The sequence below is a fragment of the Lactobacillus bombicola genome, assembly GCF_900112665.1.
GTDB classification, from domain to species: domain Bacteria; phylum Bacillota; class Bacilli; order Lactobacillales; family Lactobacillaceae; genus Lactobacillus; species Lactobacillus bombicola.
This window is the reverse complement of the sequence record NZ_FOMN01000001.1, coordinates 502-58,172: the sequence shown is the minus strand read 5'-3', so window position 1 is coordinate 58,172 and position 57,671 is coordinate 502. Positions and strand designations below refer to the sequence as shown.

The window sequence follows — 57,671 nt, the reverse complement described above, 5'->3', positions numbered from 1 at the left end:
TTACTTAATTACGATTACGCTTTTTATCAGCCTTTTGTCGTTCAGAAGTATTTAAAATCTTTTTACGAAGACGAATAGATTCTGGAGTTACTTCACAATATTCATCATCATTTAAAAATTCAATTGCTTCTTCTAAAGTCATATTCTTCGGTGTTCTAATTGCAGCCGCATGGTCCTTACCAGCTGCCCGCGTGTTAGTTAAATTCTTACCCTTAATAACGTTAACTGCAATGTCGCGATCACGTGAAGACTGACCAACAATCATTCCTTCATAGACTTCAACACCCGCGCCAATAAATAACTCACCACGTTGTTCAACGGTTTGTAAAGAATATGTAGTTGACTTACCTTGACTGATTGAAACTAAAGCGCCATTTTTACGTCCAGGTTCCCAATTCTTTACCACAGGCTTATATGAATCAAAGCTGTGGTTCATAATGCCATAACCACCTGTTTGCGACATGAATTCGTTGTTATAGCCGATTAATCCGCGCGATGGAACCAAGAAATCTAAACGAGTTTGGTTATTGCCGGTTGAAGCCATATTCTTCATTTCACCTTTTCTTTGGGAAAGAGAATCGATTACCGAACCAACATATTCATCAGGAGTATCAACTTGAACTGCTTCAAATGGCTCACACATCGTACCATCAATTTCACGGTAAATAACCTTTGGCCGAGATAATTGTAATTCGAAGCCTTCACGACGTAGCTCTTCAACTAAAATGGAAAGGTGTAATTCCCCACGTCCAGAAACAGTCCAGGCATTAATTTGATCTGTAGGCTCAACTTTCAATGAAACATCAGTCCGCGTCTGTTTAATTAAGCGATCTTCTAATTTCTTTGGGGTAACTTTATCACCTTCACGTCCAGCAAAAGGTGAATCACTAGCAACAAAATCCATTTGTAAGGTTGGTGGATCAATTTTAAGAAATGGCAGTGCTTCAGGTTCTTCAGCTGAAGCAATCGTTTCTCCAACAAAAATATCATTAATGCCACTAATTGCAATAATGTCACCAGCTTTGGCTTCAGTTATTTCATTACGCTTAAGCCCAAAGAAACCAAATAATTTGGTAACACGAAAATTCTGACTTGAACCATCGCGCTTCATAACTGTGATATTATCGCCTACCTTAACTTGACCGCGGTAGATACGACCAACGCCTATTCGGCCTACATAATCATCCCAATCAAGCATTGTAATCTGGAATTGTAATGGCTCATCAACATTATCAATAGGAGCTGGGATTGTCTTAATGATGGTTTCAAAAATTGGATCCATCGTTTCTTTTTGGGTTGAAAGATCTTCATCATAAGAAGAAGTACCATTTAAAGCTGAGGCATAAACAACTGGAAAGTCTAATTGCTCATCGTTAGCACCGAGTTCGATAAATAATTCAAGTACTTCATCTAATACCTCTTTCGGACGAGCTCCTGGACGATCAATTTTATTGATAACAACGACAGGTTTAACACCAGCTTCTAGTGCCTTCTTCAGAACGAAACGAGTTTGCGGCATTGTGCCTTCATATGCATCAACTAAAAGTAAGGCACCATCAACCATATGCATAATTCGCTCAACTTCACCACCAAAATCAGCATGTCCTGGTGTATCTAAAATATTAATGGTAGTGTCACCAAATTTTACCGCAGTATTCTTAGATAAAATAGTAATACCACGCTCACGTTCAATATCATTTGAATCCATTGCTCGGTCTTCTATAGTCATGTGTTCAGACAGAGTATCGGATTGCTTCAACAATTGATTAACTAAAGTAGTTTTACCATGGTCAACGTGAGCTATAATGGCTATATTTCTAATATCGTTTCTTCTTTTTTCTGACAAAAGTATTCCTCCTCCACTCCTCAATAAAAAAACTGTGACGTGGTCACAGTTTCGGCGGCACGTCAAAAACATGCTAATCGAAGTGTTTCATATCTGTATATTTACGCTCATTGATTTTAACACCTAACTATAACAACGGTCAACGTTTATCCCTCTTTTTCAAATCAAAAATTTAGTATAGAATAAAAACAGGACAAATTAGCCTAACCTATGTTAAAAATATAGATGTATAAATTTTTGTGAAAGAGTGAATGTAATTGATTTTAATGAAAGACATAACCCGTGATGGCAATCCAGTGTTACGAAAAGTAGCTGAACCTTTATCCTTCCCTTTAAGTGATCACTATAAAAAATTAGCCAACAGAATGATGGAATATTTGATTAATTCTCAAGATCCCAAAATTGCTCAAAAACACCAATTACGTGCTGGTGTTGGTTTAGCTGCACCACAAGTAGGAGAAAGTGTGCAAATGGCCGCTTTACTTGTACCCAATAATGAGGGCGAAATAGTTTTTAAAGACACATTTGTTAATCCGGAAATTTTATCTGAATCTGTTCAACAGGCTTGTTTAAGTGAAGGGGAAGGCTGCTTAAGCGTTGATGAAGTAATTGATGGCTATGTGCCTCGTCCTGACAAACTAAAAATAAAATATTACACAGTTGATGGAACTGAAAAAATAATTAATTTAAAAGATTACCCTGCAATTGTTGCTTCTCATGAAATTGAACATTTACGCGGACATTTATTTTATGATCGAATTAATAAACAAGACCCATTTAAACTAGCTGACGATACTGTCATTGTTTACTAATTAAAGCCGCCAATACTAAGATCTTAGCCTCACAGACTCTAAGTTTTATACTTGTATCAGGCGGCTTTTTTAATTAATCCTGATAACTTGTTTCTATACTTGAAATAACAATTATGGTAGAATCTTACTAGCTGTTAGATACCTTGAGTATCTACATTCAGAACGTTTTTTAAAAAATATTAAGGAGAATACAAATATGATCTACAAAGTTTTGTATCAAAAAGACAAGGTTGTCAATCCTCGACGTGAAACAACCCAAACTCTTTATTTAGAGGCAGAAAATATGGTTACGGCTAGAACAATGGTTGAAGACAATACCCCCTATAATATCGAACTCATCCAAGAATTAGCCGGCAATTCACTGCAATACGAAAAAGAACACGCTGATTTTAAATTAACATCTTTTGAAAGTAAGAAGTAATTTAAGTGCGTATTAAAAATAATGAAGTTGCTATCGTAGCAATCGGGGGGTTGCACGAAATTGGCAAGAATATGTATTGTGTTCAATACCAAGATGAAATCGTCATTATGGATTGTGGTATTAAATTCCCTGAAGATGATTTACTTGGTATTAATTATGTTATTTCCGACTATTCCTATCTAATCAAAAATCGAAAAAAAATCAAAGCACTGGTTGTAAGTCACGGACATGAAGATCATATCGGAGGAATACCTTTTTTACTTGAAAAAATACCCGAAATTCCTGTTTATGCTACCCCATTTGCTCTTGCTTTAATCAAAGGTAAATTAGAAGAGCACGGAATCTTACGAACAACAGAATTGCATGAAGAACATGAAGATACTATATTAAAATTCAAAAAATTGTCCGTTAGCTTTTTTAGAACTACTCACTCAATTCCAGATACGTTGGGAATTGCCGTGCACACTCCATTAGGTGCGGTTATTTTTACAGGTGATTTTAAATTTGATTTAACTCCTGTTATGAACCAGCCAGCACCTAATTTTCAACAAATGGCTCAATTAGGTAATGAAGGAGTGCTAGCTTTATTATCAGATTCAACCAATGCCGAAGTAGCCCAATTTACTAAATCGGAACGGTTTGTAGCCAAATCATTGCATGACATTATTACAGGTATCCATGGCAGGATTATCTTCGCTACCTTTGCCTCTAATCTTTATCGCGTATCAACTGCAATCCAAGCAGCAATTGATACGGGACGTAAAGTAGCAATCTTTGGTCGAAGTATGGAGAATGGCGTACAAAATGGCATTGATTTAGGTTATCTTAGTGTTCCTGAAGGACTAATTGTTGATGCTAATGAAATTAATCATACTCCACCTGATGAAGTAATGATTTTATGTACTGGTTCCCAAGGTGAGCCATTAGCTGCCCTTTCTCGAATTGCAAATGGAACTCATAGACAAATAAGTCTGCAACCAGAAGACACTGTTATTTTTTCTTCAAACCCAATTCCTGGAAATACGCTTAGTGTTAACCACCTGATTAACAAATTAATGGAAGGTGGAGCTACTGTTATCCATGGACGAGTAAATAATGTACATACTTCTGGCCATGGTGGGCAAGAAGAATTAAAAATCATGGTTAGATTGACTAAGCCTAAATATATGATTCCAGTTCATGGTGAGTACCGCATGCAAGTAATTCATACCGAACTGGCACAAGCTGCCGGGATACCAGCAGACCACACTTTTGTTTTAGAGAACGGCGAAGTAATTTGTTTTGGACCAGAAGGTTCACGAATTGCTGGGCACATTCCTGCTGGAGATGTTTATGTCGATACATCCGGGACAGCTGATGTGGGAAATGTAGTGGTTCATGATCGCCAAGTTTTATCAGAAGATGGTCTAGTTGTTGTAGTTGCCACTGTTGACTATAAGCATAAACGAGTTTTAGCAGGACCTGATGTTTTAAGTCGTGGCTTTGTTTATATGCGTGAATCTACTGATTTAATCAGTCAAACACAAAAGCATATTTATCATATTCTTAAAACTGAAATGGATAAAACTGACAATCCCAAAGATAGTATTATTCGTAAGGCAATTGTTGATAATCTTGCTGATTTTTTATATTCAAAAACTAAAAGACGACCGATGATTTTACCAATGCTAGTTGAAAAGAAGTAAAGTTTCTGATTTTGCTTTAAAAATAAGGATTAATGAACAAAAAACTAAGATTACACCTGCTTGTTAATGAAACTGCCGGTAATGGACGAGCCAAAAAAATACTTTATCAATTGGTTTTACTCTTAATAAATGAAAATATTGATTTTGATATTAAGAAAAGTACCTATGCGGGACAAACAATCAAACTTGCTCAAGAATACGGTAGCAATATACATAATGAAGGTGAAGTACTAATAGTAATTGGTGGTGATGGGTCACTTAATGAGGCGCTTAATGGAATTAAACGCTCAAGCAATCCCGAGACCCCCTTTGCTTATTTACCTGCTGGAACTGGTAATGACTTTGCCCGAGCAGCTAAGTTATCTTCTGATCCAAAACTTTTGTTGCTACGCTTAAAGAAAAGCCTAATACCTGATAAAGTTGATTGTGGCTCATTTCAAATAGATGGTCATCTTAATCAACTTTATTATTTTGCCAATAGTTTTGGTATTGGTTTTGATGCATGTGTTAACCACTTAAGCAATATTTCCGAATTAAAAAAAATCTTGAATAAGTTAGATAAAGGTAAACTTGTCTATGGCCTAAATATTTTATTCGGCTTGCGTAAACAAGACACTTTTAATGTTGAAATTAAGAGTGGTCATCAACAATGGTATTATCAAAAAGCTTTTTTAGTTACTACAACTAACCATCCTTATTTAGGGGGTGGTATTCCCCTATTACCTAGTGCTCGAATTGACAATCATAAAATTGATACCGTAGTCGTTGAAAAATTTGGTCTAAATAAATTAGTCAAACTTTTTATTAACTTGTTAAAGGATGGTTCGCATATTCACGATCCCCAATTTCATTATATTGAAGCAGAAGAAATTACTGTCACTGTCAATAAAAAAGAGTTCGCACAGGTCGATGGTGAAGAAGTTAAGCTTAACTCTTTTAAGCTAGAATTTGCCGTCAAGCAATTTAACTTGTTCAGGTATTAAAAAATATAAAAAGCAAGAAATTTTAAAGTTTCTTGCTTTTTTATTTAAATTATTTATTACTATTTCTTTTCAGGACTGGTTAATCCGAACTAGCTAGATACTTTAACAAAAGTACCGCCACCAAGTATAACTTGATAAAATAATACTACTTTATTGTTATCATAACTTCTTTTTTACCAAAATGAATTATATTCGTAGCACTTTCGTTATGATCGTCCTTATCATAATATGGTACATCATATACCTGATTAAAGATGCTGGCCCAGGTCATTTGTTGTCTCACTATGTTTTTAAAATCATGATTACAAATAAATTACACACTCCAGGAGCAGTACCAAGGTCTACCCCAAAATCATTACTAATAGCAATTATATCAACAATTAATTTTTGCCCACTCTTTAAAATCTTAGGTAATAATTGGCCATGTCTATTTAATTATAATAATTGCCCTAAGCCATACTTAATAATTTTTGTTTAACTTTAATCAATAAACAAAGACAACAACTTTTTTAGCTTGAAGCTAATCGAATTCTGTGCAAAAAAGCAATATTAGTTTTTTATACTTACAATTTATTACATGTATAAGAAATTAGGGTATTTTTATTAACAATTTAGTAATAGCACAAAACATATAACAACTACATAATTTTTTTATTGAATTAAATTATGCAAGCCATAATGTTTAAAAATATATTTGTATACTTTTTATTATTTTTCCATTACATAATCAGAAATATTTAATTGCTTTTCCGATTTCAAACCAGTTATATTATCATATAAATGAAGAAAAAGTTTAGTTCTGTCTTGATTAAATTCGATTGCAATATTCATATTTTTCCCTTTATACTCTTCTCCTATTGACTTTTTAGCTAGCATATATACTTGATTGGTCTCTTCTTTCGTTAGATTATTAATATTTTTAACTACTATTTTCTTCCCATTTAATTTTTCAGTTGCATCTTGCAAACTCCAAATAGCCTGATTTATTTCTGCTTGAGTTGGCTGTGACTCTTGGACAACCTTTTTTCCATTATCAACCGCATGTAAATATGTATTCTTTTCTAAGTAACTACCAAATTTATATGGATCGCTGTTTTTAATGTTTGTTTCTTTATCTAGCAACCTTTGGAGACTCTCTTTATCATCATTAGAAGCTAATGCCACAAAATTTTTAGCTTCATCTGCTGTATTTATTGCTTTTAATTTTGATCCATAAATATACTTATTATCATTAGCCTTAATAAAATCAGTTGAATTACTAAACAATCCTTCATTAGGTTTATCACTTAATCTATAAAATAATTCAGCTCGACTATCACTCGGTACCCATATATATAATAATTCATTCACCGGTCGTTCCTTATATTTTTGAACTATATTTGTGCTTTTTGGTTTACCATTAATATCGTAAACTATAGGATTTTTGCCTATCATTACAGTAGTATAATTACTATATGGTAACAATTGCTGACGTGTAGCAATTCTCACTTTATCTGTATAAAGATATTGATTTTTATTTTTTATACCATAGAATGCTGACGGAGTATTTCCATCTATTTCATAATAATTCATATCTAAAGCAAATGGTGCAGCTTCACGATCAATAGTCACTTTTTTACCTATTTTTATTTTTTGGCCAGTATTATTTCGATGACTATCAAAAACATCTAATCCACCCTTAGAATTAGGAGTTACATGCTCAACAGTGGCAGTTGTTTGATTTGTATACAAACTAGCACCATCAATTTTATCAACATTTGCCGCTTTGATATAGCCACCGTGACCAATGCTGTAATATTTTTGTCCTCTAATTGTCTTATATGGCAAGTAGAACCAATTCCATTTATCATCATGGAACGAGTAACGCTTTGTATCCGGATTAGTTATTGCTTTAACCTGATCAGCATACTTAACTGTCGCCCCTTTTTTAAGTAAGCCATTACTTCCCTGGTAAGAGTACAATTTTTGCCCTCTTTGATTATAAATGCGCGTGTTGTGGTTTAATGTTAAGGTACCGTCTGTTGCAATTTTATTTTTCGTTTGGTCAATTGTTTGTGCTGCATGAGCTTGATTAAGACTAGTGGTAATTACTGGCACAGTTGCCAAAGCAACTGCCGCTAAACTAACTATTAATTTTTTGCTTTTTTTCATTTTTTATACCTCATAATAAAAAAGAAATAATATATTTACTAAATTATAGTTTATACTTCAAAGTAATAAGTTTTCTACTATGCGACCAAACAAAAAAGTGAGTAAAAATAGCTACTCACTCTTCTTTTAATTTGCTAATAAGTCACCTGGATGCTTACCAATTAGAAGTACCGGTGTTTCTGATATATCATTATGCTTTAAATAACGTTTTAACTGTTTAATTGAAGTATCAGCTATTGGCTTATTCTTACCAGTTAACTCGCCAGCTAACGTTTGTGCTTGCTCTAATAAAGCCGAAGTAGGTTCGTTATTATCTTTAGCAATCATTACTTTTAGTTCAGCATTAATTAGTGGTTGTAAGTCCTTATTAAATAGGTTTTTGTTATAAATACCATTCACATAATTGGTATAACCTTTATATTTTCCATCCTTAGAAATCAAATCAACGGAAATACTGTTTTTAATGGTTGTCAGCTTTCTGACCTTAAATAGTGTATGATTCTTAACAAGCTTCTTTAATACCTTTCGGCTGTATGATTTACCACCCTTGGCTGTTGTATTCTTATATAATGCGCCTTTACCAGCATGAGGTAATACAAAAACATACCCAGCTTTAGCTAACTTCTTAGTCCAAGCTTTATTAGTTACACGCTTAGGCTTTCCTATTTGCGCAACTTGGGCCGTAGTATTATTTGTGGTAGCCAACAGTTGTCCCGTCGATACTATCGTTAAAACAACCAAGACTTTAACTATTTTTTTCATATGCTTTTCTCACTAGTACCATTGATGTGCTTGCCAAAATTGTTTAGCTTTTTCCCATGAACCATACCGATTTTTGACATATCTATCTGCAGTTTTTTCTTGATTTACTTTACTGTAATCTCCATTAAGGTAAGACTTAGTTAATTGAAAACGCCCATAGTACTGACCATTGACGGCTGTATAACTATAGGTTGATTCATTATAAGCAATCCATACTTTTGCTGATCTATTTGCACTACTTAAATTATCATAGTACTTACTTTTTATACTTGCTGGAACATTAGCATACGGATTACCAACAGGATTACGACCATAAGATCGTAAAAGATCATTGCCAAAATCTAAAATGGTATTGTCGTTAACTGTACCTTCACTATAATCAGCAGCATGTTCAACATTTTGTGGTAAGTAAATTGGTGTTCCACTAGGGATCGGTGTATCAGGATCAAGATTATTATTAAGTTGCTCAACTACTGATAACTCAAGATTATTGTTTTCAGCAATTTGTCTTAATGATTGATTATCTTTATTAGCAACCGGAGCTATATCATTCTTAGAAATCGAAGGCAATGCTGTCGACTCTGCTGACGCAGTACTAGTGGTCAGCATCATGGATGCTGGCACTGTTGCTAACATAATTGCAGAAGAACATACTTCCAAAATTTTTTTAAATTTCATTTTTACGCCTCATTTCTCAAAAAAGTAATTATAAATTACATATTATTTTTAATAACATTATAACACTTATTTTAATTTTGTGTATGTTTTTTAAATATATAACAACATAATTTTAACATAGTGCAGATTAGTCGAAGTATTACTAAAGCATAGAACCACAAGACTAAATTTGGCAATAAATAATTTTTTTTGAATTTATAATTGTATATAATAAAAAAAGGCATTATTAATGAAATACGAAAACAAATTGCACTTAATTCCAGAAGAAAACCGCCAACTTGCCAAAACTTATCTGACCAAGCTAGTATTTACAACTGCTGAGATGACTGATCTTAAAGGCTGGACTTATCAAAATCGTTTTTTTTGGCGTTACATCAACTGCAGTGTTAATTGGAGTTACATCAGTTGCCGTATTTACTGGAGTTAAATGTTTACCAAAAAGATACTCAACGTCTGAAGCCTTAATATACTTAAACTCAGCATCTTTATAGAATTCTGTTCCTTCATAAAACAATTCTGCTTTATTTAAGCTCGGAACCCAAATATACCGTAAACTCTTGACATCTGTCTCGTGACCTTCTGCAATAGTTGGAAAAGCACTATCACTATCCTGAATACCATGAATATTATATATTGGACTCTTCCTTATAATACGTACACTCGTAAAATTACTATATGGTAGGATAACTTGCCTTGGTATTGAGCTTTTCTTAATATCTGCCCTCAAAACGAATTGCTGCTTATTATTTTTTAAGCGAAATACTTCCATATATGAATTTGACAAACCAAGTATATCCATTGAACCAGCTAAACTAACCCTATCGGAGGTGCGGTCAATTACTATTTTGGAGTCCTTCTTAATATACTTATTAGTAAAATTCCCTTGCGAATTAATTATTCTAGCATTATTACTTCTGCCTACTCCAGATTCTGTTATCTTCGCTAGCCGAACAGTAGCATAATTTGTATACAACCTATAACTATCAATTTCTTGAACATTAGCAGCTTTTATATAACCACCATGGCCAATACTATAATATTCCTGTCCCTTGATTGTTTTATATGGTAAATAGAACCAGTCCTGAAAATTTTCTTTATGGAAGGAGTAACGCTTTGTATCCGAATTAGTTATTGCTTTAACCTGATCAGCATACTTAACTGTCGCCCCTTTTTTAAGTAAGCCATTACTCCCTGGTAAGAGTACAATTTTTGCCCTCTTTGATTATAAATGCGCGTGTTGTGGTTTAATGTTAAGGTACCGTCTGTTGCAATTTTATTTTGCGTTTGGTCAATTGTTTGTGCTGCCTGAACTTGATTAAGACTAGTGGTAATTACTGGAACGGCTGCCAAAGCAACTGCCGCTAAACTAACTATTAATTTTTTACTTTTTTTCCTTTTTTATACCTCATAATAAAAAAGGAATAATATATTTACTAAATTATAGTTTATACTTGAAAATAATAAATTTCTATTGCGCAAGCAAAAAAGGGTAAGTAATTTTAAAAATTGCTTACCCTTTAAATTAAGTTATGTTACTTGCTAAATCCAATTAGTGGTATCATTCAACCTTAAATTTATGTAGACCGAAACTCATATAATGTAATAACTGATTAAGGATTTCCGCTTTAAATACTGTGCCAGTAGTCATAATCGCATATTGACCCTCAGCATCAATTAATTTTTTACCAGTTTGCTTAAAGCCATTGCGTTCATAAAAATGAAGCCGTTTTACCCGTTGATTATAGTTTAGTGCCAGACTATTAATTGGTTCAATATCTAAAATAATATCTTTATTGTAATAATTCTTTCTTAGAGCCTGTAATACTTTCGTACCATAACCCTGACCATGCTTAGCTGAAATAATTGCTAAGTAAGCTAAATAAACCGCTGTTTCTCCTTCAACTAAAAAGATTAAACCAACAAATTCTGTTTCGTTGTAAATAGCTTGAAAACGAGCTTTTTTTCGCAAAGCCATAACTAGTAGTTGCCAAGTATGGAATCTTTCAGCTTCAGGAAAAGCTTTTACGTATAATTCTTTTACTTTTCGATATTCCTCAGTTTGCCACTTAATGTTTTTAAAATGTAAAATAATATCCTAACTTTCTATATTGTTAAATCTAGTCTCTAGGATACAGCATAACAAATATGACATTATTAGCCAAGTAAGCAAGAAATATTTAAGAAAAAAATTTTCTCAGTACATCTAAATTAAACTATGCCTTATTGCGAGATAGAGTCTTTAAGCCCGGTAAATTAATCATAACAATCAGACTAATAATATACAAAGCAGACAAAAAGCCCATTACAATGGTTAAATTATATCGATCCATCAAAATACCAATTACGACTGATGAAAAGCCACCAATTGCCCGACCAATATTAACAATAATATTATTAGCACTTGACCTAATTTCAGTTGGATACAATTGACTAATTACAGCGCCGTAACCACCAAACATTCCGTTAGAAAAGAAACCAACTACTGCCCCAATTAGCAGTAAAGTTAGCATATTAGTAGCTAAGCTGAGAGTATAAACCATAATAGCAGATCCAACTAAGAAAATGCCAAAAGCTCTTCTAGGACCAAAATAATCAAAAATAGAACCAAAAGTAAGCATACCAATGCTCATCCCAATAATTGTTGCAATCATCCATAAACTGGAATTAGCAACATTCAAATGTAATTGCTTTTGGACAATTGTTGGCAACCAATTCATTAAGCCAAAATAGCCAGCAATTTGTACTGTCATCATCAACATTAAGCCTAAACTTTGAAAAGTTAACTGCGGTGTAGCAAACATTTTTTTAAAGACATTTGATAGCAATGAACCTTTTTCTTTAGCCTTCGCTGTTAAAAATTGTTCACTCTCATGAAGATGCTTTCTAATAAAAATTGTTAGTACAACTGGCACAATTCCAACTAGAAATAGCATATGCCAGCCAGCGTTAGGAATAATCCAAGCGGCAATTAAAGCTGCTAAGACGGCACCAACTTGGCCACCAATGGCCGCAATCGAAGTCATTTTACCAATCTGAGCTTGCGGAAAAGTTTCTGCAATCAAAGCAATCCCCACACCATATTCGCCACCAGCACCAATACCGGCTAGAAAACGCAATGCATAGATTAAATAAATATTCTTGGCAAAAGCCATGCAAGCCGTAGCTACTGCAAAGATAATTACAGTATGACTAAAAGTCTTCACTCGCCCAATTTTATCACCAAGAATACCAAAAATAATACCACCAGCCAGCATACCTAAATTGGTCACTGATGAAATTAATCCAGCAGCACCACCAGATAAATGTAGGTCAGCAATCATTGAACTCATTGCAAAGGATAAAAAAAGCACATCCATATTTTCTAAAGCAAATCCGGATGAAGTAGACGCAATTGTCCACTTTTGATTTTTGCTTAGTACTCTAGTGTGCTGTTTAATAGTATTCATCATTTATTTCCTCCAAAACGAACGCTCTCTGTCATTCAATTATTTCATCAGAATTACATTCTACTCGTTTTTTCACTTTTTACAATAGGATAATATGACTATATTTCCTTCCAGAAGTATATTTACACTAAATAAGAAATTGCAACCTGTAAACGAGCAAGTTCACTAATTTTAGGTACTAAATCTTCTGAATCTACTTCAGTAAAAATAACACCAGTACTAGGATTAACTTCAAATCCTGCATCCCAAATCAAGTTGGCACAAGATTCAAACAATTCTTCATCACTAGCACTAGGGTCGAGTTTAAATAGACAACGACCATCATCAGTAACTTTTAATGCAGTTTCTTTCTTTTCAACAAAACAATATACCTCTTCCCCCAGTGCATCTCTTTGTGAAGTGGCAATTTCAATAGTGTTCTCATCAAATATCAATACATTAATATTACTAGCTAGCCAATTAATTATTTTTTGCTTTAATTCAGTACACACTTTTTTTGATTGCTTAGTCATTAATTACTCCTTATCAATTATTTTTTGCGCTTAATAGCAACATCTTGCATACCAATCATTGGGTCAATTTCTCCAGAATAGATTAATTCGGGCGTCAAAATATACGAAGTCTCGGAATTAGAGCTGACTACTGCTGCTTTTATCTTTGCTTTTTCCTTAAGACTTAACGTCTCTTCTCCATTTTTAGCCAGCTGTTTCTTAAGTTTCTTACATAATCCAGTTTGCCGATCATTTCCCGAATTAGTTAAAGCCATTGTGTAAGCATGCGGATCACCAATTAAGACTAAATTTTGGGCTGCCCTGGTCACTGCCGTATATAAAAGATTTCGTTTAAGCATTACATAATTTTGCATAGTTAAGCTCAAAATAACTAATGGAAATTCAGACCCCTGTGCCTTATGAATGGTAATTGCATAAGCTCTAGTTAAGTCAAACATATCTTTTTTGCTAAAACTGATTTCACGTCCATCAAAATCAGCAATCATACAATTTTTGGTACTAGTATTATCAATTGAGACTATTTTACCAATTTGCCCATTATAAATATCTTTTTCTGGATTATTCTGTAACTGTAAAATTCGATCACCAATTCGGAAAATTTCGTCATGAATTTCTAAAAATTTACTTTCTGTTTTGGTAGGGTTTACGATTGCCTGAATCACGTTATTCAAATTAATAACGCCCCCCTCACCTTGATACATTGCGCCCAAAACTTGTATATCATCTTGATCAAAATGATTTAAAGCTTTTTCAACAATTTGTTGCACAACGTGATCAACTTCATGTGTTGGACAAGAAATAAAAGAATAATTTTTAGTTTTTTTAAAAATAATTTGTGGGTTTTGCCCTTCATTTATGGCATGAGCCAAAGTAATAATACTTGAATCATCGCCTTGCCTATGAATTTGCTCTAAAACAGTAGTAGGAAAAACATCAGCTTTAATTAAATCACTAAATACATTTCCCGGTCCCACTGATGGCAATTGGTCTTTATCACCCACAAAAACAACATGTTTAGTTTGATCAATACTATTAACTAATTGCTTAAATAAAAACATATCAACCATTGACATTTCATCAATAATTAAAATTTCACCGTTAAGCTCATTCAAATCAGTTGCATCATTTTCACCGATTCCTAATCCCAGCAAACGATGAATTGTTTTAGCAGTTATGCCTGTTATTTCTTCCATTCTTTTAGCTGCTCGCCCTGTTGGGGCAGCTAACAAAAATGGTGGGTCACTACTATATAAAGTTGAAGCTGGAATTTCGGCTAATTTTTGTAAAGCTAACAAAATTCCATTAATAATGGTAGTTTTACCGGTTCCCGGACCACCAGTTAAAATTGATATCGGATTAGTTAAAGCATTCTTAATTGCCATTTTTTGAGTATCATCATATTCAATTTTTAACTGTTTTTCCGCTTTTTCAATTGCAGCTTGAACATCTTTTTCTTTAAACTGATCACTATTTTGCCGGTTAACTAAATTTTTCATTGCCAGAGCAATTTCGTTTTCCGTCTGAAAAATATTCTGTAAAGCTGCCTCATCACCAGAAACCACAACTTTTCCTTCATGCTGTAATTTATTAATGCAGTTGGCAATCGGATCAAATTGATCAAGCGCTAATAATTTGCTTGAACGCGTCAAAAGATCTGCTAATTTAATATAGGTATTGCCCTCTTTATTAACTTCATCAAGCATAATTTGAAAAACTGCGCCGCTAATTCTTTTAGGATCATCCCTAGCCATATTTAAATTAGTGCCCATGCGGTCAGCACTTTTAAAAGCATAGCCTGAAACATCTGCAATTGCTGCATAAGGGTCTGCCTTTAACTTATTAATTGTTTCGCCATGGTAAATTTGATATAAGCGATTAGCAACTTTTTTATTCAGTCCATACTGTGCTAATTTTAAAACAATTTCTGAATAGGAATCCATGGCGCTTACACCATTAAGCAAACTATCCTTCTGTTTTTTCGTCAAAGACAAGGTGGCAACTTTTTCTGGCTTATCCTTTAAAACCGATAATGCATTATCACCTAAAACGGAAACAATTTTTTCTGCGGCTTTTTTACCGATTCCAGGAAATTTACTAGAACTTAAAAAATTGATTAGACTATCTTTTTCATGTGGTAACGACTGCTGATAACTCTCACAGTTAAATTGTAGACCAAACTTATTATGAACAACTAGCTGACCATGAAAAAGATATGTACCACCCACTTGAATATCGCCAAAATTACCTGTAATTTTAATTTCTTTTCGATCATAATCAGGTAATTCACTAATTAGTGTTGCATCTAATATTTTAAATAAATTTTTATCATTTTCAAAAACGATACGCTTTACTTTTCCAGTGAATTCAGTCATTGTCTTTCTCCACATCACTAAGCATTTTTAAAATGGCATTATACTGTTTTTGAGCAGATTGATAAAATTGGTAATCTTCTTCTTTTGCCTGACTAAAATATTTTTCTGCTAAATCACGATTGCGTTCTAAAACAGTAATTCCAAGTAAAAAATTTATTTTTGCTCCCCTTTTAGTCGGACAAATTTTTTCATAGTTTGCTTGTGCCTCTGCTAATTGGCCTAAACTAAGCCAAATATCACCTAATAATTCGTAAACACGATCATCTAGCTGCTTAATTGTCAATGCGTATGCTAGAGCCTTCTGATGCTGGCCTACTTTCTGCATTACTAACGCTTTTTGATACAGTACCAAGTCATCATTAGGAATGTGGTTAAGTAATTCTAAGGCATGCTTAAAATCACCTTGCATGTAGTAGCCAACCGCTAAGTCGTAATCTAAATCTTGAGGATTTTGAACAAGCTTTTTAGCTTGTTCAAGCAATTGAACCGCTTGCTCAAAACTACCTTTTCCGATTAGAATGGTCGCTAACTTTAGATAATTATCTGTCTCAGTAGGAGCCGCATCAATTTTTGTAATTAAAGTATGAATCTGGTCTTTAGTTTGATTACTTTCACTAGCTAGACTACTTTTTTTATTTATCATAATGAATCTGTTTCCACCATTTTTCTTTCCAAAAAACTCGTTTCATTCCATACAATTAGTTTAAAATTAAAATGATTAGTTGTTTCCAAAATTGTTAAACTGGTATTATTTAATCCGCCGTTTTGGCGTAGATTATTTAAGGGATAGCCTAATAAGCCGCCTATAATTGCTCCTAATGCAGCTCCATGACTAACTGCAATGATTTTATCATCATGATCATATTTTTGTACGATTTCTTGGGCAAAATTTTTACCACGAGTAATTACGTCTAGATAATTCTCACCACCAATACTTTTACCATCATATTGATCTGGTCTTTGCCAAAGGTCATTTACCTGGGCAGGAAACTTTAAAGTAGCTTCTTCAAACTTTAGTCCTTCCAGTTTACCTAAATCAAATTCGCGTAAACGCTCATCTTTGTTAACTGGATGTGTGAATCCCATTGTTTGCTTTAGCCTAGTTGCAGTATCATAAGCTCTTTTTAACGGACTCGCATATATGGCAGCGAATTTTTCTTTTTGTAAATATTTTCCTAATTTTGTAATGTCAATTAAGCTTTGTGGTAAAAGTGGTGAATCCCCATGCGCTCCTTGAAATCGTTTAATATTATTCCACTCTGTTTTTCCATGTCGAATAAAATAAATTTGCATTAATAATTTTCTCTCCTTATTCTACTTTTAGTTTAGCATTTAATATGGTAAAGAAAAAATTTAATTCATCTACCCAGCTAACTTTATGTTTAGATTTAACAAGCAAAATTAAAAGCATCAAACTAGACTATAGTTTGATGCTTTTAAAATCAATATTTTTCTTTCTTAACTATCGTTAAACTAATTGTAACTTATCATTATTTTGGTATGCACAATCGATATTGCCGCCGCCCATACATTCTTCACCATCATACAAAACTAATGCTTGACCAGGAGTAACAGCTCGGGCTGGTTCATCAAAATAAACACTCGCTGTGTTTTCTTTTGCATGATACTCAACTGTCACACCTACATCAGCTTGGCGATAACGAAACTTTGCACTACAATGCTTTTTAAAATCTCGTTTAGGCTGTCCAGTAAAAAATGACATATCACTAGCTTCAAGTTTGGTGGCGTAAAGCAACTTACTATCATAGCCTTGTTCAACAATTAACTCATTATTTTTTAAGTCCTTACCTACCACAAACCAGGGGGCAGTTGATTCTTTAGTGGAACCAAGACCAAGACCAGATCGTTGACCAATTGTGTAATACATTAGTCCAGCATGTTCACCGACAACTTTACCTTTGGGCGTAACCATTTTACCTGCTTGTGCTGGTAAAAATTCACTTAGAAATTTGCGAAAGTTTCTTTCCCCTATGAAACAAATTCCCGTTGAATCTTTCTTTTTAGCAGTAGCTAACCCACTTTTAATAGCAATCTCACGAACTTGAGGCTTAGTCAAATTAGCTAAAGGAAAAATCACCTTACTAATTTGCGCTTGACTTAATTGACTTAAAAAATAGGTTTGATCCTTATTACCATCTTTGGGACGTACCATATGCGTAATTCCATTGACATCGGTCAATGTTTTTGCATAGTGGCCCATTGCAATATAATCAGCATCAAGCTTTAAAGCAAATTCCAAAAACGATTTGAATTTAATTTGACTATTACACATAATATCAGGATTAGGTGTGCGCCCCTTCTTATATTCATCTAAGAAATACTCAAAAACTCGATGCCAGTATTCTTTTTCAAAATTAATTGAATAATAAGGAATCCCAATCTGATCAGCAACCTTTTTAACATCTTCATAGTCTTCAGTTACTGTGCACACTCCCGCATCATCAGTGTCATCCCAATTTTTCATAAAAACACCGATAACATCGTAACCCTGCTCTTTAAGTAGTAGGGCTGAAACTGAGGAGTCTACACCTCCACTCATTCCTACTACAACTCGAGTCTTTTTTGTCAATTTCTATCAATCCTTTACTTCAACTAGAATTTTGCGCTCTATTAAATCTTTTAAAATATAATTTAAAAGCTCAACTGTTGCTATTAATTGTTTGTTTTTAAAAATATTTACTTTTTTTAAACCATTTCGATCAGTAATAACCATCGTAAAATGCGAAAAATCTTTATCAACTGTAATTTTTAGTTTAGTTGGCGCATTATAAGGTGAATCATTATACAGTGGGTGTTCATAACTATAATTACCCTTGGCAGTTTTAATAAATCCGACATCAATTAAAGCGTAAAGTTTCAAATCTGAACTAAGTGTATACTTACGATTATCACCATTAATTATAACTGTATTTGACATAATTTAACCTCACTTACTAATAATAAGTCAAAATAATTGTAAAAGCAATTAATTTTCATTCACTTGCAGTTTACTAGCAATTTTAACTAATTGCTTAGCAAAAGATCCAATTTCTTCATCCGTATTATATCGACCAAATGATATACGAATTGATTCCTCTACGCGGATAGAATCTGCCCCATAACAAGCAATTAAAACATGTGAAGGTTCAAGCGAACCTGCTGTACAAGCAGAACCGCCAGATACCGCAAAACCAGCCAAATCCAAACTTGTTTGTAAAAGAGTTGTTGAAACTCCATTTATTCGCAAATTCAAAACATGATGCGAACAATGTGCACCTGCTCCGCCATTTATTTGATATTTGATTTTTGCTTGATCAAGTTCAGCTAAAATCAAATGTTGAAAATGAGCATATTTTGCTTGTAATTTTATTTTATCAATTTGCTCAATTTCTTTAATTGCCTCGCCAAAACCGGCAATTGCGGGCACATTTTCTGTACCAGCCCGTCTTTTTAATTCCTGTTCGCCACCTAAAATAAGGGATGGTAACTTAATTTGGCTATTTTTAAATAAAAAGCCTAAAAACTTAGGACCATTAATTTTGTGAGCTGACGTAGATAATAAATCAATTTTCATTTTTTTAACATCAAGTTCAATGTTACCTAACCCCTGAACTGCATCAACATGAAAATATGCATTACTTTGAGCAACTAATGCTCCTATTTCCGTTAGAGGATTAATCGTGCCAACTTCATTATTAACTGCCATCACTGAAACAAGAATTGTATCTGGTGTTAGAGCATTTTTTAAATCTACTAGTGAAATTTGTCCATTATGATTTACATCCAGATAAGTTACTTCATATCCTTCACGCTCAAGTTTTTTTATCGGCTCAAGGACTGATGGATGCTCAATTTTAGTAGTAATAATTTTTTTACCAATTTTTTGCTTACTATAGGCTGTGCCAAAGATGGCCGTATTATTACTTTCAGAGCCACCAGATGTAAAAATTATTTCATTATCAGCTGCATTAATGACCTTAGCAATTTTAGTCCGAGCTTGGTCAACCGTATGTCTTGCCGCACGCCCTAGACCATATGTACTAGACGGATTGCCAAAATCGTTTTTCATTTCTTGCGTAATTTTAGCAATTACCGTTGGGGACATTGGTGTTGTTGCGGCATTATCAAGATATATATCCATTAATTAATTCATCTTTTCTATATATGCACAAATTATCTTAGCAGCCTTGGCACCGACTTTTTGAGCAAATTTATCAAAATCTTCATTTGCACTATCATCACCATTATCTGAAATAGCCCTAATTGCAATTAGTTTTTTCTGAAAATGGTATGCAACCTGTGCAAACGCGGCGCCTTCCATTTCAACGCCTAATGCACTAGTAAAATCTTGGTTAATTTTCTTTTTTTGCTCATTGGACCCAATAAATGAATCTCCAGTAACAATTAATCCTTTTTTGTATTGAATTCCTTGCTCTTGTAAAAAATCTGCAAATGCTGCCTGTTCCTTTGATTTTAAGTCAAACAATGCAGGTTCGCCAGGAATTTGTCCTTCGACATAATTACCAGCAAGTGTATTATGTGCATCATGGTAACTAAAAGAATCCGCTAAAAGTAAATCTCCCTTGCGAATACTTGATTGTAGCGAACCTGCAGTTCCTGTCATAAAAATCAAGTCAATATCAACCTTAGTTAATAAACTCGCTAAATTCATCGCAGCTTGTACTTTGCCAATACCACTTAATCCAATATAAATATCATTGTGCTTAACGCAAAAATGTTCGAATACGCTTGATCCGAACATTTCTTTGTTACCAGCATGAAAATATTTACGATAATATTTTGCCTCAATTTCCATTGGGACAATAATTGCTATTTTCATTTTTTCCTCACTTATTATAAATGAAACAATGCCAATAACACCAAAACAATTAATACCAAAACAATAAAAATTGCTAAGTTTAATTTGTTTTTTAGTTTAAGGGCCTTGTCTTCTTTTTTTAAATATTCTTGAGCATTATTACTCTGGCGTTGCTCTCTTTTTTGGTGTGAATTATTTACTCTTTTAGAATTGGATTGTGTTGACCGCATAAAGTCAGGATTAACATCAACAACCTCTTCATCATTATTAAAAGCAGACTTAACCGAATCAAAAATAATATTACTTTTTTGATTTTTAATTTTTTTTTGGTAATCAGATCGTTTTTCAGTCATATTATTCCTTAGCTTTGGCACCTGTTAAAAGCATATTTTCCCATACACTCATTGCATAAAGGGTTTTAATATCAACAATTTTGCCCTCAGCACTTAAATGCTTTAATTCTTCTAAGTTATACCAACGACTAGTTAAGAATTCATCAGCATCAAGTGGCTTTTTTTCAGGTAATTTTGTCAAAGTATCACAATAAAACAAGTACAATTTTTCATTGGTGAATCCAGGAGAAGAATAAAATTCAGTAATTTGTTCCCAATAATCAGCGCGATACCCACCTTCTTCGTTAAGCTCGCGTTTCATAGCATCAAGTGGACTAGCATCAGTTGCATCAATTAACCCAGCAGGTATTTCCAAAGTCAATTCCTTAATTGGTTCCCGCCATTGTTCTACTAAAAGCATCTCTTGCTTATCATTAACAGCAATTGTAGCAGCTGCAGGCTGATGTTTTACAACCTCTCTAGTAGTAACCTCACTGTTTGGTAATTTTACCGTTCTTACTGATAGGTCAACAATTCTACCAGAAAATATCTGTTTTGAAGAAATTTCAGTTTCTGTTAAATCCATCTATTCACTTTCCCTACACACTAGTTAAATAAACATTAACACATTGAAGACCATTTTTCCCCTGTGCCAGTTGATACTTAACTTTTTGCCCGACTTGAAGACGGCGATAGCCCTCTTCTTTAATAGCCGTATAAAAAACAAAATATGATTTGTGATTTTGATCATCTTCAATAAAACCAAAGCTACTATTTTGATCAAATTGTTTTACTGTACCTAGGCGCATTATTCTTCTAAGCCTTCTTGTATTAGTTCTGGATAATCATTTTTAACAATTTTGGCACAACGACCACAAATTATGCTCAATTCCTTATCTGCCCCGATATCTGTTCTAATCATGCGACATCTTGGACACACTTCACCTTCTGCATGTTCAACTACAAAGGAACCATTTGGTAACTTAAAAGCTTCTGCTGGAGCTGCGCTATCAGTGATTACTAATTTAGAAACAATTAGAATTTGTCTAAAATCTGCATCTAATTTATCAAGAACCGCTTTAGTTTCTCTAGTTGGATAAATAGTCACTGCCGCTTCAAATGATTTTCCAATCAGTTTGCTATTTCTAGCTTCTTCTAAAGCCTTCAAAACATCATCACGTAAATTCATGAAGACGCCCCAATTGTTAAGTAATTCTGCCCGATTATCATATTGCTCTATCTTAGGCATATCGGTTAATTGAATATGGTCTTCTTTTTCCTTTGTGAACGACCAAATTTCTTCCATAGTATGCGGTAGAATTGGGGTTAATAATTTAGCTAATTTAACAGTTGCATCATAAATAACTGTTTGCATCGAGCGTCTAGCATGACTATCCTTGCCCTCAATATATAAAACATCTTTTGCAAAATCTAAGTAAAAGGCCGATAAGTCGTTAGAAATAAAGGCAAAAATATGTTTATAAACTGTATTAAAATCATACTTGTTGTAACTAGCGAGACAATCTTGGACTAAGTCGTTTAAACGAACTTCAATATATTGGTCAATTGAATTCAAATCTTCATATGCAACTTTATTAGTATGTGGATCAAAATCGCTAGTATTAGCCAATAAATACCGGAAAGTATTACGTATTTTTCGATAACTTTCAGCTGTTTGACTTAAAATTGACTGAGAAACGGCAACATCAGAAGTAGCATCAACAGAAGCTACCCATAAGCGTATAATTTCGGCCCCCATTTTCTTAATGATATCACTTGGAGCAATAACATTACCCAGTGATTTAGACATCTTATGTCCTTGATCATCTAACACAAAACCTTGTGACAAGATACTACGATAAGGTGCTTTTTCAGTAGTTGCTACTGCAGTAATCAAACTCGAGTTAAACCAACCGCGGTATTGATCACTTCCTTCAAGATATAAATCAGCTGGAAAATGTAAGTTTGTTCTTTGGGTTAAAACAGCTCTATGCGAAGACCCCGAATCAAACCAAACATCTAATATATCTGTTTCTTTTCTAAATTCACCATTAGGTGAATGTTCAGAAGTGAAACCTGCAGGTAACAATTCCTTAACACTACGCTTATACCAGGCGTTGGACCCTTCTTTACTAAATATCTCAGCAATATGATTAATGGTTTCTGGTGTAACAATTGGCGTATCATCTTCAGCATAAAAAATTGGTAGTGGTACTCCCCAAGCGCGTTGCCGTGAAATTACCCAATCTCCGCGATCTTTAATCATATTATGCAAACGTAACTTACCCCATGATGGCATGAAATTAATCTGATCAATTTGAGCAAGAATTTGCTCGCGGCACTTATCAATTGAAGCAAACCATTGAGTAGTTGCTCGGTAAATTACTGGTTTTTTGGTACGCCAGTCATGAGGATAAGAGTGCGTAAAGTAGCTCAATTTTAACAAATTGCCTGACTTTTTTAATTTATCACTAACTAATTTATTAGCATCAGCATAGAATACGCCAACTAAATCTGCATCGGGCACTTCTTCAGTAAAACATCCTTTATTATCCATTGGACTAAAGACTGGTAAGCCATACTTTTGTGCAACATTATAATCATCTTCACCAAAGCCTGATGCAGTATGAACTAGTCCTGTACCATCTTCTGCGGTTACATGCATTGCATTCATCAGCAAAACATCTTGACCATATAATGGATGAGTAGCTAGCATTCGATCCATTTCTGAACCCTTTAAATGTTGCACAACTTGATAATCATGCCAACCTAGTGCTTCAGCCACAGACTCCAGTCGATCTGTCCCAATGACATAACGCTTATCGTTAACCTCTACAACTGAATAATCAAAAGCTGGGTTAACCGTAATTCCTTGATTAGCTGGAATTGTCCATGGTGTTGTTGTCCAGATTAAAAAGTAAGTATCAGTTGTATTTAAGATTCCCTTACCATCTTTAACTGGGAAAGAAATATAAATTGACGGTGATTCTACATCATGATATTCAACTTCTGCTTCAGCTAAAGTTGATTCACTGGAAGGTGACCAATAAACTGGTTTTTTACCCTTATAGATATAACCCTTCTGATACATTTCCCCAAACAAGCGAATCTCTTCAGCTTCATACTCAGGTTGCAAAGTAATGTAGGGATGGTCCCAATCAGCTAGAATACCTAATCGTTTAAAATCAGCCATCTGTTTTTTTACTTCTTTTTTGGCAAATTCTTCACAAAGCTGACGGTATTCAGCCCGACCTAGCTTTTCCCTTTTAATTCCCTTTTTTGCAAGTTGTTGTTCAATTGGTAACCCATGCGTATCCCAACCCGGAACAAAGGGAGCATAATATCCATTCATGTTCTTAAAGCGAACAATAATGTCTTTAGAAATTTTATTCAAAGCATGACCCATATGAATATTCCCGTTAGCAAAAGGAGGACCATCATGTAAATCAAAACTTGGCTTACCTTCGTTCAATTTAAGCCGTTGTTCATATAGCTTATCATCATCCCACTCTTGTTCCCATTGTGCTTCGCGAACAGGTAAATTGCCTCTCATTTTAAACTTAGTCTTACCTAGGTTAAGTGTATCTTTGACCTTCATTTCATATTCCTTTCTGTTAAAAAAACCTCGTCCTAAATTAGGGCGAGGTTTCATTCGTGGTACCACCTAAATTGAGCTTATTCAGCTCCACTTAAATTTTGCGTATCGTGCAAATCACGTAATAAACAAATTAGACAGCTGATCAACCTCTAAGCTTTTGTATTAGCCTTACACCATCGCTAATTCGCTGAATTTGCTTTTCGATTTTACTGTCAGTTTATTAGTTATTATCCTTATTATTATCGGAAAAAACAATATCCTTGTCTCTAGCATGCTTCATGCTGGTCGAATCTACAGCTTTAAATGAAATATTCGGACTATCGCCTTCAATTAGCTGCGAACTATGATGCGAATCATCAATATTCTCCTCAAAGTTTACTTCAATCCCTGCTTCATTGTCAACCTCATCGTCTTCATCAATCTCTTCATCTGCATCAGTTAAAGTTAAAGGTTCTGAACCATCTGGTGGATAAAAACGCTCAGTTGAAAAATAATGATCAAGTGCTTTTTGCCATTTTTCATCCGCTAAGTTTGCAATCGCCTTTTGTAAAAGCTCTTGAATGTAATTACGATAACCAGCTACTTCTTTTTTAACTCGTTCATAATCGAATTTAATAGTTTCAAGTTGTTGACGTTGATAATCTGCATCAATTAGAGCTTGGGCAGTTTTATTGTCAGCTACAATTGTTGCATCTGTAATGATCTTTTGTGCTTTTTCTTTAGCTTCAGTAATTATAGCTTGCTTTTTACTTTCAATTGCATGATATTCTGCAACCTGTTTTTTAAATTTATCGGCTTGTCCTTGTAATTGCACTATCTCATTTTTCAAGTCAGCAATCTGATCAAGTGCATCTCCATAATCATTAACAATGCGATCTAAAAAGCTATCAACTTCATGGCGATCGTAGCCACTAAGTCCTCGCTTTTTAAATTCTTGTTTATGGATATCCATTGGAGTTAATGGTTCTATTTGTATTTTTTTGCTTGCCAAAATTTCAGCACCACCTTATATTTACCTTTTTTAGTTTGCCCAATATCAGTAATCTGCAGACGCCCAAATTTCCTTAAACTAAGAACATCATCTCTTTGTAGCATAAGATTAGTTTCGGTAACTGTAAACCAGTTTAGCTTAACTAATTTGGCCGAAACAGCAGCTTTTATTTGTGACCGACTAAGCTTACTAATTGCTGATAAAAGCGCATCTAACCTTAAAGAAGCGACAATTACACTTGCCATCTTACTGTCATCGGCTGGAACTAATACCCTGGTCTGTGGTAGCTGCTTTATACTGACTTTTGTTTTACCAATATACTGCAACTCACTTTTGAAAAAGGGAAGTAACTTGTTATCTGCCATAAACTGCCAATTCCCATGGTTATCGGTAATAATGTCACCAAAAGTTTCAGTTTTTATGCCTGAATTAGCTAAACTACCAAGAATCATACTATGATTTAATTGAACAAATTTTTTAGGATAAACAATCTGACAAATACTTATTTGAAAAGCATCTAATGAATAACTTGCACCTTCAGACAAAAGAACACGCTTTTTTTCAGCAGCAGGATAGCCACCAAATTCTTGGAAAGAAATATCGCTACCAACCAAAATTTTTAAAACTGCCCTTTGCCCTGGATTTAGAAATTCTGACAAGACTGGTTGATTACTATAAAGAGCTTTTTTATAGTAATGAAGTAGTTTATCTACAAGTTTACTACTTTCAGTTTCCCCTAAAATTCCTTCTACATAGTGTTTTCGCTGATTAATATTTTCTAAAGTCAAATTATTTCACCGAGAATCCATATTTTTAAAATTTGCTAGCAAACATAGTAGGTATAATTATAACATAACTAACAAATAAAATTGTTATCAAATAAAAAACATTAAACTAAAAAAGTTCAATGCTTTATTGCTTGTTTTAAACTACATATTCTTAGTTGCAGAATACTTGAAAAAGACTAACCGAATAACTTTAATAATATATTTAATAGCCAATTAATCACATAACTTTGAATAAAGTATAATACTAAGACGCCAACTAAAAATGAAATATCAATTCCCGTTGTATTAGATAAACTTTCAATCGGACCTTTTCTAAAAAGATTGACATATGGATCAATTAAACGATTAAGAATTCTAGCGACTGCTGATTCATGTAGTCCTGGTATCCAACTTATGATTGCATCAATTACCATTAAAATACTATAAAGATAAATAAGATAGTCAAGAATACTGATAAGATTATAAATCATTACTGTCATCATTCTAAGTTATCTTTTTTATCAACTAATTCACTAATCTTGCCATCAGTGACAAATCTTGGTGGGGTTGCTAAAAAAATCTTATCTCCTACTCGTTGTATCTTACCATTTAAGGCATAGACCGTCCCCGTAATAAAATCTACAATTCTTTTAGCCGAAGCATCTTCCATTCGACTAAAATTAATAATTACGGCCTTATTATCTAACAAATTTTGTGCTACTTCTTTAGCATCAGAATATACTCGTGGCTCGTATAATACTATCTTACTTTTTTTGTGACCGCTTGCGCTAGAATTAATTGAGACAACATTATCATGGTAAACACCATTTGATGCACTATTATCATCAGGTCTTAATGTGTCTTCATATTCTTCATCATCTTGAATTTCATCATCGATATCAGTTACACCGAAAAATTTACCTAATTTGCTGAATGACATTTTTTACCTCCTATTAGTTTTCACCACGATGTCTAAAAAATGGGATATCATCAGTGTCATCGTCAAATGCACTTGTTTCAATTTGAGAAATACTATTCGGTTCATCATCAAATGAGTCTTCTCGGTTATTTTCTTCAATCGATGGTGTTACACGAGTTGATGTCTGCTCATCACTATTCAACCCCCATACACTAGTAGGGTCAACCATTACCTTATGCTTGGGTGCTGGTTGAACAGTAGGTTGATCCAATGAAGGGTCTGAATTCGTATTTTGCAAATTTTCATCAATAACCGTTTTTTCTTGACTATGATTATTGACCTTTGCTTTAGCTTGAACTTGATGACTACGGCCAGGAAGCTGCTTTGAAGCTTCTTCTTCAGCTTGAGAGCTAATTCCTGTAGCAATTACTGTTACTACTACTTCATCACCTAAGTTTGGATTGATTGAAGTACCAAAAATAATATTGACATCATCTCCAGCAGCTTTTGACACTATTTCTGAAGCATCCTGCGCTTCAAACAAAGTCAAATCTGGACCACCTGTAATATTAAGTAAAACTTGCTTTGCTCCATCAATGGAGACCTCAAGTAATGGTGAAGAAATGGCAAGCTTAGTAGCTTCGACTGTTCGATTTTCACCATTTGCACGACCTATTCCCATTAAGGCAGCGCCTTGATTAGCCATAACTGTCTTTACGTCGGCAAAATCTAAATTGACATAGTCAGTTGAGGTAATTAAATCAGATATACCTTGTACGCCTTGTTTTAATACATTATCTGCTTCTTTAAAGGCATCCATCATCGGTGTCTTCTTGTCAACCATTTCTAGTAACCGATTATTAGCAATGATTACTAGTGTATCAACGTACTGCTTTAATTGCGCAATTCCTTCTGTTGCATTTTTGGATCTCTTGGGACCCTCGAAAGTAAAAGGACGGGTAACAACGCCGACAGTTAAAGCTCCTGTTTCACGCGCAATTTTAGCTACTACAGGTGCGGCACCAGTTCCAGTTCCACCACCCATCCCAGCAGTAATGAAAATCATGTCTGCACCTTTAAGTGAATCTTCAATCGTCTGTTCACTTTCTTCAGCAGCCTTTTGTCCAACTTCTGGGTGTGATCCAGCACCTAAGCCTCTAGTTAACTTTGGTCCTAATTGAATTTTATTATCTGCTTTATTGCTATTAAGAGCTTGAACATCAGTATTGGCCGCAACAAAAGACACACCTTGTACGCCGTCATCGATCATTCGATTAACAGCATTACCACCAGCACCTCCAACACCAATTACTTTGATGACAGCATTTTTATTGTCGTCTGAATCGAATGTAAAATCCATCTAAATTAACCACCTTTAATCAAAGAACTTTTTAAAGAAATTCCTTATGCCTTTTTCATTGTTATGCATATTATTTTTCAGTTTGCTTTGCGAGTCTGTCTCTCGCTTAGACAGCTCACGTCTATTATATTCTTCTTTTACTTTTGTTTCATTAGCAGAAGTCGGTCTTTTTGATTTTTTTGTTACCATTTTTTCATTTTGATCAAGTATATCATTTCCGTATATTGAACTAGTAATCAAAAAATCAATATCTGACATTTTATATGCATAATTGACAATCCCGAAAGCTACAGAGTATACCGGATTACGCATCCCAATTTGATCCGGATAGTAAACACGTGCCTTAACATTCATTGCATTTGCAATAATTTCAGCATATCCCTGAAGTAAACTACTCCCACCGGTAATGATTACACCACCAGGTAATTTTAATGCATCATGTTGGGCCAAACCCTTTTTTATCCGGCCAATTATTTGCATTACGCGGGCATTAATTATTTTACTTAAGTAAACTTCGTCTACCATTTGTTGTCCATTTGAGCCAACACTATTAACAGCAAACTCATTTTTAACAGAAGCTAAAGCCGGATTAGCATAGCCGTAATCGAGCTTAATTTGATTTGCATCTTTCTTTGAAGTACTAAGGACTACAGAAATATCATCACTAATGTCACTGCCACCTTCATAGTCAACATTGGCATAGACAATTTGATTATTACGAATAACTGTTGCTGTAGTAACTCCACCACCTAAGTCAAGAATAATTGAGCCAAATTTTCGTTCGCTTTCTTGTAAAGCGACACTAGCGATTGCTAACGGGGTGGGAACAAAGAAATTATTTTGATAACCGGCTCTTTCAATTGCCTTCTTAATATTATGAAGTGGACTGGTTGGCGCAGTCAAGACGATTCCTTGTACTGCTAATGAATGAGCAATCATTTTTCGGGGATCATCAACAACATCTGTTCCATCTATGACAAAATGATTAGGAAAAAAAGCAATTGGTTCACGATCACTTTTTACACCAGATTTAATTGCAATGCTGATAACGCGCTTAACATCACTGTTGCCAACTTCTTGACCACTGTCACTCACATTAATTAAATCACTTGCTTTTTCTAACTGCAACATTCCAACTGGTATTCCAGTTACCACGCGATAAATGTGAGCGTTGGTCTTAGTAGCAATTTCTTTTAAAGCTTGTTTAATTGCGCTGGCTGTTTCATCAATATCTACTATATTACCATGCCGCATGCCCTTATTATTGACAGCAACTGCACCTATGACCTTACCTGCATCAGCAACAACAGCTTTTACTGCAGTAGTACCTATATCTAATCCCACTAAAAGATTTGTATCGTCCAAAAATTAAACCCCCCGTCGATGTTCTTTTAAAATTTTAACATAAAAGAAACATAAAATCAGCTTATGTTAAGCCATATATTCGCTTTTCATTTGCTGTAAGTGGGCGACTGAAAGCTCCCACTTCTAAATCTATTAAACTATTTTTTCCAACTTTATTTCTTATTTCATTATAATACTTTAATTTGCTTTTGAGTGTTGAAATATCGCCAATAACTACATTCCCATCTTTCATGACGAAAATCACCTGTGATTTACGACGCGTATTACCACTTAATAATTTTATTTGGCTTTGAAAACTATTTGGTAGACTATTAAATAATTTTAAATTATCTTCGAGTGAAACTTCGTGGTTATAATCAATAAAGACTGGCTTATTGTGGCTCACTCTATTCCAAGGAAGTAACTGCGATCCCAGTTTACCATTTGACAATATTTTACAATACCCTTTTTCTCTCTTTATATACCCAATAGTTTTAAATTCATTTATCTCCAACTGCAAGTGATTAAAATGCTCAACATATATATTGATAAATTTTATTTCATTATACTTATTAACTAACTTATGATTAATTTCTTTTTGCCTTAATAAACAATCGATTACCTTATCACTGCCTTTAATTGCGGAAGTGTTCACAATTTCCTTAATGGGAAGACTACTCTCACCTGTTACTGTGATACTGTTAACATTAGCCAACGGAGATATATAATAACCTAAGCCCAATAAGACTATTATCGAAACAATAATAATCAAACCCATTCGTTTGAATAGGGCCGACCTACGTTCACTATGCAACTTAGAAAGAGAAGCAGAGATTTTTACTTGATTGTTTCTCTTATTTTGATTAGATTGATAGTTTAAATATCGAGATAATTTTTCTTCAGGATCAATCTTTGTCACCTTTTTTTTAGTCAACAGTTTCACCTATTATTACTTAATAATCTCTTCCATAACTTTAATTATCTGATCTGAAGCATTCGGAACCCCTAATCGCTTAGAAGCAATACTCATTGCGTCAGCATATTTACTATCCAGTAAAATATGGTCAATTGACGAAATAAAATTGTTAGGATTCAAATCATTTTCGGCAATTACAGTAGCTGCACCTGCTTTTTCAAGATCAAGTGCATTTTTCATTTGATGATTATGTGTAACATTAGGACTAGGAATCAAAATTGCTGGGACACCTAAAGCAGTAAATTCAGCAATACTGGTTGCTCCAGAACGAGAAACAACGCAAGTCATCTTAGGTAACAAGGCTGGCATATCTTTTACATAAGATAAAATAGTAATATTATCATATTGAATACCAGCTAATTTATTTTTGATTTCTTCATAATAATACATTCCAGTAACCCAAATGATTTTATATGGCTTTTGGTTAAGTTTTTTTAGTGATTGCAGCATGATTTTATTAATTGTCAATGCCCCACGTGAACCACCAAAAACTAACACTGTGGGTATTTTAGAATCATATTTACTTATACTATTATTTGTGCTTGCAGACAATAATCTTAGTACTTGTTGTGATCGGGGATTCCCTGTTTTTATAAGTTTTTTCTTTTCACTAAACTGTTTAGCTGCATCATCAAATGTGTAACAAATTTTATCAACAAAATGACCTAAAAATTTATTAGCAACGCCAACTACTGAATTTGATTCATGAATCATTGTGGGAATTCCCATCTTAGCAGCAGAGTATACAATTGCTCCGCTTACATAACCACCTGTGCCAACTACTACATCAGGTTTAAATTCACTGATAATTTTTTTGGCATTTTTAGTTGCTTTAATAAACTTTTTAATAGTTGTAAAATTATTCAATAAGTGCTTACGACTAAAGCCCTGAATTTCTAATGTTTTAAAGTTAACCCCAGCTGCTGGAACTATATTTGCCTCTAATCCTTTTTCAGTACCTACAAATAAAATTTCATCATCCGTTGCCAAATTTCTTTCTTTTAGGCGTTCAATAATCGCCATAATTGGGTAAATATGGCCACCAGTTCCACCACCAGTAAATATAACTCTCATTTATTTTTCTTCAATTCCTTAATAAATTTAATAAAATAGTTTCCACGATCTTCAAAATTTTTAAATTGATCCCAAGAAGCACAAGCAGGCGAAAATAATAAAACATCTCCCGGAAGAGTTAAGTCATATGCTTTGGGTATAGCTTCTTGAAGCGTACTAGTAATTACAATTTCCCTAATATCTGCTTTTCTTGCTGCATCTGCTAATAAATACCTTGTTTCACCATAAAGGACAACAGCTCTAACGTGTTTTTTTAATAAAGGAATCAATGAATCGAAATTAAATCCGCGATCAAGTCCACCAGCAATCAAAACTTCAGGGGAATCAAAAGCGGGAATTGCAACAGAAGCAGCTTCAATATTAGTCGACTTTGAATCGTTGTAAATTCTACGCTCATTTAGTGTCATTACATATTGTAAACGATGTTTAGCACCTGTAAAGGTGGACAAGACTGCGCGAATGTCATCACTTCCAGCTCCCATCAAATGAGAAATGGCACTGGCAACCAGAGCATTTTGCTGGTTATGTATGCCTGGCAGTTTCATATCACTAGCTTTTATAAGCTTTTCTTTTTTAGTTTGTAAATAACCATCAGCAATAAAATAATCAGCTTCTTGATTGTTTTCAGAAAAAGTTTGGATTTGAGCTTGAGTTGTTTTTCTTTCTTCATTGAGAATATTAGGCTGGTCAAGATTAGCCAAAAAATAATGATTAGCTGTTTGCGTTCTAGTTACATTTAATTTTGCATCGACGTAGTTATTAAATGTTTTATGATAATCAAGGTGCACATTGTGATAAATATCAATAATTGCCGCTACTTCTGGATTGATATCAGTTACACCTAATAACTGAAAGCTTGACATTTCTACTATTAATAAATCTTGATTAGTAGCTTTCATTACTACTTCAGAGATAGGAGTACCAATATTGCCAACTGCGTAAGCGTGATGACCTAACTTAGTCATATGATGTTCCATAATTTCTTGCGTAAGCATAACAGTTGTAGTTTTACCATTTGAACCGGTTACACATACGTAAGGTGCTTCACTGACACTTAAAGCAATTTCTGGTTCAGTAATAATGGGCAGGCCTATTTCCTGTGCCTTTTTTACCATTGGGTTTTCATAAGGGATGCCTGGGTTCTTAACAAAATAATCAAAGTGTTCTTGACTCAATAATTCAACTGGATGTTTACCACCGATTACACGTACACCCTGCTGCACTAATTTTTGAGCATATTCATTTTTAGCCAAATCTGCCTGATCATTCAAAGTTAGCTTTGCACCAAGTTTAAGTAGCAATCTACTCACTGCAAAACCACTTTTTCCTAAACCTAAAACTAATATATTTTTATTTGCATACTTTGCAACTTTTTTCATGACACTATCCCCAAATTAATAAATATAGAATACTTCCGATTAAGCCAACCGTCCAAAACAAAAAGTCAACTTTCCACTCAGAAAATCCAATCATTTCAAAGTGATGATGAATAGGTGTCATTTTAAAAATTCGTTTGCCTGTAGTTTGATAAGAAATTACTTGCATAATGACACTAGCGGTTTCACAAACAAAGACAATACCAATTAGCAAGAGTGACCAAGGATGATGTAAAAATACACTTACAGCTGCAAGACCGCCTCCTAGTGCCAACGAACCTGCATCCCCCATAAAAATCTTTGCTGGTTTATGATTAAAAATAAAAAATGAGATTAACCCACCGATTATGCTCATACAAAAAATTAAAATAGAAAAATTCTTTTGCTTTAAAGCAATATAAGCATAGGTTGCATAGGCAATAATTGACAATCCAGTTGCTAAACCATCAAGTCCATCAGATAAATTGACAGCGTTTGAAAAGCCAACTAGCCAGAAAATAACAAAGGCCGTAAATACAACAACACTACTAATAGTTCCGATTAGTGGTAAGAAAAGTGCAAACTTAAAATTATCTTTCATTGCAATGCAGATAATCGCAATAGCAATAAAAATTTGAAAAACAAATTTTTGCCAAGCTTTCAATCCTAAATTGCGCTTATAAAATAATTTAATACCATCATCTAAAAAGCCGATAATTCCATACCCTAGTAGGCTAATTAGCAAAATATATATCAAATTATTCATTTTATTTTGCCATATCGAAACCCAAATAGTTGTAATAGTGGCTGCAATTACAAAAACAACACCGCCCATTGTGGGAGTACCAGATTTTTTTTGGTGCCACTTTGGACCTTCATCACGAATTTTTTGTCCTTCATGATGTGACGACATAAAAATAATCATCCACGGAAGAAAAATTCCGGTCAATACTAGTGAACTAACTAATGCGATAATGCTAATAATCAGCATAAATGCTACTCCTTTAATTTTACTTTAATTTTGCTTGATGGATCTATTACAGTATCTGGGGCAATGTTTTGCTTATAAACTATTCCAGACCCACTAATATTTATTTTGTTCGTAATCAATCTTGATAATTGATATAGATCATCCCTTTTCCAGCCCTTCAAATTAGGCATCTTAACATTACCTTCTGTCAGTACCATTAAATTGCTACCAGATACTCGTTGAGTTCCTTGTGAAAGAGCTTGTTTTGCTATTTTATTTTCTGTTCCTAAGATAATCAAATTAACGCCAGTTTGACGAGCTTTTGTCTTTGCCTCAGCAACAGTTAAATTTTGTAGATCAGGAATTTTTATTTTTATTGATTTGTCCACACTATTTTTTGACATTAAAATAACACGGTTCATCATTGGTTTAAATATCGAGGCCAATATAACTTCTGCGGGCTTGGACATTCGCTGTGGCTGTTTCATTGTGATATAAATACAATAGCGCGGATGCTTTGCTGGCGTAACACCAACAACTGAGAAGATATAGTTATTACTTCCCTTTAGATAGCCACCACCTTTTAGTCTTGCTATTTGTGCTGTACCTGTTTTTGCTGCAATACTTTCTTTATTGATGTGGTAAATAGATCCTGTACCAATTTTTTTATTTAATACGCGTTTCATATTGGACAAAACTACTTGAGCGGTTTCTTTTGAATAAATTGGTTCACCCACATTTTTAACTTGATAACCATCTATTACTTTACCAGCAGAGTTGGTCGTTTTTTCAATAAACTGTGGTTTAACCATTTGTCCATCATTGGCTAAACTACTAAATGCTTGCATCATCTGCATTACATTGACATTAACTCCTTGCCCAAAACTAGTAACAGCTTGATCGATTGGAGATTGAAAAGTTATAAATCCAGGCTGTTCGCCAGGTAAAGTGACATTAGTTTTTTTACCAATCCGAAATTTTTCCAAATAATTACGCCACGTCTTAGCTCCCATCTGTTGCTCAATATGAACAAATCCTGTATTACTAGAACGTGGAAATGCCTGTGAGTAGGGGATACTACCCCATCCTTGTGTTTGCCAATCATGGATAACTGATCCTGAAACGGTCACTGCGCCTGAATTGTAATACTGATTAGGATGATAATTGTGACTATTGACTGCAGCAGCTAGTGTCAACACTTTGAACACTGAGCCTGGCTCGAATGTATCTTGTACTAAAATATTACGATAAGAATGTGAAATTCCCTTTTTCGTTTGCGGGTTAAACGTCGGACGTTGCGAAGCTGCTAAAACTTTACCAGTTTTCATATCTTCTATCACTGCGGTCATCGATACAGGTTGATAATTTCTTTGGACATAGGATAAACGATTTTCCAAATAATTTTGTAATTGAGAATCAATTGTCAAATAAAGATTTTTACCATCAATAGGTGCCTTATATGTTTGAACACTATTAGGTATCTGATAATTAGCCGCATCAACTGAAGAAATTTGATATCCATCTTTTCCAGATAAAACATCATCAAACCACGCTTCAAGCCCCATTGTTCCAACCAAAGATTCTGACTTGGTCTTTTTGTCATATTTTGGAGTGGCAATTCCGATAATATGAGAAGCAAAATTTCCATTTAAATATAAGCGCGATTGCGTTTCAAAAAATTTAATACCAGGCAATTTCATCTGCTCAATTTCATCTTTTTGTTTCTTAGTTAAGCCAATACCAGCCGAGCCAAATTGAACTTGAAAAGCAGCATGCTTAGGTGAAAGATAATGTAGAATTTGCTTAGTCGACAAAGGAAGGACTTTTGCCAACTTTTGAGCAGTTTTTGTCTTATTAATTACGTATTCAGGCTTATTTTTATAATTGATTGAAGATTTATCTAAAATAGCGTAAATCGTATATAAGTGTGAGTCTTGAGCAACCGCTAAACCGTTACAATCATAGATAGTTCCTCTAGTTGCTTTTAAAATTTGATTACGCTTATATAATTGCTCTGTTTTTTGCGTTAAATCCTGGCTATTAACAGTTTTAGAGATACCTATATATAAAAATCTGCCTGTAAATACAAGAAAAACCAAAGCTACAGCCAGCTGAAAAAATCTGCCAACTATGATACGGTACCCGTGAGCTTTGGAATTGGGATTGTTTTTTTTATTGTCTTGTTCATTCATTAGTGTATAGTCCTAATGTTTTTATCAATTAAAATTAGTCCTTGGCTACGCGCAATTCGATTTATTCGCGAGCTTGAGGTTAGTTCTCCGAGTTCTTGATGTAAGTCACTAACCTCACTTTTTCCCCTGTCAACTGATCGTTGAATATTAGTTAATTCATGTTGTGCTGAAGTTACAGTAATACTGGCAGATACAAGAATCGTCATCATACTAATCGTAATTATAGTTCCTAAAAACAATATTATTTTTTCAAACCCACTCCAAGGAACGTACTGCTGCGTAATAGATTGGTGTTGTTGCTGTTTGGATTCAAGTTCTTCTTTGGGATCATATTCTATTTCCCTTGCTAAATTATCAGCCATTGTTATTTCCCTTTATTATAGTTTTTCCGCAATTCGCAACTTGGCACTGTGTGAGCGGTTATTATTTTTTAGCTCTTCAGAAGAAGCAGTTATTGGTTTGCGATTTACCAATTTAAGGATAGGTTTAATACTATCTGGAATCATTGGCATTCCACGCGGCACTTCAACTTCCGAATACTTCTTAAAGATATTTTTTACAATTTTGTCTTCATCAGACTGAAAAGTAATTACACTAATTCGACCACCTGGCTTAAGTAATTCTATTGCTTCTCCAAGTGATTTTTCTAATACTTCGAGTTCATGATTTACGGCAACTCGTAAAGCCTGAAAGGTCTTTTTAGCTGGATGCCCCCCAGTTCTTCTGGCAAATGCTGGAATTGCCGCCTTAATAATCTCAACCAATTCAAAAGTTGTTTCGATTGGCTTTTTTTGTCTATTCTCTATAATCTTTTTAGCAATTTGCCGTGAATATTTTTCATCACCAAATTTATACAGAATATCCGCTAATTCTTTTTGACTTGAAGTATTTATTAACTGGTAAGCATCCAGACTTTGGCTCTGATCCATTCTCATATCAAGTCGAGCATCAAATCTATACGAAAAGCCACGTCCCGCCTGATCAAATTGGGGTGAAGAAACTCCTAAATCATAATAAATGCCATCTATACCAGTTGCATAGCCTAACTGATTTATTTCTGATTTTAAATGACTAAAATTGTTATGTATTAGCTTTAGTTGTGGCTTACTACTAGATTTTAGTACATTGGCAAAATTAGCTTTTGCCATTTGAATCGCATACTCATCCTGATCAAAACCAACTAGTGTACCATTGCTTAACTTACTTAATAAATATTCTGCATGTCCGCCACCACCAAATGTTGCGTCTACATACAGACCATCATTCTTCAGTTTTAAATTATCAATTGTTTCGTGTAAAAGTACACTGGTGTGTTTAAATTCCATAATTATTTATAGTTCAATATCATCGAAATCTTCAGCAATGTCATCATAATTTTCATTAGCCTGCATACTAAATTCATCCCAACGTTCTTTTGACCAAATTTCTATTCGATCAGAAACGCCAATGATTACACATTCTTTAATCAAGGATGCATGTTTCTTTAAAGTTGTGGTCAGATTCACACGTCCTTGCTTATCGAATTCGCACTCCATTGCACCAGAATAAAATAGTCGCGTAAAACTACGAGCATTCCTTTTAGTCAATGGAAGGTGAGCTAATTTTGCTTCCATGACTGCCCACTCTTCTGTGGTATAACCAAAAATGCAACCTTCCATGCCGCGAGTGAAAATCATTTTATCACCAATTTGATTACGCAAACGAGCAGGTATTATTAACCGACCTTTGCTATCAAGATTATGGTGATATTCACCCATGAACATGACTTAGCCCCCTTCCAAAGAATAATTTACCACAATTCACCACTTCCTACCACTCTTTAGTTACAAAACATTAAATATTTATATTTTCTTTTAAAAAATAACAGAAGACCGAAATTATTTAAAATTTTCGGTCTTCTTAAAATACATTAAATTAGCATAAACATTAAGCCAATATACCAAAAAATTGTATTAACAGTTAAATAATCCCAAATTTCACGCATTATTTTATCTAGTGCTATATTCTTATTTTTTATTGCCTCAGCAATTGTCAAAATAATAACTAAAATGAAAAAAACGAAAAAACCATAAGGTAAAAATTCTGGTTTACTTTGCTTCAATGAAATTAAATGACAAGCACAGATAAGAAAGAAGGGTAAGATATCATATCCACGAAATTTAGCTCTTGGAAATAGTTTATTTAAAATAACAGCACAAACTAAACCTAGTAAGGGTAATCCAAATATTAAAAACATACTTTAGCCTCCTCAGTACTAAATCATATTTTAGCTTAACAACTGTTTGAAAAAAACTAATAAGTAGCATAAAATATTGTTCATGCAGGAGGTTAATCATGTCACGCAAACGTAAACAAAAAAAATCAGGTTTTCAAAAACTTACAATTGTTATGGCTTGGCTTATGGCAATTTTTACATTAGCTGCTATTGCAATGCCAATAGTTAGTGCATCAGGAATTTTTGAATAAAAAAAGTGGGAGCTCTTCCCACTTTTTTTATTATTGATAATTATTCAAATTAACCAAAAACGGATACTTAATTGCTAAACTACCCCAGATTTTGTATGTAAGACAAGCGAATAAAAATGACCACCCAATCGTTGTGGGCAAGCTCCATAATAAATCTAAAGCAGAAACATTTATTACCCCAGTAATTTTTAAAATTAGCCAACTATAAGCATTTACACCAACTACAGCAATAATTATTATTAGCATTCTTGCCCAAAAAACTTCTGGCAAAAAACGAGCTACTTTTTGTAAAAGCCAACATGTTGTAGGTAAAGCAACGGCATAAATTCCAATAATACCGTAAAAATAAATGTCACTGATTATTCCAGCCCCCAGTGCAAGCCAAATTTCATTTTTATTTGTATCGTCAAATAAAGCAATCAGCATTATTCCTATTGGTAATAACAAATTAGTGCTTGAACCAAGCGAAAAAAAATCGTGTAAATAAAGGGCTAAACTGGCATTAATAACTAAAGCAATATAGAGTGCAATCGCTAACACAAATCTCTGCAGAGAACGCATTAATCAGTCACCTTTCTTTTAATTACCGAAACCACTGTTGGATCATTTAATTCCCCAGCTGGTCTCAGTTTAAGTAAGTCAGATAATCCAAAAGAATCATGTGTCGTTGCGGCAATCGTACCAATTAATAATCCTTTAGGTGAATTGCCACCCATACCACTGGTATATACTTTAGTCCCGCGCTTTAACTTTTTCCCATCAACGGCTTGAGTAAAGGCTAAGCTTTTAGTTCCAATAACAGTAATAATACCATGTACTTTTTTGCCATTTACTGCTTTTGCTTCAACAGCAAATCGATTAGCCGACTTATCGGAGGTAGTGATTAGTTCTACTTTAGCACTAGCTGCACTAACTTCTACGATTCGTCCAATAACTCCTCCACCAGACATAACCGCCATATTTTTTTTCAAGCCAGAAGTTGTTCCTTTGTTTATGATAAGCAAATCGCTCCAACTATCTGGTGAGCGCGCAATGACTGAGGCCTCAATCGTATCAAAATCCGTCAATGATTCTTTCAGTTTCAGTGCTGATTTTAATTGCTTATTTTCAGTTTCAAGGCTAGAATTACGCGCTTCTGTCTGCTGCAATTCTGTTACTCGGCTCTTTAAATAATTATTTTCGTCTTGTGTTTGCAAAAGATTGTGCACATTACTTAATGTTCCCGAAATTAGACTAATTGGATAATCAACCAACCTTGTACCAACTGCCACTGCATCATTTCCAAAACTTTGAATAACTAGCGGCGTACTTCTTTTATTACGTAAACTAACACTAGCGCCGAGAATCGAAAAAATAATAATAATTACAATACATACTGATAATAGTTTTTTATTTTGTAGAAACTTTTTCATCTGGAATTGATCCCTAAAAAAGCCGGCAAAAAGAGCCGACTTTATATATTATTTGCGACTTCTACGCATTATTTCAATATTTTTAAGTGATTCTCCAGTACCGATTGCAACACAATCAAGTGGATCTTGTGCAATAAATACAGGCACTTTAGTTGCTTCTGAAATCACATCAGGTAAATTCTTTAGCAACGCTCCTCCACCAGTTAAAACGATTCCATGATCAATTACATCTGCAGCAATTTCTGGAGAAGTTTGCTCAAGTGTCTCTTTAATAGCAACAATAATATCTTGCACAACATCTTGAATTGCTTTTGCAACATCAACTGCTTTTACATCAACCGACTTTGGTAAACCAGTAACTAGGTCACGCCCCCGAATATTAATTGAATCGATAGTTTCCGCCTTTTCAACTGAAGCAGAACCAATTTGAATTTTAATATCTTCAGCAGTACGTTCCCCAATTAATAAATTAAAGTTGGAATGTACATAATTTATAATTGCGGCATTAAATTTATCGCCAGCTTGACGAATAGAAGTTGATGAAACAATTCCACCAAGTGAAATTGTTGCAACATCCGTTGTTCCACCACCAATATCAACTACCATTGAACCTGTTGGATCCATTACAGGTAGTCCTGCTCCAATTGCAGCGGCAAATGGTTCTTCAATTACAAAAGCTTCACGAGCCCCGGCCACGCGAGCAGCATCGATAACTGCTCTTTTTTCAACTTCTGTAACCCCTGATGGTACACAAATCATTGCTGAAGGCTTCGCATTACCAACTGTCTTTTCAATGAAGTACTTCAACATTGCGGCAGTTGTATCATAATCAGCAATTACTCCATCCTTCATTGGCCGAATTGCGACAATACTTGCAGGTGTTCTACCAATCATTTCTTTAGCTTCTGAACCAACTGCGATCACTTTATTGGTCTGAGTATTCTTTGCTACTACTGAAGGTTCTCTAAGTACAATACCTTTACCTTCCATATAAACAAGAGTATTGGCTGTACCCAAGTCGATGCCAATGTTTTTTGCTCCTAATCCAAACACGAAAATCTCTCCTTAATTACTGCAGTCTCTAAATCTTGGTTAATTATAGCATAAAGTGAAACAGAAAAAAGATTTGTAGAATAAGTTTAAGATGAATTTAAAACAATTGATGCTCCTGCATGCTGAAATATTGCCCCTTACCTACAATAAAGTGATCTAAAAAATCAATGTGCATCATTTCGGCACAACTCTGTAAACTTTTAGTTAATTCGATATCACTCTTAGATGGCATCAAGTTGCCACTTGGATGATTATGAACGACTATGAAGCCCGCACAAGCATAAATAACTGCCCACCGAAAAATTTCTCTTGGATGTGCAACCGACTTATCTAGCGTCCCAATAAATAATTGCTTTTCAGCAACAATATGGTTACTGTTGTCAATATAAATTGCCCATAATTGTTCTTGTTTATGTCCTGCTAATTTGTCCGTTAAATACATCCCAACCTCATTACTTGAGGTCAAGACTGCTTCACGATCAGGAACTGCAAAGCGTAGACGCTCAAGTAAATTCTCACAAATAATAGAAATATTCTGATCACATTCATCATTTGAAATGAATTTTAGTAACTCATTAAAATTAGTAATATGTAGTTGTTTCAATTTCAATGAGAGCTCTTCAAAACGAGTAATTCCTTGTTCTGTTAATTGATCAAAAAGACTATTCATTATTTCAAAATCTGTATTAATTAAATAGTGCTTAGATTTAATAATTTCCATATAAATCATCCCTTTCACTATTTAATACGCAAAAAAACTAAATTTTAGCTAAAAAGTCTTTAAAACTTGATCTAATAAACGTAGCTATTTTTAGATCTTCCTTTGTCGCCGGTACTAAGTCAGGAATCATTACACACTTAATGCCAGCATTGACTGCTGCTTGTAATCCAGAAGATGAATCTTCAAAAGCTAATAGGTTCTTTTTCGGTAAAGCCATTTTTTCAGCAGCTAAAAGATAAATATCTGGTGCCGGTTTGGGATTGACTCGGTTATTTTTAACATCTGCGGCATTTAAATGAAAATAAAAATAGTTACGGGTGCCAGTTACCCATAAGTTATGTTCAACAACTTGTTCAGTATTACTTGTGACAATTGCCATCGGTATTTTGCACTTTTGCAAATAGTCAAGAGTTGCTTGCACACCAGGTTGTAACTTTAATTTCCCTTCGTCTGTCCATTGCCACACTAAATCATCTGTTTGCTGAATAAATTCCCTTTTCTGCTGATCATTTTGGAAATAATTTTTATAAAAATCAGCCATACTGGTGGCTGACGCACCAACTAGTTGTAAATAAAGATCAGCTGGCATCTTAAGACCAGCTTTGCGCGCCGCTTGGATATTTGCTTGCCAATATAATTCTTCCGAATTAACTAATAAGCCATCCATATCAAAAAGAACGCCTTCTATTTCATTATTTATGCCTTTTATTTTCATACTTTTGCTCCCATTGCAAAATATTGCCAACCAAATAAAACGAACCTGTTACTAGTAGTATATCATTAGGCTGACTTTTTTGACGTAGCTGTTCAAAGGCAATTTGCCAATCTGCTTCGTATGGATACTTATTTTTAATTTGCTGCGGGAAATCATCCTTGTTAGCAGCCCTAGGATAATCAATAGTGGTTATATGAACCTCATCATTTTCTTCAAATAAAGAAAAAATTGGGGTAAGATCTTTATCTCGCATTAACATTATGAGAATACGCACTTTACCTTGACGTCTTTGTTGTTGCTGGTGAACAAAATGCAATAAATTTTGCATTGCCTGAATATTATGCGCCCCATCAAGCACAACTAAGGGATTATTTTGAATAATTTGGTAGCGTCCAGGGATAACCATTTGATCAAGAGCTAGTTCAATTTGATTATCGGCTAGTGGAATCTGCAAAAGGCTAAAAGCTTTAATTGCAACTGCTAAATCATAGCATTCAACTAATGGTCTGGGCGATAGCGTTACTTGCCTTTTTTGATCAGTATACACTGCCGCTGTAGCAAGATTTACATCAAAATCAACGCCCAGCTGATATAAAGGAGCTGCTTCAACTAAAGCCTTTTGCTTAATAAGCGGTAATACTTCATTAGGAACATTACCTAAAATAACTGGTCGCTGGTGCTTAATTATGCCACTTTTTTCACGTGCAATATCTTGAATTGTTGGTCCAATTAAAGCTTCATGGTCAAGCCCAACCGTCGTAATTATACTAACTTCCGGTACAATTACATTGGTTTTATCATGCTGACCACCAATACCAACTTCAATTACGGCATAATCACATTTAGCTTGAGCAAAATAAATAAAAGCCAGTACCACTTCATATTCAAATGTAACTAATGAAAAAGACGCATTATCTTGGCGCAGTTGTGCCAAAACTTGTTCGACCCTGTTTGCAATTCTAAGTAATTCAGATTCACTAATATACTGACCATTAATCTGAATTCGTTCACCAAATTCAAAAACATAGGGCGAAACAAAAAGGCCAGTCTTTTGACCGGCTTTTTGTAACAAGTTGCTCAAGTAATACGAAGTTGATCCCTTGCCATTAGTACCTGTAACATGGATTGTTTTAACTTGATTTTGCGGGTTACCTAGTAAATTAAGAACCTGCTTGATGTAAGTCAAATCAGCTTTTTCATGCGTTTTTGGCAAGGCATATAAATAAGTTAAAAAGGCTTGAGAATTGTTAAAAATCACATTATTCACTCTTTTTTAAATCTTGAATTCGTTGTTGCACACTAGCTAGTTGATTTTCATAATCAGCCAGCTTAGCTTTTTCTTTGTCAATTACAGCAGCAGGAGCATGGGCAACAAAACCCTCATTGCTTAATTTTTTAGTTGCCCGTTCAACTTCAGCTCTAAGGTCTTTTTCTTCTTTTTCCATACGCTTAATTTCATCATCAACGTTTACCAAATCAGCTAGCGGAATAAAAATTTGCGCTCCCGACACCACAGCGGTTTTAGCCAATTTAGGTGCGACAATTTCAGTGGCAATCGTCAATTCTTTCGGATGTAAAAAGTTTTTCACATATTCAGCATTATCAGCCAAAATTTTTTCATTATTAGCATCCTCTAGTTGAATCATGATATCAATTGGTGAAGATAAAGGCGCATTAACTTCCATACGAATGTTGCGCACTGCTTTAATAATTTCAATCAAGAAAGCCATGTCATGCTGGGCTTTATCATTTACAAATTCAGCGTGAAATTCTGGATAAGGAGCAATCATGATTGATTTACCTTCATGTGGCATGGACAACCATAATTTTTCAGTTACAAATGGCATAATCGGATGAAGAAGTCGCAAAATTTGATCCAAAATCCAGATTAAATTATTTTGTTTTCTAGTCTTTAATTGGGCATCGTTACTGTTTAAAGCAACCTTAGAAACTTCGATGTACCAGTCACAGAAATCATTCCAGATAAAGTTATATAATTCTCGCCCAGCTTCGCCAAACTTATATTCATCGAATAAGCGAATCACTTCACTAACGGTATGATTTAACTGCGCAAAAATCCAGCTGTCAGCCAAATCAAACTGCTTAGTATCAGGCATATGAGCTGGCTGCGCACTTTCTGGTAAATTCATGATTACAAAACGAGCAGCATTCCAAATTTTATTAATAAAATTCCACGCAGCCGATAATTTATTTGGATTATAGCGCGTATCCTGACCTGGAGCAGTTCCATTAAGTAAAAACCATCTTAAGGCATCAGCTCCATATTCATCAACGACATCCATTGGGTCAACCCCATTGCCCAGTGACTTACTCATCTTGCGTCCTTGTTCATCGCGAATTAAGCCATGTAAAACTACATCCTTAAATGGACGTTCATGAGTAAAGTGCAAACTTTGGAAAATCATACGTGAAACCCAAAAGAAAATAATATCATAGCCAGTTACTAAGGCATTAGTTGGGAAATAACGATTAAAGTCAGCAGCCGTTGTATCAGGCCAACCCATTGTCGAAAATGGCCACAAAGCACTAGAGAACCACGTATCCAAAACATCAGTATCTTGGTCCCAGTTTTCAATATCATGCGGTGCTTCTTCACCAACATACATCTCACCTGTCTTTTTATTGTACCAAGCTGGGATGCGGTGCCCCCACCAGAGCTGGCGTGAGATTACCCAATCATGCACATCTTCCATCCAATGCTCTAGCGTTTGCTCAAATCGTTCTGGAACAAAGTTAACCTTGTTGGCAGTTTTTTGATTTGCCAATACCTTTTCAGCTAAAGGCTTCATTTTCACAAACCATTGAGTTGAAAGACGCGGTTCAACTTGAACACCTGAACGTTCAGAGTGACCAACTGAATGCACAATTGGTTTTATCTGAATAAGGTATCCCTGCTCTTTTAAGTCCTTAACTAGAGCTTCACGACAAGCAAAACGATCCATGCCTTGATATTTTCCTGCTTGCTCATTCATTGTCCCGTCGTCATTCATTACATTAATTCGTTCTAAGTTGTGGCGATTACCAACAGCAAAGTCATTTGGATCATGGGCGGGCGTAATTTTTACTAGTCCTGTTCCAAATTCAGGATCAACATGTTGGTCTTCAATAATTGGAATTTTACGTCCAACTATTGGTAGAATTAATTCCTTACCGACAAGGTCTTTATAGCGTTCATCCCCATGAGCCACAGCTACTGCCGTATCACCAAACATAGTTTCTGGTCGAGTGGTTGCAATTTCGACAAAACCAGAGCCATCAGCAAAGGGATACTTGATGTGATAAAAAGCCCCTTTATCATCCTGGTGAATAACTTCAATGTCACTTAGTGCTGTTTGCAGTTGCGGATCCCAATTAATAATATATTCTCCGCGATAAATTAACCCTTCATTATACAATTGAACAAAAACTCGCTTAACAGCCTTAGATAGTCCTTCATCTAAAGTAAAGCGCTCGCGTGAATAATCAAGCGACAAACCCATCTTCGCCCATTGACTTTTAATGATATTAGCGTACTCATCTTTCCAGTCCCAGACTTGTTTAACGAATGCTTCACGTCCCATCTGGTGCCGATCTTTACCTTGCTTACGCAATTTAGCCTCAACTTTAGCTTGAGTAGCAATCCCGGCATGATCCATTCCGGGTAAATATAGCGTATCGTAGCCTTGCATCCGTTTAAAGCGGATTAGAGTATCTTGAATTGCCGTATCCCAAGCATGGCCCAAATGTAACTTTCCCGTAACATTTGGTGGTGGGATTACAATAGAATAAGGATGGGCTGTTTTATCTCCTGATGGCTTAAACAAGTCTTGATCAAGCCACGCTTGATATCTACCTGTTTCAACCTCATGGGGGTCGTATTTAGGTGCTAAATCTGTCATAAATTTCCTCCAATAAAAAAGTCCTAGACAATCTTGTCTAGGACGATATAATAACCGCGGTACCACCTATCATTAAGCAAAAATATTGCTTCCCTTAATCTAGTGATAACGGACCTTGATACCGGACTAGCCTACTTTAAATTCAGCTAATCAATTAAATCAAGCTACCAATTAACCTTCATTCGGTCTTTCACCAACTATGGACCTTTCTCTACTTATAAGATTAATACCTCTTGATTATTTCTTTAGATAGCATTATAGCATGTTTTTTATAGCAGTGCAGTATCTTCTGCTGCTTTATCGGCTATAAATTTATCACCAGGATAAATAGTCGTTATTTTAATACCAGCTAGGGCGCGCTCAATTAAGCCCTCAACATCTAGCCGTGCTTCAAATTCGCGTGCTTTATCAATTCTTGGCTTAGTTTTAGGACGGGGTGGGGCAAAGATTGTGCAACAATCTTCAAATGGTTGAATTGATAAATCAAAGGTACCAATTTGTTCAGCTAAACGAATAATTTCAGTCTTGTCCATTGTAGCAACCGGGCGCACAACCGGAGTTGTGGTTACATCGTTAATTGCTGCCATTGACTCCAATGTTTGCGAGGCCACTTGTCCCACAGATTCTCCATTGAAAATAGCTAGTCCTTTTCTTTTAGCTCGGATTTGATCTGCTAAACGTAACATAAAACGACGTTGAACTGTCATCAAATAACCTTCTGGTAACTTTTCTTTAATAGTTTCTTGAATTTCGGCAAATGGAACTGCAATAAAATTAATTCGTCCTGCATAGTTAGCCAATATTCCTGTTAATTCTTTAGCTTTGTTGAGGGCTTTCTCAGTCGTATATGGCGGACTATAGAAATGAACCATATCAATGTCAACCCCCCGCTTCAAGGCTAAGTATGATGCAACCGGAGAATCAATTCCGCCTGAAAGCATCATCACTGCTCGACCTCCAGTTCCAACAGGCATCCCACCTGCGCCATGCAATAATTGGTTAGAAATATATACTGCATCTTGGCGAACTTCAAGTCTTAATACCAAATCAGGATGTTTCATTTCTACTTTTAAGTTGGACATGTTTTTAAAAAGATAGTCCCCCACTAATTGATTTAACTCATTCGTATCATAGGTAAAGTTATGGTCACTACGCTTGGTATTAACCTTGAAAGTCATTCCCTCTTGGTAGGTCTCTTTCATCAAAGCAAGAGCAGTTTCTTCAATTTTAGTCAGTGTTTTTTCTACCTTAATTGTTGGTGAATAAGTTTGGATACCAAAAACTTTCTTTAAACGCTGATCTATTTCCGCAAAAGGTGCGTCGTTTAAGACAATATGCATCCGATCATGACGCGGATGAAGCTCAATTTGCGGGAAATCGCGTAATACCCTAGTAACATTACCAGCTAAACGACCAATAAAATCCTTTCGATTCTTTCCTTTAGTTGAAAGTTCGCCATAGCGAACCATAATTTCAGTATATTTCATCAAATCTTATTCTCCTAAGTGATTAATTGGGGCAAAATGACGGTAAATCTGGTCAAAAACACTAATAAATTCATCAGCTTCGGCTAAAGTATTAGTTTCATCAAAACTCAAACGAATAGCACTTGTGGCTTCTTTATCATCCACATGCATCGCTACTAGTGTACTTGCCTGATCAGTTTTTGTTGATGCACAAGCAGAAGTCGTAGACGTATATATATCATGCTCTTCTAAGGTGTGAACAAGTGTTTCACCCCTAATTCCCTCCAGCGCAAAACACAAAATATGTGGTGTAAACCCCGCATTTACTGGTGAAAAAATTTTAATTCCTGGTTTATCCTGTAGATAGTTAACTATCCTATCTTTAATGGTCTCTTCTTTGACAGCATTACTTTTTTCATTAGCTAAGAGCAAACGTATTGCTTTAGCCATACCTGCAATTGCGGGTAAATTTTCAGTACCTGAACGCAAACCTTTTTCTTGACCACCACCATCATGCAGTGGCAAAACCATCTTCCCCGCTTTCTTGTAAAGAATACCAGTTCCCCGAGGGCCGTGAAACTTATGAGCCGAAAGGCTAGAAAAATCAACTCGTGGTGTAAAAACCTGTGACCAAATATTTTTACCAAGTGCTTGCACATTATCAACGTGAAAATGAATATTGGGATAATTAGTTAATAAATCACTGATCTCCTCAATTGGTTGAATAGTACCAATTTCATTATTAACTCCCATAATGGAAACTAAGGTTGTTTCCGAATCTAATGCATTACGCAAATCATTGACATTAACGCGTCCTGCTTTATCAACAGGTAAACGAGTTACACGAAAGCCCAAATTTTCCAAGGCAGTAAAAGCATTTGCTACTGAAGCATGTTCAACACTAGAAGTGATTAAGTGATGCCCAAATGCTTGTTTTTGCAAAGCCGTTCCTTTAATTGCCCAATTATTTGATTCTGTACCGCCAGAAGTAAAGAAAATTTCATTGGTTTTAGTACCTAACAGCTGAGCAATTTGTTTACGTGAGCTTGCTAGCAATTGATATGCCCGATCACCTAATTTATGTAAACTAGATGGATTACCCCAAATATTCTGTGCAACTTGAGTATAAGTATCTAAAACTTCTTGATCAATTTTAGTCGTTGCGCTATTGTCAAAATATATCATGTAATAAAATTCATCCCCATGTATTTCTACACTTTTCGCTCATATCAGTGTTTTATAGCATAATTAGCTTCGTATAAATTCACTTAAATTCGTGAAAAATCCATATTTCTGTCCCTTTTACGCCCCCAAAATGGGAGACATCAGGATTTTTTGCCAATAGTTATTCTAACATCTTAACAGTCTTTTACAAATCGGAAAATTTTTATAGAAGTTTACACAAAAATAAATTACTCCAGACCAGTGTCCAGAATGGGTAACTTGTTTAAAAAACAGTTAATAATATTGTTCAAAATAATGTTTATTTTTTCACCGTACTCCACTTAGCAGATAGCCTCTATTCAATTTGTCAGCTTTCAAAGGTGAACCAGTTAACTTCAATACCATCGTTGTACTTTAACATACTTAAAACATACTTAACTTTTTATCATTATTTGGATTTGGTTCCGCCCAAATCATTGCCCTATACTTTTTAGCGACTGCTGCTCAATTATAGTAGTTTTCATCAGCTAAACCAAATGAAAAAGAAGAAGTATCCTACAGTAAAATAGTTAATGAGGTTATTCAGAACTTACTTGCTAGTAAACTAGACGCTTTACCCACTTCTGCTAGAAAAAAATATAATAAGTTGTTAGATATAGCTAAGCAGCAAGACTACCTCACTCATAATTAGATTTTAGTATAGTATATTTTATTCTATATAAAACTCGTAATTTTAGCTATATTTCTTTATCACCAATAATTGACAGCGTTTTCTTTAAGCGCTAATATTTTAGTGTTGAAATGAGGAGAAAAAATGAAATTTAAAAAAATATTAAAAGCTTTAGCTGCTACACTAATGTTTACTGTAACTGGAATGGTATTTTCATCAACAGTCCATGCTAAATATGTGGGACATAATGCTACTCCCACAGAGTTAAGAGGTAATTGGTACGCCTATAAAGGACACAACAAATGGACTCATATAAAAATTACTAAACATGCATTTATATATGACGGCAAAGTTAGTTGTAGTTTAAATAAAAAGGGAACTCAAAAATTGCATGTAATGCGCTATAAGCAAAATGGTAGACCTTATTATGACATGAATAAGTCTAACTATCATTACCAAGAAATTGGTTCGTTCTGGTTATCCAGAAGCAAAGTACAAGATAGAAGAGTAATGAAGTCTTACTACAATATGGGATATTTCACTGTCTATACAAGAAATAAAATAAAGCATGACTATTCTTATGAAGTTAAAGGTGCCGGCTACATGCAACAAATCGGTAAATAGCCAATCAGTATTAGTTAGACCACTGTCAACTTTACATAATAGCCATTAAATAAAGTTAACAAAAAGTCGCACTAAATTAAGACAAATCTTTTTCCCCTAATATTAGTTTGCAAAATCAAAGCCGGATGGCATTAATGAATCCTAATTTTATAGGATTCTTTTTTACTAAATAATAAAATTCATCTATTTTATTAAAGGATAACAGATGTAGCAAAGAAGACTTATTTTAAGCCTGCTTCTTTCAGAATTGCATCTTGTGTGCATTTTTAATCCTTTACCACCATTAATTGGACCTAAGATATTTTTCTTTTTGTTATCCATTATTAGTGAAATGCCTTATTTCTCAGCTACATCATTGTACTTCATACCTATAACATAATCATGTTATGCAATTATCTGGCTCTCTGCATAGATCACGAAAACGAAAAAATCACTCGTGAAATTTATTTATATGTAACGAACAAACAATCTGAAAAGTTACAATAATATGATTCTAAAAAAACGGGTCAAAACTGTTCCTCGGCTTAAATTATTGATAATAATGTGTTGAAAAACAGATTTAAATCTTATTAATCATTCTTTATTTAAAAACAGACCTAGATTATTAGGTCTGTTTTTAAATATTAGCTGTTTGTTTTTTCTGAGTAATAAAGATTTTCTAAGCGCTGATATGAACCAGGTTCTACTCTTTCAATAGCTGTCGCAATCGTATCAAGTGCTTCCTTATAATTATATTCTTGGCTATATAGTTGTAGTGCTGTTTTTTGTGCAACTCTCACAGCATTATTTGTTGCATATTTATTAGAATACTGCATGGTTAACTCAACTAAACTTGCCGAATTAACAATATCATCAGCTTCACGCTTTAACCGTTCAACATCATCGGAGATATTAATTAATTCATTGGAAATTTTTTCCATATTAATTCGAACTTGATTAAGCTCTTTAGCCACATGACCAATCTCATTAACAACTAAAGTGTACATTTGCACAAAAGTATCAGGCATGCCAGGTAATTCTTTACGTTCTAAGCGACGATAAACCAATGACACTTCTTGCTTATACCGGTTAATTGAATCAATTGCAACATTTTCAGCGTCATACAAGCCATCAACATCTTGAGCCATCGCTTTTTGTTTAGAACTGATTACTCGCAATCTCTCCAATATGTGCAACCATGAAGCTTTAATTTCTGAATACACGCCTTTACCATCAGCAAGATTTTGTGTATCAACTGTATATTGACGATTCATATCGTTAACTTCCAATTCAAGCTTACGACTAGCTTCGAGCTCATTATGTGTCAATTCATAACTTTCATCAATGTGCCTTAATTTTTGAATTAAATCTTTCGCCTCGACCTGTTGATGTGACAGCAAGCGTTGAATTTTATCTTGATTGTCTTCCACAAATGGACGCGCCTTATATTCATTCTCCAAAAGTTGATATAAAGCAGCTATATTAGACTTAATACTTTTAATTTGTTGGTCTAAATCTTCAATTTTTAAATGGGTTAACAGCTGTCCTGCATTATCAACCAGCTCATAATTTTTTTTGATTTCAGCTAAAACATCAACTTGATTAATACAAAACCTGGATGCTTTCATTTTCTTATAAACTTCTGTTAATTCCTTTAACTGATTTTGAAATATTGTGTCAAGTTCACGTCTATCAGCTCTAATTTTAGGCAAGACATTGTCAATAGAAATAATTGCCGCTCTAATTTTTGACAGAACTCGCTTAGCTTCAACTTGATCTCCTTGTGCAGTCAAACTTTTGGCTTCCGCAAAATCACTTTCTACATTAGTTAGTTCATCTTCTAACTTATCAAGAGCAGAGCCATATTCAAAAGATCCAGCTAAAACCTGTTTACGCATTTTTTGATATTTTTTATTTAAATCCTCATACTGCATTTGATTTTCACGGTTTGATTCAAGCAATTCCGTAAAAACATCATTCGTATTCTTGGCATCTTCAAAAGTTGACTGCATAATTGCTTGAGCTTGTTTAATATTTTTGTGTGCCCTAATGAGATGATAGGAAGTATTTTGCCCTGCAGCTTGATCCAGAAGTTCTTGAACTTGAGGTATTCTCTTATTGGCTGTTTGTTCATAACTTTTACGCCAAGTGTTAAATGTTGTCAGACTTTCACCTGCTAAATCCATTTTATCAAGATTGACAATATCTGCATCTAGGTTCATTCGGTCTATTTTAGCAATCAGATCATCAAGCCCAATAATTTCGTGTAGCTGTCTTCGATTCACAATGAGCATAAATGCTATAACAATAATAATGATTAAAATTGTAATTATTACAACTATGGACTGAGTTGGTGACATATTTTTCCTCCAAAACTAACCCAATTATACCAAATTTATTTAATACTGTGCTATACAGTTTATCAAAATAGACAATAATTTAGCTGGCAAAAAAATTTAGCTAAAGCATGATTAAATCTAAAAGGATAAAAATTTTCTTATTATACTAACTTAACGACCTTAACGACTTTTTCTTGCTTTAACATAGTTTAATCGTTATAATATGGGACGTGTAAAATATTTGCAGCCATAAGTGACAAGAACGTCAACATCTTAATACGTTTTAGTGAACGAGTAACCGACGCTGCAACAGGCGAAAATGAAAATTAAGATGCACGAATGTTGAACTTATATGTAATATTTTACTCCAAAAACTGTTATCAGATTTTATTGGAGGATTTTATGTCAAGATATACAGGTCCAAGTTGGAAACGTTCAAGAAGATTAGGTATCTCACTTTCTGGTACTGGTAAGGAACTTAGTCGTCGTAACTATGCTCCTGGTCAACACGGTCCTAATTCACGTGGTCGCTTATCTGAATATGGTGAGCAGTTACATGAAAAGCAAAAATTGCGTTGGATGTATGGACTAAACGAACGTCAATTTAGAACATTATTTAAACGCGCTGGTAAGATTCGTGAAGGTGAACACGGTACTAACTTTATGAGCTTACTTGAATGCCGTTTAGATAGCCTTGTTTACCGCCTAGGCTTAGCTACTACTAGAGAACAAGCTCGCCAGTTAGTTAACCACGGTCATATTACTGTTGACGGTAAGCGCGTTGATATTCCTTCTTATGAAGTTAAAGTTGGTCAAATCATCAGCTTAAAGGAAAAGTCAAAGAACTTACAACAAGTTAAGGATGCTCTTGAAGCAGCTGTAGCTCGCCCATCATTTGTTTCATTTGATGAGAACAAGTTAGAAGGTTCTCTTGTACGTCTTCCAGAACGTGATGAAATGGAACCAGAAATTAACGAAGCTCTAGTTGTTGAATACTACAACAAGTTACTTTAATTTCTTTATACGAAAGCCCCTTCTCCCATTTAGGAGGGGTTTTTTTCTTACTTGAAAGGAGACAACAATTAATGTCTGAAGATTTAAATACTAGAGTGGCTAATGCTGCCCAAGGTATTAGTCCCCAAACGCTGCCTGATGAACGCAGAAGATTTTTAGGTTCCTTGCGTGAACGAGTTCTAGTTAGAATGACTAATGCTGAAACTCAAGATATTAGCTTAATGGAACTTTTTTTGTCTCACTTTAAAGATTATATTGGCTATGAAATTTTGTTAAATATTAATTTGAAAGATGAATTTTTAAGTAAAATTGAAACCAATTGTAGTAAATATAAGATTACTTTTACACTTATTAATAATGAGACCGCTCAAACAAATCCTGATGATACTGCTGTTTTAGTTGTTGCCAAAACAGCAATTAATAAAATGAGAATTGAGATTAAACAGGTTTACGCTCCTGAAATGGAAAAAGTAGCATTACCTCAGAATAAGACAAAGCAAAAAAAAATTGGCTTTTGGCGATATTTTTTTAATGGGGATAAATAATGAAACCGTTAGCTTATAGAATGCGACCTCAGAATTTAAATGAAGTTGTAGGTCAATCGCATTTAATTGGTCCTGGGAAAATTATCAGGCGCATGGTTGAAGCAAAATTATTGTCCTCAATGATTCTTTATGGCCCCCCAGGCATTGGTAAAACAAGTATTGCTAGTGCAATTGCTGGTTCAACTAAATATGCCTTTCGCATGCTTAACGCTGCTACCGATGGTAAAAAGCAATTGCAACAGGTAGCTACAGAAGGCAGAATGAGTGGTACTGTGATTTTACTGCTAGACGAAATTCACCGCTTAGATAAAACTAAGCAGGACTATCTACTGCCAATGCTTGAATCAGGAGAAATCATTTTAATTGGAGCTACTACTGAAAACCCATATATATCAATTTCACCTGCAATTCGTTCTCGCTGTCAAATTTTCGAATTGCGACCACTGGAATTTGATGAGATAAGTGCAGCAATTGATCGCGCTTTAGCAAACAAAGAAAATGGATTAGGCAAATATCAAGTCCAGTTAACTCCTGCGGCCAAAAAATTATTAATTGAAAATGGTAATGGTGATTTACGTTCAACTTTAAATGGCTTGGAATTAGCTACTCGTTCAACCAAACAGGAATTACTTACGGCAAAGAAAAATATTGCTAAAGGTTTTACAATTGACCAACAAGAAATGGCTAATTCAATCCAAATGCGTAATCAAAATTTTGATGCTGATGGCGACGGACATTATGATCTCATTTCAGCCTTCCAAAAGTCAATTCGCGGCTCTGATACTGATGCTGCACTGCATTATTTAGCTCGGTTAGTTGAAGCCGGTGATTTAATTTCAATCTGTCGTCGTCTCAGCGTAATTGCATATGAAGATATTGGTCTTGCTAATCCTGCAGCTGTTCAGCATGCAGTAATTGCAATTCAAACAGCTCAAAGTATAGGCTTGCCTGAAGCAAGAATACCATTAGCTAATGCGGTGATTGAACTATCTTTGTCACCTAAAAGTAATAGTGCAATTAGTGCAATTGATGCAGCTTTAGCAGATATACGTACACAAGATTATGGCAGTATTCCGAATAATTTAAAAGATACACACTACCAAGGTGCTGAAAATCTAGGACATGGGAAAAATTATATTTATCCTCATTCTTTTCCTGGCGATTGGGTGCCTCAACAATATCTTCCTGATAAGTTATTAGGTAAACAATATTTTATGCCGAAAGGCAATTCTAAAATTGAGAAAGGCTTGCAAAAGCAATATAAAATTCTTCATGATATGCAAAAAAATGGCTTACAGAATAGTTAAACAAGTATTAGACTTGCGTTTTAAATAAATTTAAGTAGCTAAAAATACATAAAAAGGCAGAGAAATTAAATTCTCTGCCCTTTTTATTTGCCTAAGTCATAAATCTTAGGCGCGTTTTACTTAATTAAGAAACTACTTTAAAGTTAGCTTTTTTAACATTTTTATTATTGTCTGTAATATAGTACATCTTACTCTTAATTTTAACAGGACTACCGTATGTCTTAACAAGATGATTTTTCTTTAAAACCTTTTTGCCGACCCGATTACCATACTGACTATAAAGATAAGCATTGTGACCTAAGCTTAACTTTTTTCCGTCAATATTTCCCGCAGCTATGTACATACCATTGTCTAAAGTATAGTATGAGTTCCCATTAATCTGCTTCTGACCAGTTGTATTAACTACAGAGCCTGCATTTAAGATTAACTTGTTGCTACGCTTTCCAGTCCCATCATAAATATACGCATTATGTTTAAGCGTCTTTTCAACTGATGGCTTAGTATTATTGTCAGCAACTGGTGTATTAGAAGTTACTGCAACACGTTCAATTTTAGTAGCAAGCTGAGATCGCAAAACATTGGCAGCTTTAACATACTGATTAGTAGCGATTATAAAGTACTTTTTACCCCTAATCTTTACAGGAACGCCATATGTTTTCACTTTCGTACCTTTCTTCAAAGTTGGTTCTGTTTTAATCCTCTTACCATATTTATTATAAATATAAGAATTATGACCTAACTTCTGTACAAGGTATTGTGCATTACCAGCTGCAATATAATATTTTCTATTACTTGCACCTTGATCTATAGCAACATAATATTGTCTCCCAGCAATATTTTCAAGACCATAAGTTGTCACAATTGAACCAGCTTTGAGAACGACCTTATTACTGCGTTGCCCATTTTTATCATAAACATATGCATTATGCATTAAAGTAATATCTTTACCTTTTTCCTGATCGTTACCGGTGCCATTGCTAGTTCCATTGCCAGTTCCGTCTCCGTTACCTGTGCCACCAGTTCCATTGCCAGTTCCGTCTCCGTTACCTGTGCCACCAGTTCCGTTGCCAGTTCCGCCTCCGTTACCTGTGCCACCAGTTCCATTGCCAGTTCCGCCTCCGTTACCTGTGCCACCAGTTCCATTGCCAGTTCCGCCTCCGTTACCTGTGCCACCAGTTCCATTGTCAGTTCCGCCTCCGTTACCTGTGCCACCAGTTCCATTGTCAGTTCCGCCTCCGTTACCTGCATTTGGTACTAAGTTATTAACAATATTTTTAATTGCTTCATCACGAGCTTTATTTACTTCAGTAGCATTTGGTGCTTGATCAATTGTTCCAGGAGTAGTAATTGTCCCATTAGCTTTACCTACTTCTTGATCAATTTTATCCTTGATAGCTTTCTTTTCTTCACTAGTATAATCTGTTTTATCAGTATGCTTAAGATCATCAACTTTTTTCTTAGCATTCGCTGCAGCATCTGCTACTGCACCTTTGGCTATCTCTTTTTCAGCGGCTAATTTATCCTTGTTTATAGCAGCTGCCGATGATCCAGTTGCATTTTTATGATTTTCAAAAGCCTTATCAGTTGTTGAAGTATCCGCATCTGGTCCAAAGTTTGTGTGCAATTTGTCTATAGCATCCTTATGACTTTGTGCTATCTCTGCTGCAGCATCGGCTTTAGCTTTACTAATGGCATCTGCATCGGTCTTACCAGCATTGTCCTTAACGGCATCAATATCAGCGATTGCCTTGTCTTTAGTTGTAGTTACGGCCGCACTATCAGTCATTGTTGGGTCGTCGATCTTACTAATCGCATCTTTGGCAATTTTATCAACTGTATCTTTATCTGCTTGGTTAGTTAAGCCAGGTTTAACCTTATCAGCTTCTGCCTGAATTTCAGCCTTGGCCTTGGCTTTAGCAGCAGCTAAATCGG

Annotated in this window: 56 protein-coding genes; 9 read left to right on the top strand and 47 right to left on the bottom strand. The window is 34.7% G+C overall.

Going from position 1 to position 57,671, the window contains the following annotated elements; genetic code table 11:
- Positions 1 to 4 precede the first annotated feature (4 nt).
- The gene (typA, locus tag BM203_RS00280) at positions 5 to 1,846 is read right to left on the bottom strand and encodes a translational GTPase TypA (protein ID WP_090091814.1); all 1,842 of its coding nucleotides are present in this window, start codon (positions 1,844 to 1,846) and stop codon (positions 5 to 7) included.
- 257 nt (positions 1,847 to 2,103) lie between these two features.
- Here typA and def point away from each other — a divergent pair, with 257 nt between their 5' ends.
- From def to BM203_RS00260, 4 genes are all read left to right on the top strand, one after another.
- A complete protein-coding gene (gene def / locus BM203_RS00275) occupies positions 2,104 to 2,658 on the top strand; it encodes a peptide deformylase (protein WP_090091812.1) in 555 nt (184 codons plus the stop codon).
- A gap of 196 nt (positions 2,659 to 2,854) precedes the next feature.
- The gene (locus tag BM203_RS00270) at positions 2,855 to 3,079 is read left to right on the top strand and encodes a DNA-dependent RNA polymerase subunit epsilon (protein WP_090091810.1); all 225 of its coding nucleotides are present in this window, start codon (positions 2,855 to 2,857) and stop codon (positions 3,077 to 3,079) included.
- 5 nt (positions 3,080 to 3,084) lie between these two features.
- Complete coding sequence (gene rnjA, locus BM203_RS00265) at positions 3,085 to 4,764, top strand: ribonuclease J1 (protein ID WP_090091808.1); 1,680 nt, start codon at positions 3,085 to 3,087, stop codon at positions 4,762 to 4,764.
- A 32-nt stretch (positions 4,765 to 4,796) separates the two neighbouring features.
- Positions 4,797 to 5,747 (top strand): diacylglycerol/lipid kinase family protein, encoded by a 951-nt coding sequence (locus BM203_RS00260; RefSeq protein WP_090091806.1) that lies wholly within the window; start codon positions 4,797 to 4,799, stop codon positions 5,745 to 5,747.
- A 145-nt stretch (positions 5,748 to 5,892) separates the two neighbouring features.
- On the opposite strand, the gene BM203_RS08620 is transcribed toward BM203_RS00260, so the two are convergent.
- The 35 genes from BM203_RS08620 to BM203_RS00090 all read right to left on the bottom strand — a co-directional run bounded on the left by BM203_RS08620 (position 5,893) and on the right by BM203_RS00090 (position 38,601).
- On the bottom strand, positions 5,893 to 6,018 hold the full coding sequence (locus BM203_RS08620; protein WP_280139152.1) for a hypothetical protein: 126 nt from the start codon (positions 6,016 to 6,018) through the stop codon (positions 5,893 to 5,895).
- Positions 6,019 to 6,455: 437 nt separating this feature from the next.
- Entirely contained in the window at positions 6,456 to 7,898 is a 1,443-nt protein-coding gene (locus BM203_RS00255; RefSeq protein ID WP_090091805.1) for an SLAP domain-containing protein, read from the bottom strand.
- 126 nt (positions 7,899 to 8,024) lie between these two features.
- Entirely contained in the window at positions 8,025 to 8,660 is a 636-nt protein-coding gene (locus tag BM203_RS00250; protein WP_090091803.1) for a hypothetical protein, read from the bottom strand.
- A 12-nt stretch (positions 8,661 to 8,672) separates the two neighbouring features.
- Positions 8,673 to 9,269: an aggregation-promoting factor C-terminal-like domain-containing protein gene (locus BM203_RS00245; RefSeq protein ID WP_456073079.1), complete on the bottom strand. Its 597-nt coding sequence runs from the start codon at positions 9,267 to 9,269 to the stop codon at positions 8,673 to 8,675.
- 370 nt (positions 9,270 to 9,639) lie between these two features.
- Positions 9,640 to 10,311, bottom strand: a complete 672-nt coding sequence (locus tag BM203_RS00240) for a hypothetical protein (RefSeq protein ID WP_090091801.1) — start codon at positions 10,309 to 10,311, stop codon at positions 9,640 to 9,642.
- Positions 10,312 to 10,466: 155 nt separating this feature from the next.
- On the bottom strand, positions 10,467 to 10,688 hold the full coding sequence (locus BM203_RS00235) for a hypothetical protein (protein ID WP_090091800.1): 222 nt from the start codon (positions 10,686 to 10,688) through the stop codon (positions 10,467 to 10,469).
- A gap of 208 nt (positions 10,689 to 10,896) precedes the next feature.
- Positions 10,897 to 11,409 carry a GNAT family N-acetyltransferase gene (locus tag BM203_RS00230; RefSeq protein WP_342028390.1) on the bottom strand — a complete coding sequence of 171 codons (513 nt, stop codon included), beginning with the start codon at positions 11,407 to 11,409 and terminating at the stop codon, positions 10,897 to 10,899.
- A gap of 142 nt (positions 11,410 to 11,551) precedes the next feature.
- A complete protein-coding gene (locus tag BM203_RS00225; protein WP_090091796.1) occupies positions 11,552 to 12,784 on the bottom strand; it encodes an MFS transporter in 1,233 nt (410 codons plus the stop codon).
- A gap of 122 nt (positions 12,785 to 12,906) precedes the next feature.
- Positions 12,907 to 13,296 carry a DUF1828 domain-containing protein gene (locus tag BM203_RS00220; RefSeq protein ID WP_090091794.1) on the bottom strand — a complete coding sequence of 130 codons (390 nt, stop codon included), beginning with the start codon at positions 13,294 to 13,296 and terminating at the stop codon, positions 12,907 to 12,909.
- Positions 13,297 to 13,313: 17 nt separating this feature from the next.
- Entirely contained in the window at positions 13,314 to 15,668 is a 2,355-nt protein-coding gene (gene recD2 / locus BM203_RS00215) for an SF1B family DNA helicase RecD2 (RefSeq protein ID WP_090091793.1), read from the bottom strand.
- Positions 15,661 to 16,308: a tetratricopeptide repeat protein gene (locus BM203_RS00210; RefSeq protein WP_407656045.1), complete on the bottom strand. Its 648-nt coding sequence runs from the start codon at positions 16,306 to 16,308 to the stop codon at positions 15,661 to 15,663. Before BM203_RS00210 ends, recD2 begins: the two co-directional genes overlap by 8 nt.
- On the bottom strand, positions 16,308 to 16,961 hold the full coding sequence (locus BM203_RS00205; RefSeq protein ID WP_090091789.1) for a histidine phosphatase family protein: 654 nt from the start codon (positions 16,959 to 16,961) through the stop codon (positions 16,308 to 16,310). Before BM203_RS00205 ends, BM203_RS00210 begins: the two co-directional genes overlap by 1 nt.
- Before the next feature lie 175 nt (positions 16,962 to 17,136).
- Positions 17,137 to 18,258, bottom strand: coding sequence for a tRNA 2-thiouridine(34) synthase MnmA (gene mnmA / locus BM203_RS00200; protein ID WP_228150126.1), 1,122 nt, complete (start codon positions 18,256 to 18,258; stop codon positions 17,137 to 17,139).
- 6 nt (positions 18,259 to 18,264) lie between these two features.
- Entirely contained in the window at positions 18,265 to 18,606 is a 342-nt protein-coding gene (locus tag BM203_RS00195) for a DUF1831 domain-containing protein (RefSeq protein ID WP_090091787.1), read from the bottom strand.
- A 48-nt stretch (positions 18,607 to 18,654) separates the two neighbouring features.
- Entirely contained in the window at positions 18,655 to 19,809 is a 1,155-nt protein-coding gene (locus BM203_RS00190) for a cysteine desulfurase family protein (protein WP_090091785.1), read from the bottom strand.
- A 3-nt stretch (positions 19,810 to 19,812) separates the two neighbouring features.
- A complete protein-coding gene (locus BM203_RS00185) occupies positions 19,813 to 20,508 on the bottom strand; it encodes a 5'-methylthioadenosine/adenosylhomocysteine nucleosidase (RefSeq protein ID WP_090091783.1) in 696 nt (231 codons plus the stop codon).
- A gap of 14 nt (positions 20,509 to 20,522) precedes the next feature.
- Positions 20,523 to 20,840 (bottom strand): hypothetical protein, encoded by a 318-nt coding sequence (locus BM203_RS00180; RefSeq protein ID WP_090091781.1) that lies wholly within the window; start codon positions 20,838 to 20,840, stop codon positions 20,523 to 20,525.
- A 1-nt stretch (position 20,841) separates the two neighbouring features.
- Positions 20,842 to 21,405: an NUDIX hydrolase gene (locus BM203_RS00175; protein ID WP_090091779.1), complete on the bottom strand. Its 564-nt coding sequence runs from the start codon at positions 21,403 to 21,405 to the stop codon at positions 20,842 to 20,844.
- A gap of 13 nt (positions 21,406 to 21,418) precedes the next feature.
- Positions 21,419 to 21,628 carry a cold-shock protein gene (locus tag BM203_RS00170; RefSeq protein ID WP_090091777.1) on the bottom strand — a complete coding sequence of 70 codons (210 nt, stop codon included), beginning with the start codon at positions 21,626 to 21,628 and terminating at the stop codon, positions 21,419 to 21,421.
- The gene (gene ileS / locus BM203_RS00165) at positions 21,628 to 24,417 is read right to left on the bottom strand and encodes an isoleucine--tRNA ligase (RefSeq protein ID WP_090092226.1); all 2,790 of its coding nucleotides are present in this window, start codon (positions 24,415 to 24,417) and stop codon (positions 21,628 to 21,630) included. The genes BM203_RS00170 and ileS overlap by 1 nt, the downstream gene beginning before the upstream one ends.
- A 220-nt stretch (positions 24,418 to 24,637) precedes the next feature.
- The gene (locus BM203_RS00160; RefSeq protein WP_090091775.1) at positions 24,638 to 25,408 is read right to left on the bottom strand and encodes a DivIVA domain-containing protein; all 771 of its coding nucleotides are present in this window, start codon (positions 25,406 to 25,408) and stop codon (positions 24,638 to 24,640) included.
- Positions 25,384 to 26,196: a YlmH family RNA-binding protein gene (locus BM203_RS00155; RefSeq protein ID WP_228150127.1), complete on the bottom strand. Its 813-nt coding sequence runs from the start codon at positions 26,194 to 26,196 to the stop codon at positions 25,384 to 25,386. The genes BM203_RS00160 and BM203_RS00155 overlap by 25 nt, the downstream gene beginning before the upstream one ends.
- 176 nt (positions 26,197 to 26,372) lie before the next feature.
- The gene (locus BM203_RS00150) at positions 26,373 to 26,678 is read right to left on the bottom strand and encodes a YggT family protein (RefSeq protein ID WP_090091773.1); all 306 of its coding nucleotides are present in this window, start codon (positions 26,676 to 26,678) and stop codon (positions 26,373 to 26,375) included.
- Positions 26,675 to 27,115 (bottom strand): cell division protein SepF, encoded by a 441-nt coding sequence (locus BM203_RS00145; RefSeq protein WP_090091771.1) that lies wholly within the window; start codon positions 27,113 to 27,115, stop codon positions 26,675 to 26,677. The genes BM203_RS00150 and BM203_RS00145 overlap by 4 nt, the downstream gene beginning before the upstream one ends.
- A gap of 13 nt (positions 27,116 to 27,128) precedes the next feature.
- Positions 27,129 to 28,454 carry a cell division protein FtsZ gene (ftsZ, locus tag BM203_RS00140; RefSeq protein WP_090091769.1) on the bottom strand — a complete coding sequence of 442 codons (1,326 nt, stop codon included), beginning with the start codon at positions 28,452 to 28,454 and terminating at the stop codon, positions 27,129 to 27,131.
- Positions 28,455 to 28,469: 15 nt separating this feature from the next.
- On the bottom strand, positions 28,470 to 29,819 hold the full coding sequence (ftsA, locus tag BM203_RS00135; protein WP_090091767.1) for a cell division protein FtsA: 1,350 nt from the start codon (positions 29,817 to 29,819) through the stop codon (positions 28,470 to 28,472).
- A gap of 61 nt (positions 29,820 to 29,880) precedes the next feature.
- Positions 29,881 to 30,732 (bottom strand): cell division protein FtsQ/DivIB, encoded by an 852-nt coding sequence (locus BM203_RS00130; protein WP_090091765.1) that lies wholly within the window; start codon positions 30,730 to 30,732, stop codon positions 29,881 to 29,883.
- 15 nt (positions 30,733 to 30,747) lie between these two features.
- Entirely contained in the window at positions 30,748 to 31,848 is a 1,101-nt protein-coding gene (gene murG, locus BM203_RS00125; RefSeq protein WP_090091764.1) for an undecaprenyldiphospho-muramoylpentapeptide beta-N-acetylglucosaminyltransferase, read from the bottom strand.
- Positions 31,845 to 33,227, bottom strand: coding sequence for a UDP-N-acetylmuramoyl-L-alanine--D-glutamate ligase (gene murD, locus BM203_RS00120; protein WP_090091761.1), 1,383 nt, complete (start codon positions 33,225 to 33,227; stop codon positions 31,845 to 31,847). The genes murG and murD overlap by 4 nt, the downstream gene beginning before the upstream one ends.
- Before the next feature lie 4 nt (positions 33,228 to 33,231).
- The gene (gene mraY, locus BM203_RS00115; protein WP_090091759.1) at positions 33,232 to 34,194 is read right to left on the bottom strand and encodes a phospho-N-acetylmuramoyl-pentapeptide-transferase; all 963 of its coding nucleotides are present in this window, start codon (positions 34,192 to 34,194) and stop codon (positions 33,232 to 33,234) included.
- A gap of 5 nt (positions 34,195 to 34,199) precedes the next feature.
- A complete protein-coding gene (locus tag BM203_RS00110; RefSeq protein ID WP_090091758.1) occupies positions 34,200 to 36,365 on the bottom strand; it encodes a penicillin-binding transpeptidase domain-containing protein in 2,166 nt (721 codons plus the stop codon).
- Positions 36,365 to 36,727, bottom strand: coding sequence for a cell division protein FtsL (gene ftsL, locus BM203_RS00105; protein ID WP_090091756.1), 363 nt, complete (start codon positions 36,725 to 36,727; stop codon positions 36,365 to 36,367). Before ftsL ends, BM203_RS00110 begins: the two co-directional genes overlap by 1 nt.
- Positions 36,728 to 36,742: 15 nt before the next feature.
- Positions 36,743 to 37,690, bottom strand: a complete 948-nt coding sequence (rsmH, locus tag BM203_RS00100; RefSeq protein WP_090091754.1) for a 16S rRNA (cytosine(1402)-N(4))-methyltransferase RsmH — start codon at positions 37,688 to 37,690, stop codon at positions 36,743 to 36,745.
- 6 nt (positions 37,691 to 37,696) lie between these two features.
- Entirely contained in the window at positions 37,697 to 38,128 is a 432-nt protein-coding gene (gene mraZ, locus BM203_RS00095; RefSeq protein ID WP_090091753.1) for a division/cell wall cluster transcriptional repressor MraZ, read from the bottom strand.
- A 146-nt stretch (positions 38,129 to 38,274) separates the two neighbouring features.
- Positions 38,275 to 38,601 (bottom strand): DUF3397 domain-containing protein, encoded by a 327-nt coding sequence (locus tag BM203_RS00090; RefSeq protein WP_090091751.1) that lies wholly within the window; start codon positions 38,599 to 38,601, stop codon positions 38,275 to 38,277.
- A 98-nt stretch (positions 38,602 to 38,699) separates the two neighbouring features.
- Here BM203_RS00090 and BM203_RS00085 point away from each other — a divergent pair, with 98 nt between their 5' ends.
- Positions 38,700 to 38,831, top strand: a complete 132-nt coding sequence (locus BM203_RS00085) for a DUF4044 domain-containing protein (RefSeq protein ID WP_090091749.1) — start codon at positions 38,700 to 38,702, stop codon at positions 38,829 to 38,831.
- 30 nt (positions 38,832 to 38,861) lie between these two features.
- Here the strand turns inward: BM203_RS00085 and mreD are convergent, their stop codons facing one another.
- From mreD to BM203_RS00040, 9 genes are all read right to left on the bottom strand, one after another.
- Positions 38,862 to 39,392 (bottom strand): rod shape-determining protein MreD, encoded by a 531-nt coding sequence (mreD, locus tag BM203_RS00080; RefSeq protein ID WP_090091747.1) that lies wholly within the window; start codon positions 39,390 to 39,392, stop codon positions 38,862 to 38,864.
- Entirely contained in the window at positions 39,392 to 40,243 is an 852-nt protein-coding gene (mreC, locus tag BM203_RS00075; RefSeq protein ID WP_090091745.1) for a rod shape-determining protein MreC, read from the bottom strand. The genes mreD and mreC overlap by 1 nt, the downstream gene beginning before the upstream one ends.
- Positions 40,244 to 40,291: 48 nt before the next feature.
- Entirely contained in the window at positions 40,292 to 41,296 is a 1,005-nt protein-coding gene (locus tag BM203_RS00070; RefSeq protein WP_090091743.1) for a rod shape-determining protein, read from the bottom strand.
- Between the two features lie 97 nt (positions 41,297 to 41,393).
- The gene (locus BM203_RS00065; protein WP_090091741.1) at positions 41,394 to 42,017 is read right to left on the bottom strand and encodes a JAB domain-containing protein; all 624 of its coding nucleotides are present in this window, start codon (positions 42,015 to 42,017) and stop codon (positions 41,394 to 41,396) included.
- A gap of 37 nt (positions 42,018 to 42,054) precedes the next feature.
- Positions 42,055 to 42,732 (bottom strand): HAD family hydrolase, encoded by a 678-nt coding sequence (locus BM203_RS00060; RefSeq protein ID WP_090091739.1) that lies wholly within the window; start codon positions 42,730 to 42,732, stop codon positions 42,055 to 42,057.
- Positions 42,710 to 43,990: a bifunctional folylpolyglutamate synthase/dihydrofolate synthase gene (locus tag BM203_RS00055; RefSeq protein WP_090091737.1), complete on the bottom strand. Its 1,281-nt coding sequence runs from the start codon at positions 43,988 to 43,990 to the stop codon at positions 42,710 to 42,712. The genes BM203_RS00060 and BM203_RS00055 overlap by 23 nt, the downstream gene beginning before the upstream one ends.
- A 1-nt stretch (position 43,991) precedes the next feature.
- Positions 43,992 to 46,631, bottom strand: coding sequence for a valine--tRNA ligase (locus BM203_RS00050; RefSeq protein ID WP_090091736.1), 2,640 nt, complete (start codon positions 46,629 to 46,631; stop codon positions 43,992 to 43,994).
- Between the two features lie 269 nt (positions 46,632 to 46,900).
- Positions 46,901 to 48,118 (bottom strand): tRNA uracil 4-sulfurtransferase ThiI, encoded by a 1,218-nt coding sequence (gene thiI / locus BM203_RS00045; RefSeq protein WP_090091734.1) that lies wholly within the window; start codon positions 48,116 to 48,118, stop codon positions 46,901 to 46,903.
- A gap of 6 nt (positions 48,119 to 48,124) precedes the next feature.
- The gene (locus tag BM203_RS00040) at positions 48,125 to 49,282 is read right to left on the bottom strand and encodes a cysteine desulfurase family protein (RefSeq protein ID WP_090091732.1); all 1,158 of its coding nucleotides are present in this window, start codon (positions 49,280 to 49,282) and stop codon (positions 48,125 to 48,127) included.
- 793 nt (positions 49,283 to 50,075) lie between these two features.
- On the opposite strand from BM203_RS00040, the gene BM203_RS00035 reads away from it, so the two are divergent.
- Entirely contained in the window at positions 50,076 to 50,555 is a 480-nt protein-coding gene (locus BM203_RS00035; protein ID WP_090091730.1) for a hypothetical protein, read from the top strand.
- A gap of 623 nt (positions 50,556 to 51,178) precedes the next feature.
- Here BM203_RS00035 and ezrA read toward each other — a convergent pair.
- The gene (gene ezrA / locus BM203_RS00030) at positions 51,179 to 52,894 is read right to left on the bottom strand and encodes a septation ring formation regulator EzrA (protein ID WP_090091728.1); all 1,716 of its coding nucleotides are present in this window, start codon (positions 52,892 to 52,894) and stop codon (positions 51,179 to 51,181) included.
- A 381-nt stretch (positions 52,895 to 53,275) separates the two neighbouring features.
- Between ezrA and rpsD the strand changes: the two genes are divergently transcribed.
- The 3 genes from rpsD (at position 53,276) to BM203_RS00015 (ending at position 55,739) form a co-directional block, all read left to right on the top strand.
- Entirely contained in the window at positions 53,276 to 53,887 is a 612-nt protein-coding gene (gene rpsD, locus BM203_RS00025) for a 30S ribosomal protein S4 (protein WP_090091726.1), read from the top strand.
- 71 nt (positions 53,888 to 53,958) lie between these two features.
- A complete protein-coding gene (locus BM203_RS00020; protein WP_090091724.1) occupies positions 53,959 to 54,432 on the top strand; it encodes a DUF1694 domain-containing protein in 474 nt (157 codons plus the stop codon).
- Positions 54,432 to 55,739, top strand: a complete 1,308-nt coding sequence (locus BM203_RS00015) for a replication-associated recombination protein A (protein ID WP_090091722.1) — start codon at positions 54,432 to 54,434, stop codon at positions 55,737 to 55,739. Before BM203_RS00020 ends, BM203_RS00015 begins: the two co-directional genes overlap by 1 nt.
- Positions 55,740 to 55,863: 124 nt before the next feature.
- Here the strand turns inward: BM203_RS00015 and BM203_RS00010 are convergent.
- Positions 55,864 to 57,671: SLAP domain-containing protein (locus BM203_RS00010; protein ID WP_208856616.1), on the bottom strand; the 1,808-nt coding region annotated here is incomplete at its 5' end.

Coding starts and splice junctions, on each gene's coding strand:
- BM203_RS00190 (WP_090091785.1), bottom strand. CDS start 19,809: ATGGATATATATCTTGATAATGCCGCAACAACACCAATGTCCCCAACG.
- BM203_RS00225 (WP_090091796.1), bottom strand. CDS start 12,784: ATGAATACTATTAAACAGCACACTAGAGTACTAAGCAAAAATCAAAAG.
- rsmH (WP_090091754.1), bottom strand. CDS start 37,690: ATGGAATTTAAACACACCAGTGTACTTTTACACGAAACAATTGATAAT.
- BM203_RS00150 (WP_090091773.1), bottom strand. CDS start 26,678: ATGATGACAGTAATGATTTATAATCTTATCAGTATTCTTGACTATCTT.
- BM203_RS00250 (WP_090091803.1), bottom strand. CDS start 8,660: ATGAAAAAAATAGTTAAAGTCTTGGTTGTTTTAACGATAGTATCGACG.
- BM203_RS00110 (WP_090091758.1), bottom strand. CDS start 36,365: ATGAATGAACAAGACAATAAAAAAAACAATCCCAATTCCAAAGCTCAC.
- recD2 (WP_090091793.1), bottom strand. CDS start 15,668: ATGACTGAATTCACTGGAAAAGTAAAGCGTATCGTTTTTGAAAATGAT.
- BM203_RS00065 (WP_090091741.1), bottom strand. CDS start 42,017: ATGGAAATTATTAAATCTAAGCACTATTTAATTAATACAGATTTTGAA.
- ezrA (WP_090091728.1), bottom strand. CDS start 52,894: ATGTCACCAACTCAGTCCATAGTTGTAATAATTACAATTTTAATCATT.
- BM203_RS08620 (WP_280139152.1), bottom strand. CDS start 6,018: ATGACCTGGGCCAGCATCTTTAATCAGGTATATGATGTACCATATTAT.
- BM203_RS00245 (WP_456073079.1), bottom strand. CDS start 9,269: ATGCTGACCACTAGTACTGCGTCAGCAGAGTCGACAGCATTGCCTTCG.
- BM203_RS00040 (WP_090091732.1), bottom strand. CDS start 49,282: ATGATATATTTTGACAATAGCGCAACGACTAAAATTGATCAAGAAGTT.
- BM203_RS00185 (WP_090091783.1), bottom strand. CDS start 20,508: ATGAAAATAGCAATTATTGTCCCAATGGAAATTGAGGCAAAATATTAT.
- thiI (WP_090091734.1), bottom strand. CDS start 48,118: ATGAAATATACTGAAATTATGGTTCGCTATGGCGAACTTTCAACTAAA.
- BM203_RS00060 (WP_090091739.1), bottom strand. CDS start 42,732: ATGAAAATAAAAGGCATAAATAATGAAATAGAAGGCGTTCTTTTTGAT.
- ileS (WP_090092226.1), bottom strand. CDS start 24,417: ATGAAGGTCAAAGATACACTTAACCTAGGTAAGACTAAGTTTAAAATG.
- ftsZ (WP_090091769.1), bottom strand. CDS start 28,454: ATGGATTTTACATTCGATTCAGACGACAATAAAAATGCTGTCATCAAA.
- BM203_RS00180 (WP_090091781.1), bottom strand. CDS start 20,840: ATGACTGAAAAACGATCTGATTACCAAAAAAAAATTAAAAATCAAAAA.
- BM203_RS00050 (WP_090091736.1), bottom strand. CDS start 46,631: ATGACAGATTTAGCACCTAAATACGACCCCCATGAGGTTGAAACAGGT.
- rpsD (WP_090091726.1), top strand. CDS start 53,276: ATGTCAAGATATACAGGTCCAAGTTGGAAACGTTCAAGAAGATTAGGT.
- BM203_RS00020 (WP_090091724.1), top strand. CDS start 53,959: ATGTCTGAAGATTTAAATACTAGAGTGGCTAATGCTGCCCAAGGTATT.
- BM203_RS00270 (WP_090091810.1), top strand. CDS start 2,855: ATGATCTACAAAGTTTTGTATCAAAAAGACAAGGTTGTCAATCCTCGA.
- mreC (WP_090091745.1), bottom strand. CDS start 40,243: ATGAAAAAGTTTCTACAAAATAAAAAACTATTATCAGTATGTATTGTA.
- mreD (WP_090091747.1), bottom strand. CDS start 39,392: ATGCGTTCTCTGCAGAGATTTGTGTTAGCGATTGCACTCTATATTGCT.
- BM203_RS00085 (WP_090091749.1), top strand. CDS start 38,700: ATGTCACGCAAACGTAAACAAAAAAAATCAGGTTTTCAAAAACTTACA.
- mraY (WP_090091759.1), bottom strand. CDS start 34,194: ATGCTGATTATTAGCATTATCGCATTAGTTAGTTCACTAGTATTGACC.
- BM203_RS00090 (WP_090091751.1), bottom strand. CDS start 38,601: ATGTTTTTAATATTTGGATTACCCTTACTAGGTTTAGTTTGTGCTGTT.
- murD (WP_090091761.1), bottom strand. CDS start 33,227: ATGAAAAAAGTTGCAAAGTATGCAAATAAAAATATATTAGTTTTAGGT.
- BM203_RS00195 (WP_090091787.1), bottom strand. CDS start 18,606: ATGTCAAATACAGTTATAATTAATGGTGATAATCGTAAGTATACACTT.
- ftsL (WP_090091756.1), bottom strand. CDS start 36,727: ATGGCTGATAATTTAGCAAGGGAAATAGAATATGATCCCAAAGAAGAA.
- BM203_RS00255 (WP_090091805.1), bottom strand. CDS start 7,898: ATGAAAAAAAGCAAAAAATTAATAGTTAGTTTAGCGGCAGTTGCTTTG.
- BM203_RS00175 (WP_090091779.1), bottom strand. CDS start 21,405: ATGGATTTAACAGAAACTGAAATTTCTTCAAAACAGATATTTTCTGGT.
- BM203_RS00145 (WP_090091771.1), bottom strand. CDS start 27,115: ATGTCATTCAGCAAATTAGGTAAATTTTTCGGTGTAACTGATATCGAT.
- murG (WP_090091764.1), bottom strand. CDS start 31,848: ATGAGAGTTATATTTACTGGTGGTGGAACTGGTGGCCATATTTACCCA.
- BM203_RS00220 (WP_090091794.1), bottom strand. CDS start 13,296: ATGACTAAGCAATCAAAAAAAGTGTGTACTGAATTAAAGCAAAAAATA.
- BM203_RS00015 (WP_090091722.1), top strand. CDS start 54,432: ATGAAACCGTTAGCTTATAGAATGCGACCTCAGAATTTAAATGAAGTT.
- BM203_RS00170 (WP_090091777.1), bottom strand. CDS start 21,628: ATGCGCCTAGGTACAGTAAAACAATTTGATCAAAATAGTAGCTTTGGT.
- BM203_RS00205 (WP_090091789.1), bottom strand. CDS start 16,961: ATGCAAATTTATTTTATTCGACATGGAAAAACAGAGTGGAATAATATT.
- BM203_RS00035 (WP_090091730.1), top strand. CDS start 50,076: ATGAAATTTAAAAAAATATTAAAAGCTTTAGCTGCTACACTAATGTTT.
- BM203_RS00260 (WP_090091806.1), top strand. CDS start 4,797: ATGAACAAAAAACTAAGATTACACCTGCTTGTTAATGAAACTGCCGGT.
- mraZ (WP_090091753.1), bottom strand. CDS start 38,128: ATGTTCATGGGTGAATATCACCATAATCTTGATAGCAAAGGTCGGTTA.